General features: G+C 69.6%; 54 protein-coding genes and 5 pseudogenes (2 of these 59 only partly in view). 26 read left to right on the plus strand and 33 right to left on the minus strand.

Annotated features, from left to right (window positions below; translation table 11 throughout):
- Positions 1-521 (minus strand): annotated as a pseudogene (locus tag E4N62_RS40270) (IS5 family transposase); it reaches 453 nt to the left of the window's first position.
- Between the two features lie 142 nt (positions 522-663).
- Between E4N62_RS40270 and E4N62_RS49005 the strand changes: the two are divergent.
- Positions 664-795: pseudogene (locus E4N62_RS49005) on the plus strand (IS5/IS1182 family transposase); the annotation flags it as partial.
- 502 nt (positions 796-1,297) lie between these two features.
- Here E4N62_RS49005 and E4N62_RS40280 read toward each other — a convergent pair.
- Together E4N62_RS40280 and E4N62_RS40285 are read right to left on the minus strand one after the other, a co-directional pair.
- Entirely contained in the window at positions 1,298-2,443 is a 1,146-nt protein-coding gene (locus tag E4N62_RS40280) for a site-2 protease family protein (RefSeq protein WP_230222699.1), read from the minus strand.
- 161 nt (positions 2,444-2,604) lie between these two features.
- A complete protein-coding gene (locus E4N62_RS40285) occupies positions 2,605-2,901 on the minus strand; it encodes a hypothetical protein (protein WP_230222701.1) in 297 nt (98 codons plus the stop codon).
- A gap of 194 nt (positions 2,902-3,095) precedes the next feature.
- Between E4N62_RS40285 and E4N62_RS40290 the strand changes: the two genes are divergently transcribed.
- From E4N62_RS40290 to E4N62_RS40335, 10 genes and pseudogenes are all read left to right on the plus strand, one after another.
- Entirely contained in the window at positions 3,096-3,641 is a 546-nt protein-coding gene (locus E4N62_RS40290) for a retropepsin-like aspartic protease (protein WP_230222703.1), read from the plus strand.
- A gap of 582 nt (positions 3,642-4,223) precedes the next feature.
- Positions 4,224-5,123 carry an ectoine/hydroxyectoine ABC transporter substrate-binding protein EhuB gene (ehuB, locus tag E4N62_RS40295; protein ID WP_230222705.1) on the plus strand — a complete coding sequence of 300 codons (900 nt, stop codon included), beginning with the start codon at positions 4,224-4,226 and terminating at the stop codon, positions 5,121-5,123.
- 18 nt (positions 5,124-5,141) lie between these two features.
- On the plus strand, positions 5,142-5,849 hold the full coding sequence (gene ehuC, locus E4N62_RS40300) for an ectoine/hydroxyectoine ABC transporter permease subunit EhuC (protein ID WP_230222707.1): 708 nt from the start codon (positions 5,142-5,144) through the stop codon (positions 5,847-5,849).
- The gene (ehuD, locus tag E4N62_RS40305) at positions 5,846-6,490 is read left to right on the plus strand and encodes an ectoine/hydroxyectoine ABC transporter permease subunit EhuD (RefSeq protein WP_230222709.1); all 645 of its coding nucleotides are present in this window, start codon (positions 5,846-5,848) and stop codon (positions 6,488-6,490) included. Before ehuC ends, ehuD begins: the two co-directional genes overlap by 4 nt.
- Positions 6,480-7,304: an ectoine/hydroxyectoine ABC transporter ATP-binding protein EhuA gene (gene ehuA, locus E4N62_RS40310; protein ID WP_374117196.1), complete on the plus strand. Its 825-nt coding sequence runs from the start codon at positions 6,480-6,482 to the stop codon at positions 7,302-7,304. The genes ehuD and ehuA overlap by 11 nt, the downstream gene beginning before the upstream one ends.
- Before the next feature lie 105 nt (positions 7,305-7,409).
- Positions 7,410-7,970, plus strand: a complete 561-nt coding sequence (ectA, locus tag E4N62_RS40315) for a diaminobutyrate acetyltransferase (protein ID WP_230222711.1) — start codon at positions 7,410-7,412, stop codon at positions 7,968-7,970.
- A 50-nt stretch (positions 7,971-8,020) separates the two neighbouring features.
- Positions 8,021-9,283: a diaminobutyrate--2-oxoglutarate transaminase gene (gene ectB / locus E4N62_RS40320; protein ID WP_230222714.1), complete on the plus strand. Its 1,263-nt coding sequence runs from the start codon at positions 8,021-8,023 to the stop codon at positions 9,281-9,283.
- A gap of 85 nt (positions 9,284-9,368) precedes the next feature.
- The gene (locus E4N62_RS40325) at positions 9,369-9,764 is read left to right on the plus strand and encodes an ectoine synthase (protein ID WP_230222716.1); all 396 of its coding nucleotides are present in this window, start codon (positions 9,369-9,371) and stop codon (positions 9,762-9,764) included.
- Between the two features lie 4 nt (positions 9,765-9,768).
- The gene (thpD, locus tag E4N62_RS40330; RefSeq protein ID WP_230222718.1) at positions 9,769-10,656 is read left to right on the plus strand and encodes an ectoine hydroxylase; all 888 of its coding nucleotides are present in this window, start codon (positions 9,769-9,771) and stop codon (positions 10,654-10,656) included.
- Between the two features lie 263 nt (positions 10,657-10,919).
- Positions 10,920-11,048, plus strand: a pseudogene (locus E4N62_RS40335) (sulfite exporter TauE/SafE family protein); the annotation flags it as partial.
- Positions 11,049-11,066: 18 nt separating this feature from the next.
- Here E4N62_RS40335 and E4N62_RS40340 read toward each other — a convergent pair.
- The gene (locus E4N62_RS40340) at positions 11,067-11,354 is read right to left on the minus strand and encodes a metal-sensitive transcriptional regulator (protein ID WP_230222720.1); all 288 of its coding nucleotides are present in this window, start codon (positions 11,352-11,354) and stop codon (positions 11,067-11,069) included.
- Positions 11,355-11,569: 215 nt separating this feature from the next.
- Positions 11,570-11,941 (minus strand): thioredoxin, encoded by a 372-nt coding sequence (gene trxA, locus E4N62_RS40345; protein ID WP_230222722.1) that lies wholly within the window; start codon positions 11,939-11,941, stop codon positions 11,570-11,572.
- 788 nt (positions 11,942-12,729) lie between these two features.
- On the opposite strand from trxA, the gene E4N62_RS40350 reads away from it, so the two are divergent.
- From E4N62_RS40350 to E4N62_RS40365, 4 genes are read left to right on the plus strand one after another with little or no spacing between them, the layout of a single operon-like run.
- Entirely contained in the window at positions 12,730-13,971 is a 1,242-nt protein-coding gene (locus tag E4N62_RS40350) for an NAD(P)/FAD-dependent oxidoreductase (RefSeq protein WP_230222724.1), read from the plus strand.
- A 17-nt stretch (positions 13,972-13,988) separates the two neighbouring features.
- Positions 13,989-14,306 carry a TusE/DsrC/DsvC family sulfur relay protein gene (locus E4N62_RS40355; protein WP_184902470.1) on the plus strand — a complete coding sequence of 106 codons (318 nt, stop codon included), beginning with the start codon at positions 13,989-13,991 and terminating at the stop codon, positions 14,304-14,306.
- 30 nt (positions 14,307-14,336) lie between these two features.
- The gene (locus E4N62_RS40360) at positions 14,337-14,810 is read left to right on the plus strand and encodes a DsrE/DsrF/DrsH-like family protein (protein ID WP_230222726.1); all 474 of its coding nucleotides are present in this window, start codon (positions 14,337-14,339) and stop codon (positions 14,808-14,810) included.
- Position 14,811: 1 nt separating this feature from the next.
- Positions 14,812-15,315 carry a PIG-L family deacetylase gene (locus tag E4N62_RS40365; protein WP_230222728.1) on the plus strand — a complete coding sequence of 168 codons (504 nt, stop codon included), beginning with the start codon at positions 14,812-14,814 and terminating at the stop codon, positions 15,313-15,315.
- 57 nt (positions 15,316-15,372) lie between these two features.
- Here the strand turns inward: E4N62_RS40365 and E4N62_RS40370 are convergent, their stop codons facing one another.
- The 15 genes from E4N62_RS40370 to E4N62_RS40440 all read right to left on the minus strand — a co-directional run bounded on the left by E4N62_RS40370 (position 15,373) and on the right by E4N62_RS40440 (position 28,831).
- Positions 15,373-15,978 carry a bifunctional 2-polyprenyl-6-hydroxyphenol methylase/3-demethylubiquinol 3-O-methyltransferase UbiG gene (locus tag E4N62_RS40370; RefSeq protein WP_230222730.1) on the minus strand — a complete coding sequence of 202 codons (606 nt, stop codon included), beginning with the start codon at positions 15,976-15,978 and terminating at the stop codon, positions 15,373-15,375.
- A gap of 10 nt (positions 15,979-15,988) precedes the next feature.
- Positions 15,989-16,156 (minus strand): hypothetical protein, encoded by a 168-nt coding sequence (locus tag E4N62_RS40375; protein ID WP_230222732.1) that lies wholly within the window; start codon positions 16,154-16,156, stop codon positions 15,989-15,991.
- Positions 16,153-16,458 (minus strand): three-helix bundle dimerization domain-containing protein, encoded by a 306-nt coding sequence (locus tag E4N62_RS40380; protein ID WP_230222734.1) that lies wholly within the window; start codon positions 16,456-16,458, stop codon positions 16,153-16,155. The genes E4N62_RS40375 and E4N62_RS40380 overlap by 4 nt, the downstream gene beginning before the upstream one ends.
- Positions 16,459-16,492: 34 nt before the next feature.
- A complete protein-coding gene (locus E4N62_RS40385) occupies positions 16,493-16,762 on the minus strand; it encodes a metal-sensitive transcriptional regulator (RefSeq protein ID WP_230222736.1) in 270 nt (89 codons plus the stop codon).
- An 18-nt stretch (positions 16,763-16,780) separates the two neighbouring features.
- A complete protein-coding gene (locus tag E4N62_RS40390; protein ID WP_230222738.1) occupies positions 16,781-17,701 on the minus strand; it encodes a sulfite exporter TauE/SafE family protein in 921 nt (306 codons plus the stop codon).
- Positions 17,698-18,279 (minus strand): rhodanese-like domain-containing protein, encoded by a 582-nt coding sequence (locus E4N62_RS40395; protein ID WP_230222740.1) that lies wholly within the window; start codon positions 18,277-18,279, stop codon positions 17,698-17,700. Before E4N62_RS40395 ends, E4N62_RS40390 begins: the two co-directional genes overlap by 4 nt.
- Before the next feature lie 88 nt (positions 18,280-18,367).
- Positions 18,368-19,753, minus strand: coding sequence for a rhodanese-like domain-containing protein (locus tag E4N62_RS40400; protein WP_230222743.1), 1,386 nt, complete (start codon positions 19,751-19,753; stop codon positions 18,368-18,370).
- Positions 19,754-19,879: 126 nt separating this feature from the next.
- The gene (locus E4N62_RS40405; RefSeq protein WP_230222745.1) at positions 19,880-21,121 is read right to left on the minus strand and encodes an FAD/NAD(P)-binding oxidoreductase; all 1,242 of its coding nucleotides are present in this window, start codon (positions 21,119-21,121) and stop codon (positions 19,880-19,882) included.
- A 29-nt stretch (positions 21,122-21,150) separates the two neighbouring features.
- Positions 21,151-21,477, minus strand: a complete 327-nt coding sequence (locus E4N62_RS40410) for a rhodanese-like domain-containing protein (protein ID WP_230222747.1) — start codon at positions 21,475-21,477, stop codon at positions 21,151-21,153.
- A gap of 68 nt (positions 21,478-21,545) precedes the next feature.
- On the minus strand, positions 21,546-23,033 hold the full coding sequence (locus tag E4N62_RS40415; RefSeq protein WP_230222749.1) for a HAMP domain-containing sensor histidine kinase: 1,488 nt from the start codon (positions 23,031-23,033) through the stop codon (positions 21,546-21,548).
- Positions 23,023-23,718 carry a response regulator transcription factor gene (locus E4N62_RS40420; protein ID WP_230222751.1) on the minus strand — a complete coding sequence of 232 codons (696 nt, stop codon included), beginning with the start codon at positions 23,716-23,718 and terminating at the stop codon, positions 23,023-23,025. The genes E4N62_RS40415 and E4N62_RS40420 overlap by 11 nt, the downstream gene beginning before the upstream one ends.
- 240 nt (positions 23,719-23,958) lie before the next feature.
- On the minus strand, positions 23,959-25,398 hold the full coding sequence (locus tag E4N62_RS40425) for a GH1 family beta-glucosidase (protein WP_230222753.1): 1,440 nt from the start codon (positions 25,396-25,398) through the stop codon (positions 23,959-23,961).
- A gap of 126 nt (positions 25,399-25,524) precedes the next feature.
- Positions 25,525-26,442, minus strand: coding sequence for a carbohydrate ABC transporter permease (locus tag E4N62_RS40430; protein ID WP_230222755.1), 918 nt, complete (start codon positions 26,440-26,442; stop codon positions 25,525-25,527).
- A 12-nt stretch (positions 26,443-26,454) separates the two neighbouring features.
- Positions 26,455-27,426, minus strand: coding sequence for a carbohydrate ABC transporter permease (locus tag E4N62_RS40435; protein ID WP_230222757.1), 972 nt, complete (start codon positions 27,424-27,426; stop codon positions 26,455-26,457).
- Between the two features lie 94 nt (positions 27,427-27,520).
- Positions 27,521-28,831, minus strand: coding sequence for an ABC transporter substrate-binding protein (locus E4N62_RS40440; protein WP_230222759.1), 1,311 nt, complete (start codon positions 28,829-28,831; stop codon positions 27,521-27,523).
- 317 nt (positions 28,832-29,148) lie between these two features.
- Here E4N62_RS40440 and E4N62_RS40445 point away from each other — a divergent pair, with 317 nt between their 5' ends.
- Complete coding sequence (locus E4N62_RS40445) at positions 29,149-30,162, plus strand: LacI family DNA-binding transcriptional regulator (protein ID WP_230222762.1); 1,014 nt, start codon at positions 29,149-29,151, stop codon at positions 30,160-30,162.
- A 446-nt stretch (positions 30,163-30,608) separates the two neighbouring features.
- Here the strand turns inward: E4N62_RS40445 and E4N62_RS40450 are convergent, their stop codons facing one another.
- A complete protein-coding gene (locus tag E4N62_RS40450) occupies positions 30,609-31,376 on the minus strand; it encodes a family 16 glycosylhydrolase (protein WP_230222765.1) in 768 nt (255 codons plus the stop codon).
- 406 nt (positions 31,377-31,782) lie between these two features.
- Here E4N62_RS40450 and E4N62_RS40455 point away from each other — a divergent pair, with 406 nt between their 5' ends.
- A complete protein-coding gene (locus tag E4N62_RS40455; RefSeq protein ID WP_230213368.1) occupies positions 31,783-33,060 on the plus strand; it encodes an IS701 family transposase in 1,278 nt (425 codons plus the stop codon).
- A gap of 514 nt (positions 33,061-33,574) precedes the next feature.
- Here E4N62_RS40455 and E4N62_RS40460 read toward each other — a convergent pair.
- Entirely contained in the window at positions 33,575-34,795 is a 1,221-nt protein-coding gene (locus E4N62_RS40460; RefSeq protein WP_230222767.1) for a DUF418 domain-containing protein, read from the minus strand.
- Positions 34,796-34,995: 200 nt separating this feature from the next.
- Here E4N62_RS40460 and E4N62_RS40465 point away from each other — a divergent pair, with 200 nt between their 5' ends.
- The 5 genes from E4N62_RS40465 (at position 34,996) to E4N62_RS40485 (ending at position 40,098) form a co-directional block, all read left to right on the plus strand.
- Positions 34,996-35,655 (plus strand): response regulator transcription factor, encoded by a 660-nt coding sequence (locus E4N62_RS40465; RefSeq protein WP_308186132.1) that lies wholly within the window; start codon positions 34,996-34,998, stop codon positions 35,653-35,655.
- Positions 35,652-36,761: a sensor histidine kinase gene (locus tag E4N62_RS40470; protein ID WP_230222772.1), complete on the plus strand. Its 1,110-nt coding sequence runs from the start codon at positions 35,652-35,654 to the stop codon at positions 36,759-36,761. Before E4N62_RS40465 ends, E4N62_RS40470 begins: the two co-directional genes overlap by 4 nt.
- A 172-nt stretch (positions 36,762-36,933) precedes the next feature.
- On the plus strand, positions 36,934-38,022 hold the full coding sequence (locus E4N62_RS40475) for a site-specific integrase (protein WP_230222774.1): 1,089 nt from the start codon (positions 36,934-36,936) through the stop codon (positions 38,020-38,022).
- Between the two features lie 4 nt (positions 38,023-38,026).
- A complete protein-coding gene (locus E4N62_RS40480) occupies positions 38,027-38,347 on the plus strand; it encodes a helix-turn-helix transcriptional regulator (protein WP_230222776.1) in 321 nt (106 codons plus the stop codon).
- 563 nt (positions 38,348-38,910) lie between these two features.
- On the plus strand, positions 38,911-40,098 hold the full coding sequence (locus E4N62_RS40485; RefSeq protein ID WP_230222778.1) for a hypothetical protein: 1,188 nt from the start codon (positions 38,911-38,913) through the stop codon (positions 40,096-40,098).
- Positions 40,099-40,302: 204 nt separating this feature from the next.
- On the opposite strand, the gene E4N62_RS40490 is transcribed toward E4N62_RS40485, so the two are convergent.
- From E4N62_RS40490 to E4N62_RS40520, 7 genes and pseudogenes are all read right to left on the minus strand, one after another.
- Positions 40,303-40,611 (minus strand): hypothetical protein, encoded by a 309-nt coding sequence (locus E4N62_RS40490; RefSeq protein WP_230222780.1) that lies wholly within the window; start codon positions 40,609-40,611, stop codon positions 40,303-40,305.
- 29 nt (positions 40,612-40,640) lie between these two features.
- Positions 40,641-41,108, minus strand: a complete 468-nt coding sequence (locus tag E4N62_RS40495; protein WP_230222782.1) for a hypothetical protein — start codon at positions 41,106-41,108, stop codon at positions 40,641-40,643.
- A 220-nt stretch (positions 41,109-41,328) separates the two neighbouring features.
- Positions 41,329-43,059, minus strand: a complete 1,731-nt coding sequence (locus tag E4N62_RS40500; RefSeq protein WP_230222784.1) for a helix-turn-helix transcriptional regulator — start codon at positions 43,057-43,059, stop codon at positions 41,329-41,331.
- Between the two features lie 146 nt (positions 43,060-43,205).
- Positions 43,206-43,472 (minus strand): hypothetical protein, encoded by a 267-nt coding sequence (locus E4N62_RS40505; RefSeq protein ID WP_230222786.1) that lies wholly within the window; start codon positions 43,470-43,472, stop codon positions 43,206-43,208.
- 18 nt (positions 43,473-43,490) lie between these two features.
- The gene (locus E4N62_RS40510) at positions 43,491-43,769 is read right to left on the minus strand and encodes a hypothetical protein (protein WP_230222788.1); all 279 of its coding nucleotides are present in this window, start codon (positions 43,767-43,769) and stop codon (positions 43,491-43,493) included.
- A 669-nt stretch (positions 43,770-44,438) separates the two neighbouring features.
- A pseudogene (locus E4N62_RS40515) lies at positions 44,439-44,686 on the minus strand (ABC transporter ATP-binding protein); the annotation flags it as partial.
- A gap of 77 nt (positions 44,687-44,763) precedes the next feature.
- Positions 44,764-44,979 (minus strand): hypothetical protein, encoded by a 216-nt coding sequence (locus E4N62_RS40520; protein ID WP_230222790.1) that lies wholly within the window; start codon positions 44,977-44,979, stop codon positions 44,764-44,766.
- Positions 44,980-45,192: 213 nt separating this feature from the next.
- Here E4N62_RS40520 and E4N62_RS40525 point away from each other — a divergent pair, with 213 nt between their 5' ends.
- Both E4N62_RS40525 and E4N62_RS40530 read left to right on the plus strand, forming a co-directional pair.
- Entirely contained in the window at positions 45,193-46,461 is a 1,269-nt protein-coding gene (locus E4N62_RS40525; RefSeq protein ID WP_230222792.1) for a DUF418 domain-containing protein, read from the plus strand.
- A gap of 486 nt (positions 46,462-46,947) precedes the next feature.
- Positions 46,948-47,913 (plus strand): xanthine dehydrogenase family protein molybdopterin-binding subunit, encoded by a 966-nt coding sequence (locus E4N62_RS40530; RefSeq protein WP_268270397.1) that lies wholly within the window; start codon positions 46,948-46,950, stop codon positions 47,911-47,913.
- A gap of 251 nt (positions 47,914-48,164) precedes the next feature.
- Here the strand turns inward: E4N62_RS40530 and E4N62_RS40535 are convergent, their stop codons facing one another.
- Both E4N62_RS40535 and E4N62_RS40540 read right to left on the minus strand, forming a co-directional pair.
- The gene (locus tag E4N62_RS40535) at positions 48,165-49,109 is read right to left on the minus strand and encodes an SDR family oxidoreductase (RefSeq protein ID WP_230222897.1); all 945 of its coding nucleotides are present in this window, start codon (positions 49,107-49,109) and stop codon (positions 48,165-48,167) included.
- Between the two features lie 378 nt (positions 49,110-49,487).
- Positions 49,488-50,243, minus strand: a pseudogene (locus E4N62_RS40540) (LysR family transcriptional regulator); the annotation flags it as partial.
- 171 nt (positions 50,244-50,414) lie between these two features.
- Here E4N62_RS40540 and E4N62_RS40545 point away from each other — a divergent pair.
- Complete coding sequence (locus tag E4N62_RS40545) at positions 50,415-51,536, plus strand: PrpF domain-containing protein (protein WP_230222797.1); 1,122 nt, start codon at positions 50,415-50,417, stop codon at positions 51,534-51,536.
- A gap of 108 nt (positions 51,537-51,644) precedes the next feature.
- Positions 51,645-52,898 (plus strand): SLC13 family permease, encoded by a 1,254-nt coding sequence (locus E4N62_RS40550; RefSeq protein ID WP_230222799.1) that lies wholly within the window; start codon positions 51,645-51,647, stop codon positions 52,896-52,898.
- An 87-nt stretch (positions 52,899-52,985) separates the two neighbouring features.
- Here E4N62_RS40550 and E4N62_RS40555 read toward each other — a convergent pair whose 3' ends face one another.
- Both E4N62_RS40555 and E4N62_RS40560 read right to left on the minus strand, forming a co-directional pair.
- Positions 52,986-54,440, minus strand: a complete 1,455-nt coding sequence (locus tag E4N62_RS40555) for an RICIN domain-containing protein (protein ID WP_230222801.1) — start codon at positions 54,438-54,440, stop codon at positions 52,986-52,988.
- A gap of 305 nt (positions 54,441-54,745) precedes the next feature.
- Positions 54,746-56,635 carry the 3' portion of an RICIN domain-containing protein gene (locus E4N62_RS40560; RefSeq protein ID WP_230222803.1) on the minus strand. 762 nt of this gene lie beyond the right edge of the window, so 1,890 of the gene's 2,652 nt are visible here — the last part of the coding sequence; its start codon lies off the right edge, out of view — the gene reads right to left on this strand; the stop codon is at positions 54,746-54,748.

Consider the following 56,635-nt stretch of genomic DNA (forward strand, 5'->3'; position numbering starts at 1 on the left):
GTGCGTCTTCGTGGTCAGTCCGCCGCGGGAACGCCCCAGGTCAGCAGCGGCGAGCCGGGCCCTGCGGCGACGCCTCACACGTCGTCGTTCTTCCCGCTCCGGGTCCAGCTGCCCGTCTTGTTCCTGGCCGGCGCCCCTTTTTCCGCGGCGGCCTTCTCCAGCACGTCCAGGATCTCGGGCTCCACGATCATCCCGGCAGCATCATGATGGGCCCGGACCGTGGTCGAGTCCACGCTGACCAGCGACAAGTCCACCAGGCCCCGCTTCGCCGCCTCGGCGATCGCACCCTGGAACACCGCGGTGAACACCCCGGCATCCCGCCACTGCCGAAACCGGCCGTAAACGGTGGACCAGCGCCCGAACCGTTCGGGCAACTCCCGCCATTTCGCCCCGTTCCTGAACCGCCACACGATGCCCTCGAAGTGCGCCCGCAGATTCTCCGGGTACGGCCCATACTCACCGACCGGCAGGAACGGGGAGACGAACTCCCACTCGGCATCCGAAAGTTGAGGTCGAGACACCCCACCGTTTTACCCCAGGGCCCCCGGCTTTCCCAGGCCGGGGGCTCACGAGATCACAACTCCATACAGGCCCTAGAACCCCTAACGAAATGATCTTCGAAGTGGTTGGATCACTCCGGGACTGCTGATCCGGAGGTGTGCGGTGGCGCGGCCGAAGCCGTGGGAAGTCGACGACGAACTGTGGGCAGTGATCGAGCCGCTACTGCTCAGGATTGAGCGCCGGACGCGGCACCCTGGGCGCAAGCGGCATCCGGACCGGTTGGTGTTCCAGGGCAGGCCGAGGTCGACCAGAAGGGAAGACTTCGCGTGCCGCCCGCGGAGAGGTGGGTCGGCATTCCGTCGTCATTCCGGACAAGCCGGACGACTATGCTTTGGCGGACATCTCGGAAGAACGCTGCCGCTTGCGAACCGCTCTGACTCATGGCCACTGAGACTAGGCGGCTCGTGCCACTGCGCCACGCTCGAAGTCCGGCTCTGCGGTGCTCCAGTCGTACTACGACTGGCATGGCCTCAGCCAGGCACGGACGGCGGCCGCCCGACGAGGCGAGACTCGGATCACGCGGATGCACCGCGCCCCTCGGTCGAGGGGTAGCAAGAGGGCCGGGCGGGGGAATCGGATCGGCGACGCCGCGCTGTCAGCGACCGTCGGGATTCAGGCATCTGCCCACGGCGGGGGCGATGCCGGTCAAACCAAGCGAACCGCCTCGCCGACGCGCGAACATCCACTGAATGTCACCGGTCGGGCCGCATCACATCGGTCGGCTGGCTCGCGGTCGTCACAGGGTCCGCTTGCGCCAGGCGGACGATGAGCTCAGCCAGGACGTGACCCGGCTGATGTCGGACGAAGTGACGATGCCGGTCAGTCGGTCTCCTTCCAGTACGAGGGCGCGGTGGACGGGACTGGCCTGCAAATCGGCAACCAGCCGGGCCAGCGGGTCGTCGGGGCGTGGAGTCGGCAGATCGTGAACCGGCACCATCACGTCGGTGACACGGGTGGAGGAGCGTTCCGGCTCCGTGACCGCGTCGGCGGCCTTGAGGGTGACCAGGCCCGCCGCGGTGTTGTTGCCGTCCACGACAGGGAAGGCCGAGTGGCGGTAGCGGTAACGGGGGTCGGCCAGAAACTCGCCGATCGTGGTGGTTTCGGGGACGGTCACGGGGTCGGGTGTCATCGCGTCGCTCACGGGGATGCCGCCCATCATGTCGCGCAGTTTCGCCTGGCCACCCTCCACTGTGGCCATCGCGATGACGAACCAACCTATGACCACCAGCCAGATGCCGCTGAACACAGCCCCGACCAGGACGAGGTACAAGCCGATACCCACCAGCGCCCACCCCAGGAATCGTCCCGCAGCCGTGGCCACCGCCGTGGCGCGCAGCGGGCTCCCGGTCTTCCACCACACCGCCGCCCGCAACAGCCGACCACCGTCCAGGGGCGCGGCGGGCAGAGCGTTGAAGACGGCCAGCAGGATGTTGATCCCCGCCAGCCAGGCCAGGGCCTCCACCACGAGCCCGGCCTCGGAGTATGCGGCCAGCAGTCCGGCCGCCAGAGCGAATATTCCTCCGAGCAGCAGGCTGACCAGAGGCCCTACGCCGGCTATGCGCAGCTCCGCGCCGGGGGTGGCCGCCTCGCTCCTGAGCCGTGCGAGTCCGCCGAGCAGCCACAGGGTGATGTCCTCGACGGACACTCCGTTACGACGGGCCACCACCGCGTGGCTGATCTCATGCGCCAGCAGCGACAGCAGGAACAGCACCGCGGTCACCCCGGACACAAGCCAGTACTGCCATGCCGGGCGATCCGGATGAGCCTCCCGGAGGCTGCCGCCCGCCAGCCCCACCAGGATCAGGACGAAGATGACCAGCACGCTCCAGTGCACGCCCACCCGGATACCGGCCACACGCCCCAGGGAGAACGTCGCCCGCATGCCGACCACCTCCTGGTTCGAACTCGATGCCCGCGGTGGGTGCGGTGCAGTTGATGAACTCGTCCCGTGAGCAGTGCGTCATGCCCCGCTGCCCGGTCAGTCCCGTCGCCGGGCGGCGGGAACGGCTCAGCGTCTGTCGGACGCCCCCACCCACGGGCCCGTCAGTGCTCGAAGATGTGCCGACTGCCTGCTCCTGCTACCCGAGGGCCGGTGCGGACGTGAGCCTCATGCATGCGCCGATGCCGCTTCGAACCGGCCACGAGCACCGCCGGCCCGAGGCAGAAGATCAGCGTCAGCGCCACACCGGAAAGGAAATGTCCTGGCGCGGTCAGCGTCGCGATCTGATGACCGAAGATCTCCACCGCGTACTCAGAGCTGCGCGAGAGGTTCTCCACGACACCCACGGCCCCGAAACCGCCCGTGGCCAGTACGAGCAAGAGCGCCAGCATGACCATCACTCCCACCTCCTCTTCCGGCCTTGGTAACCGATTACCCCAAGTCAGACGCCTGACACGAGCTTCTGGCACCGGTCGTCGACCGAATGATCCGCGCTGTCGAGTACACGTCGCGCGCACGCAACTCCGGGACCCCGCCGCTCATGGGGGAGCCGCCGCCGCGGGTTACGCTGCTCGCGGGTGGGCACCCGGGCCGCATGAGCACGTGGGACGACGCAGCGTCCGGCGCGAGGCATCGGCTCAGGCACCGACGACTCTTCGCGGCGCTCGTGGCCGCACCGATGCTGGCGGGCTGTGTCGTGGTCGGGGAACGCGACGCCCCGGGCTCGACGCGGACGTCCGCAGGCGAGGTACCACTCAGGGTTGTGGAGCAGGGCGGTCGGACGCTGGCGTTCGTCCCCGTGAGCGTCGAAGGCCAGGGGCCTTTCTCGTTCGCCCTGGACACCGGCGCCTCCACGAGCGTCGTCGACGAAGATGTCGCGGACCGGGTCGGTCTGGAACACACCGGCGAGCGACGTACGGTGAGCGGGATCCTCGGCACTGGGGAGGTCCCCGTTGTCCGAGTGGACCAGTGGGAAGTCGGTGACATACGCCTCGACCCAGGAGAGGTCACCGTCATCGACCTTGGGCCGCCCAGGGGAGGAGGCGGCATTCAGGGCCTGCTCGGTTCGGACGTGCTCAGCGACTTCGGCTCGATCACCGTCGACTACGACGACGGCGTCCTCACCATCCCCGCCCCGTGACAACGCCGTACCGTCCCATCGCTGTCCCTGTCCGGTCGACACCAGAACGAGTACGGAGAGACCCCTGAAAGAGGAGACGCACGGGTTGCTGCGCGGTCGAAGAGGAGCACAGAAATGGAATGGTGGAGCTGGCCTCATCATCGCGCTCGCGATCCTCTCCACCGCGCCCTTCTGTGGCAGAACATCCACGCCCTGGGCCCACACGCGGTCATGGTGCGCGACGAGAACGCACTGGAGGACGGGAAACCAGCTGCGCCGCGCGGCCGAGAAAGTAGAGGCAGGGTTGGATCATTGGTCGCGGGCCGGGATGTGTTTGGGTCACAAAGGACGAAGGACCGACGCCGCACCGGGCACACGGAGGAGTAGGAAGGCGAGACCGGGGCACCCGTTGCGGGTCCCGAACTCGACCGGAGCGATCAGTGTTTGGTGGAGCGGGCTCGCAAACACGTCTGGCAGTAAGGATGTTGACACATTCCCGGCACGAGCCCATAACACTGTGAAGAGATCGGGCATACCTTTCGGGGGTCGGGCAGGCGGGTCGTCACGACGCAACGCGTTCGCCGATCCAGGGGACTTCATTCCATGCACAGACACATCGCTCTGACCCGCCGCCATCTTCTCGGCGTCGCCTCCGCCGGCGCCTTCGTGACCATAGCGGGAGGCACGACCGGGTGCAGCAAGACCGAAGGGGGCGGTGAGAGCGACGCCGACTTGCTCGCCCAACTCAAGAAGCGGGGTTACGCAAAGGTGGCGTACGCGAACGAGGCACCGTACGGCTTCAAGGAGGGGGGAACCCTCAAGGGAGAGGCGCCGACATTGCACGCCGAGGTGTTCAAGGCCCTCGGTGTGCCCGAGCTGCGCCCGGTGTTCTCGGAATGGGACGGTCTGATCCCGGGGCTGCTCGCAGGGAAGTACGACGTGATCAGCGCGGGCATGGCCATCCTCCCCGAACGCTGCGAGAAGGCCCTCTTCTCGGAGCCGGAGTTCATCTCCCCGACCGCCATGATGGTCCCGGCCGGCAACCCGAAGAAGCTGGGGGATCTGAGTTCCGCCAAGCAGGCTGGGGTCACCCTCGGGGTGATGTCCGGCGCGGCCGAGAAGGGGTATGCCGAGGGAGCCGGTGTTCCGGCGGACCGGATCAGGACGCTGACCAAGCCGCAGGACGGTGCCGACGCGGTGAGGAGCGGGCGGATCGACGCTTTCGTGCTCACCGGCATCTCGCTGCGGTGGCTCGCCAGAACCAACAAGGGCCTCGAGGTCACCGAGCCGTTCCTGCCAGTGGTCGACGGGGTGAAGCAGTACAGCCCGGGAGGAGCGGTCTTCCGTAAGGGGGCCACCTCCCTGCGGGACGCCTTCAACGTCGAACTGCGGAAGATCACGTCGGACCGGGAGCGGTACGTCTCCCTGCTCGGCACGTACGGATTCACCGCCGCCGAGATGCCGCCGGCGGACCTGACGACCGCGCGACTGTGCTCCGCCTGACGCGGGGGCGGGTTTCTCGTGGGCGACTTTTTGTCCGTCTTCCTGTCCGAGCTTCCCGAGGTCGGGGCCGGAGCATGGGTGACCGTCGAGGCGACTGTGCTGGGCTCGCTGGTGGCCGTGCTGCTCTCCTTCGCGCTGGGCCTGGCGGCGGGTTCCGGGTGGCGCGTGCTGCGCTGGACGTCGAGGGGCGTCGTGGAGTTCTTCCGCGGCACCTCCCTGTACATCCAGCTGTTCTGGCTCTACTACGCCTTCCCGCTCCTGACCGGGTACGAGTTCGGGCCGCTGCTGTGCGGGGTGCTCGCCTTCGGCCTCAACTACGGGGCGTACGGGTCGGAGGTCGTACGCGGGGCCCTGGCGGCGGTGCCGCGTCCGCAGCGGGAGGCCGCCGTCGCGCTCAGCTTCTCCCCCTTCCAGCGGATGTACCGCGTGGTCCTGCCACAGGCGTGGCCGCAGATGATCCCGCCCTTCACCAACCTCGCCATCCAGATGCTGAAGTCCACCCCGCTGCTGTGGCTGATCTCCGTGGCGGACCTGACGACGGTGGTCCAGACGCTGCGTGACCGCACCGGGGAGACCGTGCCCGCCTATCTGACCCTGCTGTTGCTCTACTTCGTCCTGGCCATGCTGCTGACCACGGGGATGCGGGTCCTGGAGCGGCACGCCGCCGCACGCCTGGGGCGCCCCGGACGGCCAGGCATCCTCGCCACGAGCGGGGGCGGATCGTGAACCACCAGTGGGACTGGGAAGCGGCGCGCGAGGTCCTGCCGCTGCTGCTCGCCGGGTTCAGGACCACTGTGCTGGCCACCGTGCTGGGGACCGCGCTGGCCGCGGTCGTGGGCCTGCTCCTCGCGGTCGGGGGTCGGGCCCCCACCCGATGGGTGACCCTGCCGCTCAAGGGCGTGGTGGAGTTCGTGTGGTCCACTCCGCTGCTGGTGCAACTCGTGGGCGCGTACGCGGTGTTCACCTCGGTCGACCCGCTGACCATCGGCATCGTGGTGCTCGGCATCCACTATTCCGCCTATCTGGCGGAGGTGTACCGGGCCGGTATCGACGCCGTACCGACCGGCCAGTGGGAGGCCGCGTGGGCCTTGTCGCTGTCGCCCGCCCGCACCTGGTGGGCAGTGGTTCTGCCGCAGGCGGTGCGCGGAGTCCTGCCCGCCCTCGGCAACTACGCGATCGCGATGTTCAAGGAGACGCCCTTCCTCGCCGTGATCACTGTGTCGGAGATGGTCGCGCAGGCCCGGGAGTACGGGGCCGACCACTTCGCCTATCCCGAAGCCTTCACCCTCGCCGGGCTCGTCTTCCTGCTGGCGAGCTACCCCACCTCGCTCGCCCTGCGGAAACTGGAGCAGCGCCTTGGCCACTGACCCCACCGACAGTCCCCCCACCCATGACGGCGCCGACGCGCCGCGGCCGGAGCCGATGGTCTGCTTCGAGCGGGTCGTCAAGCGCTACGGCACGCACACGGTCCTCGACGAGCTGGACTTCTCCGTCGAGCGGGGCCGGCACGTCACCCTGATCGGTCCGTCCGGTTCCGGCAAGACCACCATCCTGCGGCTGCTGATGACGCTGGAGCGCGTCTCGGACGGGATGATCTGGGTCGACGGCGAGCCGTTGACGCACACCCGTGCCGCGAACGGTTCGCTGAGGCCCGCCGACGAGAAGCACCAGCGGCCTATCCGGCGCCGTATCGGCATGGTGTTCCAGCACTTCAACCTGTTCCCCCACATGAGCGTGCTGCGCAACATCACCGAGGCTCCCGTCCGAACCCTCGGACAGCCCAGGGAGCTGGCCGAGCAACGGGCCCGGGAACTGCTGGACATGGTGGGCCTGGCAGACAAGGCACTGGCCCACCCGAGCCGGCTCTCCGGCGGTCAGCAGCAGAGGGTCGCCATCGCCCGAACGCTCGCCATGGAGCCGGAGATCCTCCTCCTCGACGAGGTCACCTCCGCCCTCGACCCCGAACTCGTCTCCGGCGTCCTCGACCTGCTGCGCGAGATCGCCACCACCACGGACCTCACCATGCTCTGCGTCACCCACGAGATGGGCTTCGCCCGGGACATCTCCGACGAGGTCCTCATGTTCGACGCGGGACGGGTCGTGGAGGTCGGCAGCCCCGAACAACTCTTCAACGCACCACGGCACCGCCGCACCCAGGAGTTCCTCGGCGCCGTCCTGTGACGCTTCACCCGGAGCTGTCCGCAGGGGAGGGGCCGTTCGCACGTGAGCCCCCGGCCCCCACCAGTTCGCCTCACCGCTTCCCTGCCCCCGACCGAACAAGGACTCATGCCCTTCCCGACCTCATCCTCACCCGCACGCCGTGGTGCCCCCCTCATCGAGCGGCCGGACGTCTGCGACGGCCCCGCGATCTGGCGCATCGCCCGCGACTCGCAGGCCCTCGACCTCAACTCGGCCTACAGCTACCTGCTGTGGTGCCGTGACTTCGCGGACACCTCGGCCGTCGCCCGGCACGAGGAAACCGGTGAACCGATCGCGTTCGTCACCGGCTACCTCCGGCCCAGCAGCCCGCAGACCCTGGTGATCTGGCAGATCGCCGTCGACCAGGCCCACCGGGGGCGGCGCCTTGCAGCCGCCCTCCTCGACGCCCTCACGGCGCGGGTGGGCGCACAACACCCGCTCACCACCGTGGAAACCACCATCACCCCGGACAACACGGCCTCCCTCGCCCTGTTCGCCTCCTACGCGCAGCGGCACCGGGCGGACGTCGAGAGGACCGTCCTCTTCGACGGCGGGTTGTTCCCCGAGGACGGACACGCACCGGAACTGCTCCACCGCATAGGCCCGTTGGACCCGCCCACCGGCGGCCCCGAGCGCATCGGGCGCTGACCAGGCACGACCCTGCACCGCCGCACCATCCCGTAAGGAGAACCACCCGCATGACCATCACCCAGGCCCCTCTGAGCACGTTCGAACTGCTTGAGTCGGAAGTCCGTAGCTACTGCCGGGGCTGGCCCGTGGTGTTCGACCACGCCCGCGGCAGCCATCTGTGGTCCGAGGACGGCCGCCGCTACCTGGACTTCTTCTCCGGGGCCGGATCCCTCAACTACGGTCACAACAACCCCGTCCTCAAACGCGCCCTGCTCAGCTACCTGGAGCGGGACGGCCTCACCCATGGTCTGGACATGGCCACCACAGCCAAGCGCGCCTTCCTGGAGACCTTCCACAGACTCGTCCTCGCCCCGCGTCAACTCCCCTACAAGGTCATGTTCCCGGGGCCGACAGGGACCAACGCCGTCGAGTCCGCGCTGAAACTGGCGCGCAAGGTCAAGGGACGCGAGTCGGTCGTCTCCTTCACCAACGCCTTCCACGGCATGTCCCTCGGTTCGCTGGCCGTCACCGGAAACGCCTTCAAGCGGGCCGGAGCCGGCATCCCACTGGTCCACGGCACCCCCATGCCGTTCGACGACTACCTGGACGGTCAGGTCCCCGACTTCCTCTGGTTCGAGCGGCTCCTGCAGGACTCCGGTTCCGGCCTCAACCATCCCGCCGCGGTCATCGTCGAGACCGTGCAGGGCGAGGGCGGCATCAACGTCGCCCGGCCCGAGTGGCTCCGCGCGCTCTCCGAGCTGTGCGCACGCCACGACATGCTGCTCATCGTCGACGACATCCAGATGGGCTGTGGACGCACCGGCGCCTTCTTCTCCTTCGAGGAGGCGGGCATCACCCCGGACATCGTCACCGTCTCGAAATCCATCAGCGGATACGGCCTGCCCATGGCGCTCACCCTCTTCCGCCCCGAGCTCGACCTGTGGGAACCGGGCGAACACAACGGCACCTTCCGCGGCCACAATCCGGCCTTCGTCACCGCGACCGCCGCTCTCCACACCTACTGGGCGGACCAGGAGCTGGAACTGCGCACCGCACGCCTCGGCGAACGGGTCGAGCAACGACTGCTCGCGCTCTGCGCCGAACACGACGGCACCTCCTGCCGAGGCCGCGGCCTGGTCTGGGGGATCGAGTTCGAGGACCGGGCACGGGCCGCCGCCATTTGTGCCCGTGCCTTCGAACGGGGCCTGCTCCTGGAGACCTCGGGGCCGGAGGGCCAGGTCGTCAAGCTGCTGCCGCCGCTGACCGTGAGCGACGCCGAACTCGACGAGGGCCTGGACATCCTCGACCGGGCCATCCTCACGACGCCCTGACCCCGTTCGGACGCCGTCCGGCACCCGCTCCACCCTCCCGCAGAGACCAGGAACCAGGAACCACGAACGAGGAACGAGGAGCATCATGATCGTCCGATCGCTCGCGGACATCGAGAACACCGACCGGCACATCAGATCGACATCAGGCACCTGGGAGAGCAAACGCCTCGTCCTGGCCCGCGAACGGGTGGGCTTCTCCCTGCACGAGACCGTTCTGTACGCCGGAACCGAGACCACCATGTGGTACGCGAACCACGTGGAGGCTGTCCTGTGCGTCGAGGGTGAGGCCGAGCTCACCGACCACGAGACCGGTCGAACCCACCCGATCACGCCCGGCACCCTGTACCTCCTCGACGGCCACGAGCGTCACACCCTGCGCCCCAGAACCGACTTCCGGTGCGTGTGCGTGTTCAACCCACCCGTCACCGGCCGCGAGGACCACGACGAGAACGGCGTCTACCCCCTGCTCACGGAGGACTGATCCCATGACCACGCTCATCGACGTCTACCCGAGCCGCCTCCCCCACGAGACCACGACCCCTCGCCAGGACCCGGTCGTCTGGTCGGAGCCCGGACACCCCGGCCCTCTCACCGCCGGCGCCCTGCACAGCTACGAGCAGGACGGCTTCCTCGCCGTCGACCAGCTCATCAGACCCGAGGAGGTCGCCCGGTACCGGGCCGAACTGGACCGGATGCTCCTGGATCCCGCGGTACGCGCCGACGAGCGCGCCATCATCGAACGGCGTTCCGGGGAGATCCGCTCCGTCTTCGAGATCCACCGCGTCAGCGAGGTCTTCGCCCGTCTCGTACGCGACGAGCGGGTCGTGGGCCGGGCCCGCCAGATCCTCGGCTCCGACGTCTACGTCCACCAGTCACGGATCAACGTCAAGCCCGGCTTCGGCGCGTCCGGCTTCTACTGGCACTCCGACTTCGAGACCTGGCACGCCGAGGACGGCCTGCCCAGGATGCGGACCGTCTCTGTGTCGATCGCGCTGACCCCCAACCTCGACACCAACGGCGGCCTCATGATCATGCCGGGCTCGCACCGCACCTTCCTGGGGTGTGCGGGTGAGACCCCCCGCGACAACTACAGGAAGTCGCTCCAGATGCAGGACGCAGGCACCCCGTCCGACGGCGCCCTGAGGGGACTGGCCGACGCGCACGGCATCCGTCTCTTCACGGGCCCGGCCGGCTCGGCGGTCTTCTTCGACTGCAACGCCATGCACGGGTCCGGGGACAACATCACGCCGTTCCCGCGCAGCAATGTGTTCATCGTCTTCAACAGCGTGGAGAACACCGCGGTCGAACCCTTCGCCGCCCCCGTCCGCAGGCCGGAGTTCATAGGGGCCCGCGACTTCACCCCCGTGAGGTAGGCAGTTGACCGGTTGTGTCCCGGTGACGTCATCGGGGCACAACCTCCGGCCGTGAGCGCGGCGCACCCGCTGTCGGCGGGCACCTGTCCGTTCGACGAAAGAACAAAAGGCCTTCGGCTCTGTTTGGCCCGCAGACGGCGGGGGACTCCGGGGTGCGCGAGACCGTCACCGCCGCGCGCGGCCGCCGACGCTGCTCCGTACGAGGGGCCTCGGCGGCCCGAGGGCTGCTCGCTGGCGTGGGGAAGTGGCGGTGCCGTCCCGTGGCTGAAATTCTGGGTGCCTGGGACGGGAAACGGGTGGCCGTGAAGGTCCCCGGGTACACACTTCAGCGGATCTTCGCCGTGGTACTGCTCGCGGTCGCGGCCTTCATGCTGATCGACGCGGTGCTGTGAAGGCCGCGGCGAGCAACGTCAGGCCAGGGACAGGAACAGCTTCTCCAGGCGGGCGCGCATCGCCTCCGGGTCCTCGCCGTTCTTGCGTCCGGACTGCATGTCGGTCACGCACTGCTGCAGGCCCGTCGCGATGATCGCGAAACCCGCCCGGTCCAGGGCGCGCGAGGCGGCGGCGAGCTGCGTGACGACGTCCTCGCAGTCACGGCCTTCCTCGATCATCCGGATCACGCCGGAGATCTGACCCTGCGCCCGCCTCAGCCGGTTCAGCACGGCCTTCAGGTCCGCACCCTCAAGTTCCAGTTCCACGATCACTCCTCGAAAAATACCCCTAGGGGTACTGTACGTCCCGGTTCGGGACGGCGGCGATCATTAAGGATCACATCTGTCATGACCGACACCCCCGCCCCTGTCGCTGTCGGCACCGAGCAGACCCGCACGCGGCTGCACGAGGTGACCGTCAACGACGTGCGCACACCTCACGGTCCGGGGCACCCGCACAGGCGCCGCGGGTGCCCAAGCGCTCAGGTCGCTTCCGCCGGGCCCGCGGCGGCTTTCTGCCGCACGTCCGCCATGTCGACGGCCCGGATCTTCCCGATGAGTTCCTCCAGCGCCTGCGGTGGCAGCGCGCCCGGCTGCGAGTACAGGACGGTCCGCTCGCGGACGGCCATCAGCGTGGGGATGGACGAGATCTGAAAGGCTCCCGCCAGTTCGGGCTGTGCCTCGGTGTCGACCTTGCCGAAGACGATGTCCGGGTGGCGCTCGGACGCCTTCTCGTACACGGGGCCGAACATGCGGCACGGTCCGCACCAGGCGGCCCAGAAGTCGATCAGCAGGATGTCGGAGCCGGTGACGGTCTCCTCGAAGTTGTCCTTGGTCAGTTCGACAGTCGGCATGAGGTTCCCTCTCCTCTCATATACCCGGTGGGGTATTTTCGTCTGCTTGGTTCAACCGGTACCGGTGCGGTTTTGTTCCAGGCGGACGGGCGGCAGCGGGAACAGCGCACGCGCTCGAAGTCGGCCGGCGGCCCGGTGGGGCCGTCGTCCAGGTGGTCGGGACCGGCCGCCGGCACCGCACGGGCACGGGCGAGTTGGCCGGCCGGTGCCGCCTCACCCAGCCGACGGTGTCGGACGGCCGGGGCGGTGATCCGGCCGTCGGTGCCGAAGCGCACGTCGGTCAGGCGCAGTGGGGGTTGGGCGGGGCCGCTGTGGTGGCGCCACTGTCCGGTGTGCGCATCGAAGCGGTAGTCGGGAAGCAGTCGGTGGCCGTGTGTGGCGATCAGCTCGACGGCGTCGATGAGGTAGTCGCGGACGCGTAGTCCCAGAAGGACGGCGCGCCGTACGCATGCAGCAGGCACGCGACGCGGTGCGGGCGGTTCGTGCCGAGAGTCTGCGGTGTGCTGCCGGTCATGGCCGAGCCCTTCTCGCTGGTGTCGGCTGTTCCGGATTCCAGTCGACCGCCGAGTGCGGGGCGGGGTGAGGGGCCGACGGGATGCGGCGGGGGCCGCTCGGCCCTCGTGCCTGACTTCGCGGCCATATACCCTGCGGGGTATTTTATCGGGGCGTTCACGGCGGGCAAATGAGTCCTGAGGCCAGTGAGCCCGACGAAGACATACCCGGGTGGGTACTCGGCTGGGGACCAGCGGCCCATGCCTCGCCCTCACTTGCCGCATGACAGTGGGGGCATGGGCAAACACATCGTGATCCTCGGAAGCGGCACCGCCGGCACCATGACGGCCAACCGCCTGCAACGCACGTACGACGAGCGGGATTTCCGGATCACGGTCGTCGACCGGGACGACGACCACGTCTACCAGCCCGGACTGCTGTTCGTCCCCTTCGGGCTGGCCCAGCCGCATCACCTCGTCCGCTCCCGTCCGCGGCAGCTGAACACCGCCGTCGACTACAAGCAGGCCCGCATCGAGCGGGTCGACCTGGACGCGCGGACAGTGCACCTGGCCGATGGCATCCGGCTGTCCTACGACGTCCTCGTGGTCGCCACCGGAGCCCGGCTGTTGCCGGAGGAGACCGAGGGACTGACCGGGCCCGGCTGGGGCGAGAAGGTCTTCACCTTCTATGACCTGCCTGGCGCCGTCGGTCTGCACCATGCGCTCGAGCGCTTCGACGGCGGCCGGATCGTGATCGACGTGGCCGACCTGCCGCTCAAGTGCCCGGTCGCACCACTGGAGTTCGCGTTCCTCGCCGACTGGTATTTCCAGCGACTCGGCATCCGTGACCGGGTCGCGCTGACGTACGCCACGCCGCTCGACGGCGCGTTCACCAAGCCGGTCGCCGCGAAGGCGCTGGGCGGGCTGCTGAAGGAGAAGGGCATCGAGCTGGTCACCGAGTTCACGCTCGGCGAGGTCGACGGCGAAGGGGGCCGGCTCGTGTCGTACGACGAACGGGAGGTGCCCTTCGACCTGGCGGTCGTCGTCCCACTGCACGGCGGTGCCGAGTACGTCGGACGCTCCGAGGGACTGGGCGACGAGCTGGACTTCGTACCAGTCGACCCGCACACCCTCCAACACCCCGACCACCCCGAGGTGTTCGCGATCGGTGACGCGGCCGGTCTGCCGGCCTCCAAGGCCGGGTCGGTGGCCCACTTCGAGGGCGAGGTACTGGTGCACAACATCGGCCGCTTCCTGGCCGGACAGCCGCTGGACGCCTCCTTCGACGGGCACGCCAACTGCTTCGTAGAGACGGGCTTCCACAAGGCCCTGCTCATCGACTTCAACTACGACACCGAACCGCTGCCCGGCCACTTCCCGGCCACCGTCGGCCTGCCGCTGCTCAAGGAGTCGCACGCCAACCACCTCGGCAAGCTCGCCTTCGAGTGGCTGTACTGGCACAGCCTGCTGCCCGGCCGGGAGTTGCCCGGCATCGGCTCGGCCATGCCCGAGCACGGCAAGCACCACACCCACGCCTGAACCGAAGGAGCACCGCCATGCCCACCGCCACCTACGACGGCACCCCCGTCCCGGTCGACGAGGAAGGCTTCTTCACCGAGCCCGACCGGTGGACCGAGCCCATGGCCGAACAGATCGCCAAGGAACTCGGTATCGACACCCTGACCGACCGGCACTGGATCGTCATCCGCTTCATGCGCGCCCAGTACGCGGCCAAGGGCACTGGCCCCACCGTGCGGGTGCTGGGCAAGACCTCCGGCGTCGGCGTCAAGGAGCTCTACCAGCTCTTCCCCAAGGGCCCGGCGAAGACGGCCGCGAAGATCGCCGGCATTCCCAAGCCCCGCGGCTGCATCTGATACGCCTGATACGAAGGAGTGCGTGCCGTCATGGCCGACACCGCAACGATCGACAAGGTCTCCATCATCGTCTCCAAGGGATCCCTGGAAGGGATCTACCCGGCCCTGATCATGGCCAACGGCGCCCGCGCCGAGGGAATCGAGGCCGACCTGTTCTTCACCTTCTTCGGCCTGGACGCCATCACGAAGAAGCGTTGGGAGCACATCAAGCTCGCGACCGTGGGCAACCCCGGCCTCCACCTGCCGACCTTGCTGGGCGGCATGCCGGGTGTCCCCGACCTGGTCACCCGCTACATGGAACGCAAGATGGACAAGCTCGACATCCCGCCGATCCCCGAGTTCATCGAGATGATCGCCGACACCGGCGCCGGCATCTACGCCTGCAAGGCGTCCGTCGACCTCTTCGAACTCGGCAAGGACGACCTGGTCGAGCAGGTCCAGGGCATCATCACGGTCGGTGAGTTCTACGAGCACGCGGCCGGCGGCCAGATCATCTACACCTGAGATGGCCGGCAGCGCAGATGCCGGGCACGGCCTGCCGGACGGGATGTGGCGCGTGCTGGCGGTGGTCGCCCATCCCGACGACGAGTCGTTCGGCCTGGGCGGCCTGCTCGCCCTGCTGTCCGGCTCCGGTGTGCCCACGCCCGTGCTCTGCTTCACCCATGGTGAGTCGTCCACGCTGCACGGCCGACCGGGCTCGGTGCCGCGCTCGGCCAGGTCGGCGTGCAGGAGGAGCAGGCGGGCCAGGTCACGTGCCTCGTCTGCGGTGAGTGCCGCCCACGCACCCGGTTCGCCGCCCTGGTCGCGGCCCACGTCGAGGGCGACCCGGCTGATGGGCCGCTCCGCGGGTGCGAGCCGCAGACACCGCACGGCGATCCTGCGCCCGCAGCCGGTCACGAGGCGGCTGTCCTCGTTCGTCGGGGGCCGGTCACGTCCTGCCGTCGCCATCGTCCTCACGCTCCTCGGCCGGGTTGGTGGCAGTCCCCAGCGGGTGTCGACTGCGATTTGAATACCCCGAGGGGTATAAGTGGCAGCGTTTCGCGGCGCCGTATTGTTCCCCCCGGGGTCATCGCCGTACGGCGTGGACGAGCGTGTCGAGGGCCGTGTGGCTGTTGCCCTCGGCGTCGGTCACCGGCCGGGTGACCGTCTCGGCTCGCAGGATGTCGGCGTAAGGCCGCCACAGGTCGGCGACCTGCTCGGCGGTGTACAGCACGCGCGGATCCTGCGGGCCGCCGTATCCGCGCTCGGGGTTGGCCGCGTGATGGCCGACGAGCAGCAGGGTCCCGCCCTCACGCACGGCGGTGGCGGCCCGGGGCAGTACCTCGGTCATCTCCGGCCAGGGCAGGTGCAGATATGCGATCAGGGCCAGGTCGTATGTCGCCTCCGAGGCCGTCCGATGCGTGAGATCGGCGTGGACGGTACGCAGCCGCACACCCCGTTCGGCGGCCAGCCGCTCGGCCTTCTCCAGCGCTACGGCGGAGAAGTCGACGGCGTCCACCTCCCAGCCGCGCTCCGCGAGCCAGACGGCGTTGCGTCCTTCTCCGGCGGCGAGGTCCACCGCTCGCCCGGACGGTTCCAGACCGGCCAGCTCCTGCTCGACGAAGCGGTTGGGCTCGGCCCTCCAGACCAGTTCGCTGCCGCGGTACCGCTCGTCCCAGCCCGCTGCGTCCATCGTGTGCACCTCACTCTTGCGTGTGGGTTGAATACTCGCTGATGCTGCCGCCGTCGTCCTGGTCCTCTGGATCGTCCCCGGCGAGCAGATACGGGTAAGGGCAGGTGGCGGGGTCCGGGGCGATGCAGGCGTTGCAGGGGCGGGCCCGGTCGAGAACGCACTTCGGGGTCGGTCTCATGGCTCACCGTCTGCCTCACCGCGGGTGGGGAGGCGGCGGGACAACTGTTCCGCGGCGCGTTTGAAGGCCAGAACCGGAACGCAGTGCCGTACGCGGGCGTCGGCGAAGCACGCGAACGCCTCCGCCGTCGCCGTCGTCAGTGTCTCGGACGGGATGCCCGGGAAACGGCGTCTGAGCCGCGCCCGGACGTCCTCACGGGCGCGCTGCTCCGCTGCTGGTGTCGGTGGGCCGCCCGGTCGGGTGTCGAGGCAGTGGCTGCCCGGCCGGCCGGGCCAGTCGGTGATGTTGGCGCGGGAGATCACCTTGCACCCCCGGGAATGGGTTACGGGGTTCTGTTCAGGAGGGTGTCAGGAACAGATTCTCCAGTTCTGCCTCACTCAGCGGCGGGACGTGCCCCCGCTGTCGTTCGGTGAGGCACTGGCGAATGCCGTCCGCGACTGTCTTGAAGCCGGCCCGGTCCAGGGCGTGGGAGACCACGGCCAGCCGGGTGACGACGTCCTTGCGGTCGCGCTCCGCCTCGATCATGGCGATGACCGCGGCCAGCTGTCCCTGGGCCCGCCGCAGCCGAACGAGCGCCTCGGCCCACGAGTCCGTTTTCTCGTCCATGGCTTTCACCTCCTGTCCTCACGGACGGGTGGCCAGGCGGTCCGGGTTTTCGTCGTTCGGCACGGCCGGGGCGTCGCTCGGCTGCTGCGGTGTTCGTCCCGAGCGCCTGAGCATGTACCAGCTGAAGGCGATGCCCGCCGCCGCGGCTGCGGAGGCCCAGGTCCAGGGACTGGTGAGCAGGGTGTGGCGCAGGTCGGAGCCGGTCTGCCGGCTGAGGACGAAGATGCCCATGACGGCGACGAACCAGCCGAAGGACTTGCGCAGCGCGTCCTGTGGGATGCGCCCGGCGAGCAGGCCGCCGAGCAGGCTGCCGACGACGGCCGTCGCCGTGACGAGGGCCGCCAGGCCCCAGTCGATGTGCACGCTGGCGAGGTAACCGGCCAGGCCCGCGAAGGACTTCATGGAGATGACCAGCAGCGAGGTGCCGACCGCGACGGTCATCGGCAGCCCGCCGAGCAGGACGAGTGCGGGAACGACGAGGAAGCCTCCGCCGGCGCCGACCAGTCCGGTCACCAGGCCCACGACGATGCCGTCCAACAGCACGTGCAGGACGGGGAGTTCGTGGTGGACCTTCTTCGGCGCCCGCCTCCGTCCCCGGATCATGGCGATAGCCGTGGCGATCATCATGAGGGCGAACGCGAGCAGGAGGACGCTGCCGGGGATGAACCCGGCGAGCCGTCCGCCCGCGTAGGCGCCGGTCATGCCGGCCAGGCCGAACAGCAGCCCGGTACGCCAGCGGACGCGTCCGGCCCGCGCGTGGGAGACGACCCCGGCGGCACTGGTGACGCCGACGACGAACAGGGAGGTGGCGATGGCCTGCTTGGTCTCCATGCCGGCCAGGTAGACCAGGATGGGCACGGTCAGGATGGACCCGCCGCCCCCGAGGACGCCGAGGCTGACCCCGATGAGCAGGGACGCGGCGATGATGACGGCGATCATGGAGTGCCTTGCAGGACGGCGACGACGGTGTCGAGGTCGGTGCGCGGGCCGCGGTTGTAGGGCAGCTTCGACAGCAGCATGCCCATGGCGCAGGTGTTGGTGAGCGCGGCGACGGTCAGCCCGCCGCCGACGGCGGTACCGATCAGGTGCAGTCCGGGCACGAACAGGCCCGCGAGGCCGGTCACCAGGACGAGAACTCCGGCGACGAGCCGGACCTGGCGCTCCAGATCCCAGCGTTCGGGTCCGCGGGTGAGTGGGCCGCCGGCGGACTCCCAGGCCATGACGCCGCCGTCGAGGACGCGCAGGTTGGGCAGTCCGGCTTCGGCGAAAGCCTGTTCGGCCTGGGTGGCGCGGGCGCCGGAGCGGCAGATGAGTATGACGTCTTCGTCGAGGTGGTGGCGCAGTTCGGCGCGGTGTTCGCGCAGGGTGTCGAGGGGGACGTTGTAGGAGCCGGGGATGTGGGCGGTGCGGAACTCGCCGGGCGTGCGCACGTCCAGCAGGCGCGGGCCCTCTCCGTCCCGGGTGAGGTCGCGCAGGGCGGCGGGATCGAGTCGTGGCTTGTCGGCGCGGGTGGTCATCGCTGGATTCCTTGATGTCTTCGAAGCGGTTGGGGGCGGGCGGCGGCCGATTCCCGTGACCGCCGCCCGCAGTGCGCAGTGCGGTGGATCAGGCGTCGGCGGACGCGGGCAGGGCGAGCCAGGCGCCGTAACCGCCGAGCAGGTCGGAGACGTCGGTGCGGCCCTGGTGGCGCAGCAGGCTGGCGGCGATGGAGGAGCGGTGGCCGCCCGCGCAGTGCACGACCAGCGGACGGTCGGCCGGGATCTCGTCGAGGCGGCGGGCGAGTTCGGCCAGCGGGATGTGCAGTGAGCCCTCGATGAAGCCCTCTTCGCGCTCGGCCGTGTTGCGCACGTCCAGCACCAGCGGCGGTTCCTCGCCGTCGAGCAGACGGTGCAGTTCGTCGGCGGTCAGCCGGCTGGCCTGCTCCATCTCGTCGGCCAGGGCCGGGAAGGCGCCCTCGGGTTCGCGCAGGTAGCCGCCGACCTTGTCGAAGCCGATCCGGGCGAGCCGGGTGACGACCTCCTCCTCACGGTCCTGCGGCGCGATGACGACGACGTCCTGTTCGGGGGCGACGACCATGCCCGCCTGCTCGGCGAAGCGGCCGTCCGCGGGCACGTTGACCGAGCCGCGCAGGTACCCGGGCGCGAAGTCCTGCGGGGAACGGGCGTCGACCACGACGGCTCCGGCCGCGCGCCGCTCCATGAACTCCTCCACCGACAGGGGGCGGGGTCCGGCGGCCGCGTCGAACAGGCCGTGCTCCTTGCGGTTGAGAATGGCGTCGTAGACGAAGTAGGCGGGAGCGGAGGGCTGGCCCTCCGTCACCAGCTGGACGAACTTCTCCTCACTCATGGGCCGGCAGGCGTAGTTGGTGGCGCGCTGCTCGCCGATGGTGGACTGGCGCTGGGTGGAGAGGTTCTTGCCGCAGGCGGATCCGGCTCCGTGGGCGGGGAAGACCCGGACCGCGTCCGGGAGGTCCATCAGCTTGTGCTGGATGGTGTTGTGGAGCATGCGGCCGAGTTCGTCGGCGGTGACGCCGATCGAGGCGAGCAGGTCGGGCCGGCCGACGTCGCCGATGAACAGTGCGTCGCCGGTGAGGACGCCGTAGGGGACGGCGTCGCCTGTGTGCTCGTACACCAGGACGCTGATCGACTCCGGGGTGTGCCCGGGGGTTTCGAGGATCTGCAGCTGCACGTCGCCGAGGCTGATGCGCTCGTCGTCGGTCAGTTTGCGGATGGGGTACTCGGCTTCGGCCCGCTGTCCGTAGCCGATCCAGGCGCCGGTGCGGTCGGCGAGTTCCAGGTGGCCGGCGAGGAAGTCGGCGTGGAAGTGCGTGTTGATGACGGCCTCGATGGTGAAGCCGTGCTCGGCGGCGTCGGTGAGGTACTCGGAGACGTCGCGGCGCGGGTCGACGACGACAGCCTTGCCGGTGCTCTCGTCGGCGATCATGTAGGACGCCTGGGAGAGGCAGTCGAGGTAGTACTGGGCGAAGAACATGGTCGGGTGACCTCCATGTCGGACTGGGTTGATTACCCCGGGGGGTATGTAGAAGGTTCTGGTCCGCCCTTGTCGGGGGGCAGGGGGAGCGGCCGGCCCGGGTCGGGGGATGCCCGGGCCGACCGGTCAGAGGTGGCCGGTGAGCATGGCGTGCCAGTAGATCGGCGGCAGGCCGTACCGCTTGAACAGCCACATCGTGCGCCGTTCCTTGAACGGGTCGAGCAGCGGGAACGTGGGCGTGGGGGTCAGGTCGTAGTCGAACTCGGCGAGCAGCATCCGGTCGCGGGCGGTCACCAGCGGGCAGGACGTGTAGCCGTCGTACCGGTGCGACGGGGAACGGCCGTTCATGACGTCGAGGAGATTCGCCGCGACCACCGGGGCCTGCTTGCGTACCGCGGCGCCAGTCTTCGACGTGGGCAGGTTCGCCACGTCACCGAGCGCGAAGACGTTCTCGTACGAAGGGTGTTGGAGGGTGTGCTTGTCGGCCGCGACGAAGCCCTGCGGGCTGGCCGGGTCGGCGAGCGGGCTCGTCTTGACCCAGTCGGGTGCGCTCTGCGGCGGCACGGCGTGCAGCAGCTCGTAGCCGATGGTCTCCTTGGTGCCGTTCGCATGGTCGGTGACGGTGAGCTCGCGGGCGTCGCCGTCGACGGCGGTCATCTCGGAGCGCAGCCGCACCTCGATGCCGTACCGGGCGGCCACCTTCTCCAGGACCTGCGACCAGGCGGGCACCTTGAACATCGCCGGATCGGGGATGACGAGAACGATGCGGATCTGGTCCAGGACCTTCCGCTTGCGCCAGTGGTCGGCGGCCAGATAGGCGATCTTCTGCGGGGCTCCGCCGCACTTCAGCGGGGTCGCCGGGTGCGTGAAGACGGCCGTACCCGAGCGCATCTGCCGGATCAGCTCCCAGGTGCGCGGGGCGTATTCGGGCGCGTAGTTGCTGCTCACCCGGTCGTGGCCCACGGCCTCGCCGAGGCCGGGGACGCCGTCCCAGTCGAGCTGGAGACCCGGAGCCATCACCAGGTGTTCGTAGGTGAGTTCGCTGCCGCCGGAGAGGCTCACCGTGCGGGCCTCCGGGTCGACGGCCACGGCGCGGCGGCGGATCCACCGGACGCCGTCCGGGATGACCGACCCTTCGGGGCGGCGGGTGGTGCGCAGGGGTGCCTGGCCGCCGCCGACCAGGGTCCACAGCGGCTGGTACCAGTGCGTGTCGGACGGTTCGATCAGGGTGATGTCGCTGACGCCGGCGCGGCGCAGGCGGGCGGCGACGCTGATGCCGCTGCCGCCGCCGATGACGGCGACACGGTGACGGCCGGAGATCGGGGAGTCGGTGGGGGAGGGTGGCGGCCAAGGCGGGGCTCCTTCCAACTGGCCGGTGTGCGGGTGTCGGACGGGGATCAGGCGGCGTGCTCGTGCGAACCGGCCGCGACCGGACGGCCGGCGCGGGCCCAGGCGCCGGTGCCGCCGACGACGGAGTAGGCGTCGATGCCGCGGGAGGTCATCTGGTCGGCGGCGGTCCGGCTGCGGTTGCCGCTGGCGCAGATCACGAACACCGGCCGGTCGGTGGGCAGTTCTCGGCAGCGGGCGGGCACGGTGCGCAGCGGCATCAGGCGCGCGCCGGGCACGTGCCCGGCCGCGTATTCGTCCGCCTCCCGTACGTCGATGACGAGTGCGCCGTCGGCCCAGTTCGCCACGAACGCTTCCTGTGTCACTTCACGAGCCACTTCATTGCCTCCTCAATTACCCCCGGGGGTATCTTCTCGCCGAGGGTAAGGCGGCCCGGCGACTGGCGTCAAATACCCATGGGGGTATTTGCCCGAGAGGCAACTCGCGGCTCGGTGACGGAGCCCGGACCGAGCCGGGATCCCTGCGACGCGGGCCTGGGCAGCCGGAGGGTCATCCGTGTCCCGCCGCCCGGTCCGCAGACCGCGGTGACCGTGCCGCCGTGGGCGGTGACCAGCTCCTTGACCACGGCCAGGCCGATGCCGCTGCCGCCTCCGGCACGAGCGAGGGCCCCGCGCCACAGCCGGTCGAAGACGTGCGGCAGCTCGTCGGCGGGGATGCCGGGGCCGGTGTCGGCCACCTCGACGAGAGCTTCGGCGGGCGTGGCGGACGTCGTGACGGTGACGGTGTCGCCCGGACGGCAGTGGCGTGCGGTGTTGCTGAGGAGGTTGCCGAGCGCCTGGTGCAGCCGGTCGGCGTCGGCGCGCACCGGCAGGGGAGCGGGGCCGGGGAGCGTGTGCACGGTCAGCCCGGCGGTGCGCAGTTCGGCCTCCCGTTCGGCCACGGCGGCCTCGGCCAGGGTGGTCAGATCCACCTCGGCCAGGCGCAGGGACAGCCGGGCGGACTCGGCCTCCGCGAGTTTCCCGAGGTCGTCGACGATGCGGCCCAGCCGCATGGCCTGGTCGTGCAGCGAGGCCAGACGGTCCGGGGCCGGCTCGGTGTAGCCGTCGCGCAATTCCTCCAGCCCCGCCCGCAACGAGGCCAGGGGCGTGCGCAGTTCGTGGGCGACATCTGCGGCGAGGCGGTGGAGGGCTTGCTCCGCGTGGCCCACGTCGTCGGCCATGGCGTCGAAGGCGAGGGCGAGGTCGCCCAGTTCACCGGGCGCGTCGATCCGGGTCCGGGCGCTGCGGTCCCCGGCGGCCAGCGCACGCGCGGTCGCGGCGACCCGGACGACCGGAGCCGTCAGGCGCCGGGTGACGAACCAGCTCACGCCCAGCGCCAGAGCCAGCGCACCGACGGCAGCCGCGGCCACCCAGCCCCAGGCGACGGACAGACCCGCCGACCCGGAGCCGGCCGAGAAGGCAAGGTGCACGGAGCCGACGGTGCGGACGTCGACCACCACGAGCGTGTTCGCACCGGGGCCCGAGCCCATGCCCTGCCCGTGGTGCCCCTGCCCTGAACCGGGCATGCCGTGCTCGTCCCGGGACCCGGAGCCGGAGCCGCCAGAGATCATCTCGTCGTCCGCGTCGCGCACCGTGAGAACCGCCCCTGCGCCCGCGGCGATGGATCGCGCCGCCGACAGGTCGGCCGTCGACCAGTCGCCCGCGGTCCGGTAGGCGTCGGCTGCCGCCGCGGCCACCCGTTCGGCGGTGCGCTGCCGGTCGGCTTGGTGGGCGCTGCTCAGCCCGCGGTCGGTTCCGACGAGCGCCGCGGCCGTCAGCAGCGCCACGGAGGCCAGCGCCACCACGGCGAACGCGGCGAACAGGCGTCGCCCGAGCGGGCCGAGCCCGCCGGACGGCCGAACGCCGGAGCGCGGCGAGCCGGGTTCACGGGTCACGGGACCACCCCAGCCGATAGCCCACGCCCAGCACAGTCACCACGAGGTCGGCGCCTGCCTCCCCGAGCTTGTGCCGCAGATTCTTCACATGCGAGTCGATCGTCCGCTCGTACCCGGCGAACTCGTAGCCGCGCACTCGGTTGACCAGCTCATAGCGCGAGAACACCCGGCCGGGCACCGATGCCAGCGCGGTCAGCAGACCCCACTCGGTGGGCGTCAACTCCAGGGAACAGCCCCCCAGTACTGCCTCGTGCCGGGCCTCGTCGATCCGCAGCCGTCCGTCGCCGTACGACACAACGGGCGCCGCCCCCGTCGCCGTACCCCCGACCCGCTGCAGCACCGCACCCACTCGCAGCACCACCTCGGTGGGACTGAACGGCTTGGTCACATAGTCGTCGGCGCCCAGCCGCAGCCCGTGGATGCGGTCCTCGACGGTCGTACGCGCGGTCAGCACGACCACCGGCACCCGGCCGCGCTCGCGGGCCTCGCACAGCACCTCGTCCCCGTCCACGTCCGGCAGCCCGAGATCCAGCAGCGCCAGATCGACGCCACGCTCGCCCAGCAGACGCACCGCCTCCGCACCCGAGCCGGTCGTCAGCACCCCGTACCCCGCGCGCTCCAGATACCGGCGCAGCAGGTCACGGATCTCCCTCTCGTCCTCGACGACGAGCACGGTGGCGGCCATGTCCCACACCTACGCGCCACGCGCCCGCCCCCGCGAGGGCCGAACAGCCCCAAACCGCCCGGCGGTCGTCTCCATCCAGCGGACTGGGCCTGGCCATCGCCCGCAGGGCGCCGGCGCCCTCCGCGCGCAGCGCCCCCGCTCCCGCCCCCGCTCCGCCCCGCCCCGCTCCCGCCCGCCGCGGCGGCGGTTCCCTGGTGCGGCACACCACGCGGGGATGCTGTGTGTGCCGCACCGGCCCGGTCAGGCGCCGGGCAGCACGCCGGTACGGGCGACCTCGGCGTACCAGCGGGCGCTGGCCTTGGGGATGCGGGTGCCGGTCGGGTAGTCGACGTACACGGCGCCGAAGCGCTTGCTGTAGCCGTGGGCCCACTCGAAGTTGTCCAGCAGGGACCACAGGAAGTAGCCGCGCACGTCCGAACCGTCCAGGATCGCCTGGTGGACGGCGGCCAGGTGCCCGCGCACGTAGGCGATGCGGGCGGGGTCGTTGACCTGGCCGGCCGGGTCGGCGTAGTCGTCGAAGGCGGCACCGTTCTCGGTGATGACCAGCGGCAGCCCGGGGAAGTCGACGGAGAGGCGGCGCAGGAGGTCGTACAGCCCGCTGGGGTCGACGGCCCAGCCCATCGCGGTGGTCTCGCCGGGCGGCTGGTGGAAGGCGACCCGCTCGGCGGCCGGCCAGGGGCTGTCGGCGCTGTTGCCGTGTCCGTCGGAGGTGTGCGTGCCGCTGCCGTCGGCCTCGGACACCAGGGTGGGGCTGTAGTAGTTGACGCCCAGGAAGTCCAGCGGCTGGTGGATGTTGCGCAGGTCGCCGTCCTGGAGGAAGGACCAGTCGGTCAGCTCGGCGGTGTCCTTGAGCAGGTCCTCCGGGTAGGCGCCGTTCAGCATCGGCCCGGTGAAGACCCGGTTGGCGAGGGCGTCGATCCGGCGGACCGCGTCGGCGTCGCCGTCCGAGTCGGTGAGTGGGCGCACATGGTGGATGTTGAGCGTGACCGAGACCTGAGCGTCGGCGCGCAGGCGGTCGCGCAGCGCCTGGACGGCCAGGCCGTGGCCCATGTTGAGGTGGTGGGCGGCGCGCAGGGCGGCGACCGGGTCGGTGCGGCCGGGGGCGTGCACGCCCGAGCCGTAGCCCAGGAAGGAACTGCACCAGGGTTCGTTGAGCGTGGTCCAGGTCTTCACCCGGTCGCCGAGGGCGTCCGCCGCGAGGGCCGCGTACTCGGCGAACCGCTCCGCCGTGGCCCGCTCGGGCCAGCCGCCCGCGTCCTCCAGTTCCTGGGGCAGGTCCCAGTGGTAGAGGGTCGCGACGGGCTGGATGTTCTTCTCCAGCAGCGCGTCGACCAGCCGCCGGTAGAAGTCCAGACCCTTCTGCACGGCCGGGCCTCGGCCGGTGGGCTGGATCCGGGGCCAGGCGAGGGAGAAACGGTAGGCGCCCAGACCGAGTTCGGCCATCAGAGCGACGTCCTCGTTCCAGCGGTGGTAATGGTCGGTGGCGATGTCACCGGTGTCGCCGTTACGGACCCGGCCGGGGGTGCGGGCGTAGGTGTCCCAGATGGACGGCGTACGGCCGTCCTCCGCGGCGGCCCCCTCGATCTGGTAGGAGGCGGTCGCGGAGCCCCAGAGGAAACCCCGGGGGAAGGTGCGTGCGGCGTCCGGGGCGGACCGGCTCTGCTGTGCTGCGGTGACCACGTAAGTCCTTTCGAGGGGGAATGGTGGTGTGCGCGGGTGCGGTGGGTGGCACCCGGCGCGGTGGGTTCCGGTGCGCGCCGGCCGGGCGACGGGCGGGCTCGGCTGTTCGGGGCGCGCGGGGGCGGGTCAGCCCTTCACGGCGCCCGCCATGATGCCGCTGACGATCTGCCGGCCGAAGACGATGAACATCGCCAGCAGCGGCAGGGTGCCCAGCAGCGCGCCGGCCATGATCAGCGACTGGTCGCGGACGTAGCCCGCGCTGAGCTGGGTGAGGGCGACGGGGACGGTGGGGTTGGTCATGTCGAGGACCACGAACGGCCAGAAGAAGTCGTTCCAGGCGTGCACGAACGTGATCATGAACAGGACGGCCATCGCGGGCCGGGCGACGGGCAGCACGATGCTCCAGAAGATCCGCAGCGAGTGCGCCCCGTCCACGCGTCCGGCCTCGACGAGCTCGTCCGGCAGCGCCTCCGACAGGTACTGCCGCATGAAGAACACCCCCACCGCGCTCACCAGCGTCGGGAAGATGACGGCGGGCAACTGCTGGGACCAGCCCAGCTCGGCCATCATCATGAACAGCGGTACGACACCGAGCTGCGGCGGCACCAGCATCGTGCCGATCACCAGCATGAGCAGCGCGTTGCGGCCCTTGAACCGCAGCTTGGCGAAGGCGAACCCGGCGAGCGTGGCGAACATGACCGTGGACAGGGCGATCACCCCGGCCACGATGAGGCTGTTGACCATGGCCTTGCCCATCGCCGCCTCGTCCCAGGCCCGGGCGAGGTTGCTGAACAGGTTCGGCCCGGGCAGGAAGGGCGGCGGTGTCTGGCTGACCCGGGTGTTGTCGGTGGAGGCCGCCACCATCGTCCAGTACAACGGGAAGATCGACAGCAGCGCCATCACGGCGAGCAGCACATAGGCCAGCGGGCTGGCGTGGTGCTGGCGGCCCGCTCGCTGGCGCAGCAGCCGGCCACCGCGGCCGGCCGGCTTCCGGGAGGTGCGGACCGCGCTGCCGGTCCGGGCCGGGAGACTCTGAGTGGTCATGGTGACTCCAGGTCAGGACGTGCCGGAGCGCAGGCGCTTGACGAGGCGCTGCACGAGGAAGACGAGAACGAGCAGCAGGAACATCGCCCAGGCGACGGTGGCCGAGCGGCCCATCTGGTAGTTCTTCCAGCCCTCCTCGTACAGCAGCAGGCCCAGCGTCTGGTACTGGTTGTCCGCGCCGCCGGTGATGCCGTTCGGACCCTGCCCGAAGATCAGCGGTTCGCCGAACAGCTGGGTGGCGCCGATCGTGGAGAGCACGATGGTGAAGACGATGGTGGAGCGGATCCCGGGTACCGTGACGTGCGTGAACTGCTTCCAGCGGGAGGCGCCGTCCAGGGAGGCCGCCTCGTACCGGTCGGCGGGGATGGCCTGCATGGCGGCCAGGTACAGCAGCGCGTTGTAGCCGGTCCAGCGCCAGATGACGATGGTGGAGATCGCGATCTGGGCGGGCCACTTGCCGCCCTCCCAGTCCAGGGGGTCGATCCCCACCGTGCCGAGCGCCCAGTTGATCATGCCGAAGTCACGCTCGAAGATCATCGTGAAGACGAGGGCGGCGGCGGCGACCGAGGTGGCGTAGGGGACCAGGGAGGCGACGCGGAAGAACAGCGAGGCGCGCATGCGGTAGTTGAGCAGGTGCGCCAGCCCCAGGGCCATCAGCAGTTGCGGCACCGTGGAGATGACACCGATGGTGATCGTGTTCTGGAGCGCGTTCCAGAACCGGGAATCGCCCCACAGCTCCACGTAGTTGTCGAACGCCACCCACTGCATGACGTCGAGGGTGGCGAGCTCCACGTCGTGCAGCGAGATCCATGACGTGTAGAGCAGGGGGTAGAAGCTGAACGCGGCGAAGACCACGAAGAACGGCGCGACGAACGCGTACGGGGCGCCCTTGAGGTCGAGGCGGTGCAGGAACGCGCCGCGCCGCCGGGCCGGGCCCTTGCCCGGGGAGTGCCCGGCGGGGGCCGTGGTGGTGGAGGTGGCCACCGGAGGATCCTTCCTGAGAGCGAATGGGTGGGCCGGCCGTCCGGGCCCGCCGCCGAAAGGCGGGCCCGGACGGCCGCGGCCGGACGGACGGGGGTCAGCCGACCGCCTTCTCGATGCGCTCCGCGGTGGTCTTCCACGCCTTGTCCCGCGCGGTGCCCTGCTGCTCGATCAGGGTGAGGCCCTGGGAGAAGGTGTCCTTGATCGTGCCGTCCTTGCGGCCGAGGACCTGCTTGTCCGGTATCTCCTGGGCTGCGGCGCCGAAGATCTCGCCGATCGGCGCGTCACCGAAGTACGCCGACTTGGCGTTCTTCACGTCGGCGCTCTCCAGTGCCTCGCGTGAGGAGGGGATGTTGCCGATCTCCTTGAAGATGTGGGCCTGCTGTTCCGGCGCGGTCAGCCAGGCGACGAGCTTCTTGGCCTCCTCCTTCACCGGGCTCTGCTCGATCACGCCGAGGAAGGACCCGCCCCAGTTGGCGCCCTTGGGTGCCTTGGCCACGTCCCACTTGCCCTTGTTCGCCGCACCGGCCTTCTCGCTGATGTGGCTGAGCATCCATGCGGGGCACACGGCCGTGGCGAAGGTGCCGTTGGCCAGACCGGGGTCCCAACCGGGCTGGAACTGGCGCAGCTTGGCCGTCAGACCGTCCTCCGCGGCGTCCGCGGCGAGGTTCCACGCCTCCTTGACGGCGGGGTTGGAGTCGTAGATCAACTCGCCCTGCTCGTCGTAGTACTGCTCGGGGTAGCCGTAGACCATGGCGTTGAACAGACCGCTGGCCGCGTCCATGTAGGCGACCTTGTCACCCTTGAAGTCCTTCTTGAAGGTGCGGCCGACCTCGACGTACTTCTTCCAGTCGCCCGCCCAGAGCGCCGCGACCTCGTCGCGGTCGGTGGGCAGGCCCGCCTTCTCGAAGTAGTCCTTGCGGTAGCAGACGGCCATCGGGCCGATGTCGGTGCCCAGGCCCAGCACCTTGCCGTCCGCGGTGCTGATCTGGGACTCCTTCCACGGCAGGAAGTGGTCGGTGCCCGACGTCCCGGCGAAGTCGGCGAACCTGGAGGCCTGTGTCTCGGTGATCTCCTTGGCACGCCCGATCTCGATGCCCTGGATGTCCTTCAGGCCCTTGCCGGCGGCGAGCCTGGTCTGCAACGCGGTGTAGTAGGTCTGCTCGTCACCGGCGATCTCGGCCTTGATGTCGACCCCGGGGTTCTCCTTCTCGTACTGCTCGAGAAGGCCCGTCTCCTTGATGCCCATCACCCCGAACAGGCCCATGGTGATGGTGACCTTGCCGTCCTTCTTGCCCCCACCGGTGACCGAGTCGTCGCTGCCGCTACAGCCGACGACAAGTGTCAGCGCGCCGACGGCAGCGACCGTCGCCACCGCCCTTCTGTGCGACCAACCGAAAGTGCCCATGGATCTCCTCCCAGCGGCGGCGCCGGCACATCGGAGTGACGAGTTCTGCGATGGCTGCAGCGATGCCGGACAGCGGCTCTGACAAATGGTGGTGGGAACGTGCCCAACTCTGGGTGGGCACGTTCCCACCGCGCATCGAAGACTCGTCGGAGCAGGGCGGGTCTGTCAATGACTTGAACGCAACTCGTCCTGGGGCCTCGGCTTGTGCGGTCGGCACCGCGGCGTCCCGGGGTGCCGTGCCGACGGCCAGGTCTGCAAGAATTGCCGCAGGTCACCTCCGCGGCAGGCACCGCCGCGCGACGCCGAGGGGGAAGCGCATGTCCGGCAATCGTCGCCCAACGATCAAAACGGTCGCCGCCCGCGCCGGTGTGGGCCGCACCACCGTCTCCCGTGTGGTGAACGGCTCCGATCTCGTCAGCGCCGACGCCCGCGCCCGGGTCCTCGCGGCGATCAAGGAACTCAACTACGTGCCCAACTCGGTCGCCCGGGGCCTGGTCACCAACCGCACCAACGCCGTGGCCCTGGTGATCCCGGAGTCCGAGAGCCGGCTGGGATCGGAACCCTTCTTCGCCGCGCTCATCCGCGGTGTCAGCGGCGCCCTCGCCGACAGCCGCACCCAGTTGCAGCTGATGCTCGTCCGCGACCAGGCCGAACGCGATCAGCTGACCGAGTCGGTGGAGACCCGCCGTGTGGACGGCGTGCTCCTGGTCTCCGTGCACTCCACGGACCGACTGCCCGGCATGCTCGAGGAGATGGGCCTGCCCACCGTGCTCGCGGGCCGCCGCGACGCCGGCGAGCAGCTGAGTTACGTGAACGCCGACAACGCCGGAGGCGCCGCCGCGGCGGTCCGGCACCTGCTCGAACGCGGCCGGCGGCGCGTGGCCACCATCACCGGGCCCTTGGACATGGACGTCAGCCTCAACCGGCTCGCCGGCTGGCGCACCGCACACCGCGAGGCGAACCTTTCCGCGAGCGAGCTGCTCGTCGAGGAGGGAGACTTCACCGAGGAGAGCGGCGTTCGCGCGATGCGTTCGCTTCTTGAACGCGCCCCTGACCTCGACGCGGTCTTCGCCGCCTCGGACCTCATGGCCGTCGGCGCACTCACCGAACTGAAGCGGCAGAAGCGGCAGGTGCCGCGCGATGTCGCCGTCGCCGGATTCGAGGACTCCGTCCTCGCCCGCCACACCAACCCGCCGCTGACCACGGTGCGCCAGCCCGTTGAGGAACTCGGTCGCACGATGGCCCGAATCCTCACGGACATCACCCAGCACGGCGCGCCACGGCGGCAGGTCACGCTGCCGACCGAGCTGGTGGTGCGCGAGTCCACGTAACGGACCCACGCGTTCAGCGCGGCCGGCCGCGCAGGGTGGCCCACGGGCCTGGCGCGCCTTCGGTCACCGTCAGCCCCGGCGGGAGCCCTCGACCCGGCCTGATGAGGCGTCAGATCAGGAGCGCGTCAGCTCAGCGAGAGGTTTGCCCCTGCCGCCCGCAGAGAGGTTTGCCCCTGCTGCCCGCGTACCTTTCCGCAGACCTCTTCGCAGTGCAGCCGCAGCTAGGGGGTGTTTCGAAAGTCCCGCACAGCACCCACGGCGCCCGGCACGCACTCTCGCCGCACCGGCCGAAACCCCAAGTACGTCCAGTACGAGGGCTTTCGTCCGGCACGCCGAGAGCACGCACCGGACACCGCGGGCACCGCACAGGACTTTCGAAACACCCCCTAGTGCCCCTTGGTCGGCCCACGACCAGCGCGGGCGGAAGATCGCCGTCACCCGCAGACTCACGGTCCGCCGCTGTCAGCCTCAGCCTCAGCCTCGGCCTCGTCGGACAGTGTCTCCGAAAATGCTGCCGGCCGCCTCACCACGAGGCGCTGGACCTCGTACGACATCTCCTTGACGTGGGGAGCCGGTCGGGGGTGATAGCGGCCCGCGCACACAGACAGGTTGACGATGAGGTAGGCATGCCAGGCACGTCCCACGCCTCGGCGGTCGGCGAACACCTGGCTGCCGTTCACCCACCAGATCACGGACCTCGGGCCGAACTCGACGCGAAGATCGACCCACGCACCCGGGCCGATGGCGGAGTCGCGGTAGTAGAGGTTGGCGCCGCGGACGTGGTTGGTCAGCTCCAGGAGGTCGGGGTTGTCGGGGTGGTACTCGAAGACATCGATCTCCTGGTCGCCGTCGCGCCAGGTCCAGATGGCGGGCCAGGCCCCCGTTTCGTACGGCAGTCTGACCCGTGCCTCGAGAACGTCCCCGGCGCGGACGGTGAAGGCCTCCTCACTCCCCTCGGTGGTGAGCAGGCCCGTGTCCCACCGACCGTCCCTGCGGAGGGTGGCACGGAAGGTGCCCGAGCGGCTGTACGCGGGGTCCGCCGTCAGGTGATCCAATTTATTGTCGCCTGGGTTGATCGGTCCGCCGTTCGGATATGCCCACGAACGCCCCGCCACCCATTGACGGGTGGACGCGAAGTCCGCCGTGAAGACAACCTCAAGTCGGGACGAAATCTCCTCTGCCGACGGTGTTCCGCCGCATGCAGGATTCTCCATGCACGAATGCTGCTCCCCATACGACTTCGGCATGCAGATGCCGATGAATCCACGGAGAAGGTAATTCGGACGGGCGAATCGTTTTCCATCCCTTGCGCGAACAACTCGGCAGCTTCGAACAGTAATTGCTCACTCGCTGGCCAGCCACCCATCACCGGCGTGAACAACCCTGCGGGTCAATACAACTAGGGGGTGTTTCGAAAGTCCTGTGCGGTGCCCGCGGTGTCCGGTGCGTGCTCTCGGCGTGCCGGACGAAAGCCCTCGTACTGGACGTACTTGGGGTTTCGGCCGGTGCGGCGAGAGTGCGTGCCGGGCGCCGTGGGTGCTGTGCGGGACTTTCGAAACACCCCCTAGTAGGGCTCCGTTACGTCTGTCTGTCGGTCCTGTTTGGGGGAACGCTGAAGGTGTGGACGCACATGAAGTGAACCGGGCTCGGGCGACGTTGGCGTTATTCGTGGCTGACGTGTTCGCGTCGGTGCCGCGTAAGGATCAGCGGGCGAAGGGCGACTGCTACCTGCGGGGATTGATGCTGGACGGACGGCGGAAGTCGATCCAGCCGATGGCGGAACGGCTGCCGGACGGCAACGAGCAGAACCTGCAGCAGTTCGTGAACCAGTCGACGTGGGATCCGGTGCCGGTGCGGCGGCGGATCGCCCAGCGGATGGTGCCGAGAATCGGCCCGGAGGCGTGGGCGGTCGATGACGTGTCGTTCCCCAAGGACGGGAAGATGTCGGTGGCGGTCGCGCGCCAGTACTGCGGGGCGCTGGGCAAGCGGGCCAACTGCCAGGTCGCGGTGAGTGTGCACGCGGTCTCCGACACGGCGTCCTGTCCGCTGCAGTGGCGGATGTTCGTGCCCGAGGAGTGGGCGGACGATGCGGTGCGGCGGCAGAAGACCGGGATACCGCAGGAGGTCGGGCACCGGGAGAAGTGGCGTCTGGCCCTGGACATCCTCGATGAGCTGGCCGGGTGGGGTCTGGTGCCGCCGGTGGTGGTGGCCGACGCCGGCTACGGGCAGAACGCCGACTTCCGCGACGGTCTGAGCGAGCGGGGCATCGGCTATGTCGTGGCGGTCCGTTCGGACGTGACGGTCCACCCGCACGACGTGCGGCCCACCGCCCCGGCCTGGTCCGGGAACGGTCGCAGGCCGCAGCCCCGCTACCGGGACAAGCCGTCCTCGGTGGCAGCGCTGGCTCAGGAGCACGGACGGCAGGCGTTCACCGAGGTGACCTGGCGTGAAGGCTCCCGCGGGCCGATGCACTCACGCTTTCTGGCGCTGCGGGTGCGGCCGGCCGGGGTGAGGGCCCGCCGTCTGGCCCAAGCCGCCGCCACTGCCGAGCACGGCCACTGGGACGGTGTCCTGCCCGAGGTGACGCTGCTGGTCGAATGGCCCCAGGACGCCGAAGCACCCACCGACTACTGGCTGTCCAACCTGCCCGCCGACACACCGATCACCGAACTGGTCCGCCTGTCCAAGATCCGCTGGCGCATCGAGCACGATTACCGGGAACTCAAGCACGGCCTCGGCCTGGACCACTTCGAGGGCCGCTCCTGGAACGGCTGGCACCACCACGTCACCCTGGTCACCGCCGCCCACGCCTTCCTCACCGAACAGCGCCTGTCCCCAAAAGCCGATACAGCGGACTCACCCTCTACCAGATCCTCGACGCCATCCAGGACCTGCTGAACTGCTGGACCGGCACCTGCACCACCTGCCACCGCCCGCTGCCCAGAACATCCACCACCAGCCCAAGCACAAGAGCCAGAGCAACCTAACGGAGCCCTACTAGAGCCTGCGCCAACTGCGTCAGGGCGAGGCCTTCCGGCGGAACCAAGTCAGGTGACCTGGGGTCGCAACCTGCTTCACAAGCGTTCGATCGCATGGCGCTTCGAATCCTCACTGAGGTACGACGAGAACAGCCTGCGCGGCAAGAAATCGGGTCAGTGGCTCGGCGCGAGTGATTGCTGAAGCAGCGGGGCTGCGACGACGCCTCTCTCGGCTTCCGGCTCCGCGCACACGAGGGCGCCGCTGAGGCCGTTGGCCCAAGTAGCGGACGGCGTCGCCGCCCCGGGGCAGCCACGGCCTGGGCGACCAAAGCCGCGACTTGAGTGCAGCCGAGAGCCACGGGCTGTTCGTGAGGCCCGCAGCGCGACCGCCCCACCCGGGCGAGGGGCTCCGGGCACGCCTCTCCGGCTGCGTTTCATCGAATGCGGCGGGCGATCCCGGTCGCCTTGCCCATCAGCCATTCGAGTGGCCCGCGCTGGAAGAAGCGGGACCAGAGGGTGGCGAGGAGGGCGATGGACACGATGAAGCCGAGCAGGACGTATGTCGGCGGGACGGCCGATCGCTCGGTGTCCAGGAGCCAGATGGCAACGATGTGGTAGACGTACGCGGTCAGTGACATCGAACCGACCGCGATGACGGGCTTGGCCAGACGGCGCAGCCGCGGGAAGGCGTCCATGGCGGCCAGGCACGAGGTGATCACCAGGATCGCCACACCCGTGGCGGCCATGATGGACAGGGTCGCCTCGCTGTGCGGGGCTGAGGCCAGCATCCCGGCGGGGGTGTCGCCGAAGATGCCGATGCTGTCGGGCGACACGGACGACACGGACGACACGGACGACATGCCGGACCCCTCTTCGGCTTTCCGGACGGCTTCGGCGGCACCGGGTACGAGACGCACCGCCAGCCAGGAGCCGCCGTAGCCGGTGACGGCGAGGGCCACGCCGGTGAGGGCGAGGCGTATCCGGACGGCCGTGGCAGTCAGGTCGCAGCGGGCGACAGCCATACCGGCGATCACGAACGGAACCCAGGTCAAGGCCGGATAACCGCCGGTGAAGAACAACGAGACGGGGCCGTCGGCCTGGCCGTAGGAGAGGAACACGCGGCCGCCGACCACCGGCTTCAGCGCGTACAGCAGTTGCGGGCCCACCAGGGCCCATCCCGCGGCGATGAGCGCCAGTGGCCTGGCGCCCAACCGGTACAGCGGCAGCACGAGCAGGAAGAACAGTCCGTAGAAGGCGAGGATCGGCACGACCGGGGTGCCGGTCAGGGTCAGGGCGGTGCCGAGGGCCAGCAGGATCACCGCCCTGATGATCACTTTGGCCACGGCCTGACGGCCGGCCAGGCCGGTCTTCGGCGCGCGGCGCCCGGTGATGAGAGCGACCGCGAAGCCGGCCAGGACGGCGAACAGGGCGGAGGAGCGGCCTTGCGCCAGCTCCATCAGGAAGCCGATGACACCGCCCTGAGCCGGGGCGGGGCCCACGTGGACCGCGTACATGCCGAAGACGGCCAAGCCGCGGGCCAGGTCCAGCCCGATCAGTCGGCCTACGCCGGGCGCTCCGGTCGAGGGCTCAGCACGCTCACCTCCAGAAGACGGGGTGTCGGCCGGGAGCAGCGCGGAGTCGGGGTGATGGGTCATGGCCCTCAGACTGGAGGCCGGGCCGATCACGGCCCATCCGGCAGAAGGCCGCCGTGGCCCTGCCGACTGGTGGGTGCTACCCCGCCGTGTGGCTGGAGCTGCAGCTCAGCGGGCCGCCGGGACCGATCGGGGCTTTAGGGTCGAGTCGGCATGGGCCGGACGGTATGAACGAAGGGTAGGGGGATCGCGTGATCCGGGTAGTGGTGGTCGACGACGAGGCTCTGGTCCGCTCGGGCTTCCAGCTGATTCTGGGCGCGTCCGAGGACATCGAGGTCGTCGCGACCGCGAGTGGCGGCGAGGCGGTCGACACGGTCAGCCGGGAGCGGCCCGACGTGGTGCTGCTGGACATCCGGATGCCGGACGTCGACGGGCTCACCGTGCTCCGGGAGCTGCGCACGATGCCGGACCCGCCGGTGGTGGCGATGCTGACCACGTTCGACGCCGACGAGTACATCCTCACCGCCCTGCACTCCGGCGCGGCCGGATTCCTGCTCAAGGACACCGAGCCCGAGCAGCTCGCCCACCTGGTGCGGACCCTGGCCGCGGGCGGTGTGGTGCTGTCCCCCAAGGCGTCGCGGACGCTGCTGCACAGCCACCCCGGCACCGGGACGGCTGTCGACGAGGAGGCCGCCCGGGTCCGGCTGCTCACCGCGCGGGAGCGCGACGTCCTCGTCCTGGTGGCGGAGGGACTGTCGAACGCCGACATCGGGGCGCGTATCCACCTGGGGGCGGGCACGGTGAAGGACCACGTCAGCGCCATCCTGACGAAGCTTCGCGTGGCGAGCCGCGTGCAGGCCGCCCTGCTGGCGCAGCGGGCCGGGCTCCTCGACGAGCGCCTGCGGTCGGAGCTCGGCGGATGAGCCGTGCACGCGCCCTGTGGCAGCGGGTTCCCGCGCCGGTCATCGACCTCGCCCTGGTGGCCGCGGCGGCCGTGGACGTGCGGCTGAACAACTGGGAGCCCACGCGCCTCGAGGTCGCGCTGGCGGCTGTCGGGTGCACCGCGCTGGCCTTCCGGCGCCGGTTCCCGCTCGTCGTGTTCCTGCTCACCCTGCCCGTCGCGCTGATGCAGGATGTCGCCGTCGCCGTGCTCGCGGCGCTGTTCACTCTGGCCGAACGCTCCCGCAACCGCCGTCTCCTCGCCGTGTGCGTCGCCCTGGCCGCCGTCGCGAGCAGCACTCCGTGGCCCCTGGCCGAGGTCGACCGGACCATGACAGCGGTCTTCTTCGTGTACGGCCTGGCCACGGCCGCGGCACCGGTCCTCTTCGGCCAGCTTCTCCAGGCACAGCGGGACCTGGCGCGGCGGTTGGCCGAGATCGAGGAGGCAAGGGAACACGAGCGGACCCTGCACGCCCAGGCCGTCCTCGCTCGCGAACGCGCTCAGCTGGCCCGGGAGATGCACGACGTGGTCTCCCATCAGGTCAGTCTGATCGCCGTACGGGCCGGTGCGTTGCAGGTCGCCACCCGGGACGTGGACGCGAAGGAGGCCGCTCACACGATCCGTTCGCTGAGCGTCACCACGCTCGACGAACTGCGCACCATGGTCACCCTGCTGCGGGCCTCCGGCGGCGACGTCACCGAGCTGACGCCTCAGCCCACCCTTGCCGACCTGCGGAAACTCGTGGAATCGAGCGGCACTCACGTACAGCTGACGGGGGAACTGCCGCCCACGGTGAGCACACCCACCCAACGCGCCCTCTACCGCACGGTTCAGGAAGCGCTGACCAACGTCCGCAAACACGCACCGGGCGCCACGGCCAGCGTCGAATTGTGGCAGGACGGCGACGGCATCGGAGTGACCGTCACCAACACCCCGTCCACGCGTCCTTCCCTGTCCCTCCCCGGCTCCCAGCAAGGCCTCGTCGGCCTGCGCGAGCGCGCCGACATCCTGCACGGCACCCTGGACGCGGGCCCGACCACGGAAGGCGGCTACCGGGTGCGGCTGCGGATCCCGCTCAGCGCGGAGTGAGGTGTACACGAACTCCCGCGGGTTCCCTGGAGCGTCCTTGTCGCTGGTGGCCGCGCAGGCCAGGCCGCGACGGGTTCGTCGGACTGATGGGAGATTCTGACATTCGGTCGGGATTCCTGAAGGTTCGCTGATATCTTCGGCGCACTGTCGCTCCTGGTGAAGTGAGGTATCTGTGGCGCTAGCGACGGTGCGCTCGCTGGGTTCGCCGCGAAGCCTGCGCACGGAGCAGGAGTACGAGGACTACGAGCAAGAGCTCGTGGACCAGTACCTGCTGGCGTCCGTCGGCGCCGGGGTCGAGGACGTCACGATCGCGGGCGACCGGGCGGTGCTCTTCGAGCTGATCCGGTTCGTGGGTCGTCCGGTCTGGACCGTGCAGCCAGACGACGCGGACCGGTTCCTTGTGCATCAGCGCAAGGTCCGGGACCTGGCGAAGGGCACCGTTCACAAGAAGGCGGGCTCGATCGCCCAGTTCTTCGACTTCCTCATCGCTCGCTACCAAGGCGATGTGCATGCGCTGACCGGACACGTGCTGGTCCAGCCGATCGACGAGTTCAACCGCCCGGCCAAGGCCGACTACGGTTCGCCGCGCATTCCGCCGTCTTCCTCGGAGGTCGGCGACCTGTTCTCGGCCTGGCGGACGTCGCTGCCGTCGGCACGCAAGTACCTGCCGGCCGCCCGGGACTACTTCGCCGCGTCGCTGTGGCGGCGCGCCGGGCTGCGGATCGGCGAGACCAGGATGCTCGACATCCGCGACTGGCGGCCCGACCTGGGCGAGTACGGCAAGATGCACGTTCGGCACGGCAAGGGGAGCCGCGGCCGCGGCCCCAAGGCCCGGCTCGTCCCGGCGATCAACTCGGTGGACGCGCTGGTGAACTGGTGGTTCACCGACGTACGCCACCAGTTCGGCGACGACTACATGGACCCCGACGCTCCGCTGCTGCCCAGTGAGCGCCGTGACCCGCACACCGGCTGGTGCCGCCGCGTGGGCGACGACGCTCTTCGCTCCGGGCTGGCCAAAGCCGTTGGGCTGTACCTGCCGTCCTGGTCCGGCCGCCTCACACCGCACGGGCTGCGACACTTCTGCGCGTCCGAGTACTACGCCCAGGGGCTGGACCTGAAGGCGATCCAGGAGCTCCTCGGACACGAGTGGCTGTCCACTACGACCCGTTATGTCCATGTCCACGACGACCACATCGAACACACCTGGGCTGCGGCGAATGAACGGGTCGCCGCCCGGCTCGGGGCGAGCGACGGGAAGTGACACGGTGCGCTGGAACCTGCGGATGACGGCCGCGGAGCAAGGCATCTGGAAGTCCACCGAGATGCGCCGCCGCCTGGCGGAGGCCGGGCTGGAGATCAGCGCGGGGAAAATGTCCGCGCTATGGACCGGCACCCCGACCACCGTGCGCCTGGACGACCTGGACATCATCTGCGCCGTCCTGGGCTGCACCACCGGCGACCTGCTGATCCACGAGCCTGAGGCCGCCGCGGCCCGCCGCCCGATCAAGCCGACCGAGGCAGAGGCCGGCGGGGCTGGCACGGTCACACCCCGGCTCGGACGCAACCGCACACTGCCACCGGCGTGACCGCTCCACGAACGTGCCCGACGTGCGGGCTGCGGCCAGTCGCTCACGCCAAGGCCAAGTACTGCTACAACTGCCGCACGCGCGGCTCGCACACGCCACCGCCGTGCCGCCGCTGCGGCTCGCCGGACTACTACACAGCCGGACTGTGCCGCCGCTGCCACAAAGGTGCACCGCCGCTGCCTGATTCGTGCCAACGGTGCGACGCCTGGGGCCTGTTCAAGTCCACCGGCGGCATCTGTGCTGCCTGCCACGACTGGGCCCGGCGTCACCCCGGCGAAGCCGAGTGCACCTCCTGCACACGTATCACGTCGCTCAACACGGAAGGCGAGTGTCGCCTGTGCTGGCGCCGGAGCCGGTCCTGGGCACGTGACCCGTCCGACCCCGACCGTCTCGAAGCCGTCAACGACGGTCACCAGCTCTTCTTCAGTGGCATGGAACACCGCTTGGCACTGATGGTGCCACCCCACCGCCGCCCGCCGCCCCGGCGCTTCCGAACCCGCCGCACCCGCTCGCGCAGACGGCCCGTTCTGCGACCGATCACCGCTGCCGCCCACCGACAACTCGTGCTGTTCGACGCCCGCCGCGACTACGCGCGCATGCGCACCCTGACGGTTCCCGAACCCGTACTGCCCGAACTGCTGGAGTCCCTCGAAGCCAGCTGCCTGCAACTCGGCGAACAGCGTGGCTGGACCCGCGACGCAACCGGCGCAGTCAACCGCGCACTCAAGCTCCTGCTCGCCACCCAGGACACCCCAGGAGCACCGATCGAAGCCAGCACCGTGGCCATGCTCCGCGAGCTCGCCCTCCCGGTCCAACCGACCATCGACGTCTTGGACCACGCCGACTTCCTGACGGACAACCGCACCCCGGCCGTCATCACTTGGGTCGAACGGAAGACCGCTCACCTGCCTGCGAAGATACGCGGCGAGATCTGCACATGGGCCGAGATCATGCTGCACGGCAGCACCATCACGCCACGGCGCCACCCGCGTTCCCACCGTACGATCCGCAACCACCTCTACGCAGCACTGCCCGCGCTCAACTCCTGGGCGCGGACCCGGGACTCGTTTCGCGAAGTCACCCGCGACGACGTGCTTGCCGTTCTTCCCTCCGGCGGGACCGACCGCAGCGAGATGCTCTCCGGCCTGCGATCGATCTTCCAAGTCCTTCACGGCCGCAGACTCGTGTTCACCAACCCGACCACGCGGATGAAGGTCGGCATGCCCGAAACCCGCACGCCGGTGTCGCTGGACGTCCCAGTGCTGAGGAGCCTCATCGACACCCCGAATCCAACCCGAGCCGCCTGCGGATACCTCCTGATCTTCCATGGACTGCGGCCCCAGCAACTTCGAACCCTGCACGTCACTGACATCGTCGACGGCCGGCTCCACATCGAGGGCAGGAAGGTCCTCCTCGCCCCGCAAGCACGAGCCGCCCTCAACGGCTACCTCGCCCACCGGGAGCGGCAGTGGCCCAACAGCGGCAACCCGCACCTGTTCATCAACCTTGCGACGGCCGGGCGCCTGACGCCCGTGACCGGCAAGTGGATCAACACCGTACTCGGCGTCCCCGCCCAGGCCCTGCGCGAAGACCGCATCCTCGACGAAGCGCACGCCAGCGACGGCGACGCCCGTCGCCTTGCGGATCTCTTCGGCCTTACGGTCAATGCCGCTCAGCGCTACACGGCCACAGTCGACCATGTCAGCTTTGCCGAACACCATCGACGACAAGGACAGTCCACCGACTCGTGAGTCCACCGTTTACCTCGCGATTCCGGTTCGTGCCCTGGGCCGACCGGCAGCCGGCCCAGGGCTCCGTCGTCAGCTGGTCTTCTTCGGCTTCGGGACGCGGCAGGGGCCAGGGCCTTCACAGCAGGCGGCCTCGCCGGGGTTGTCCCACTGACAGGTCGGGCAGCACCAGAGAACGCTGGCCGCGAACGCCGCCTCGCGGATTGCCTACTCCTGGCGGTCATCGGCGGCATCGAGCAGCTTGTTCAGCAGATCCCGCTTGGGAGTGCCCTCTGCACTGTCATCCAGCACCACGGCGTCTTCGACCTCCACGCGCAGCGGCACGGTGCCGTCGGGACGGACCAGCCGGTCTTCAGCGGAGTCGCGGTGCACGGAGACCCGAACGGCGCCGGCCTCGTGGTCGAGGTAGGCAAACACCAGGACGCCATCGACCTCGACGCACGGGAGGTCGTTGTCGTCGGTCTGCGCGGGGACCGCCGTGGCCGACGGCCCCCGTCCGTGCACCCCCTCCAGCACAGGCTTCGTTGGAGGCTCAGGAACGCAGATCAGTCATCCCACCACTTGCTGCCACCAGGCCCCGTCTTGTTGCCATTGGTGGCGCACTGCGTGATTCCGTCGACATTCACGCATACACGCATCCACTTCCCCTTGTGGTAAGCGAAGTAGGTCCGGTCGCGGTAGTACGGTCCGCACTGCGTCCACGACTTGCCCTGGTCGACGGAAATGTCCACCCACACTTTGTCGCCGGACTTGTACCCGGACGCGATGTTTCCCTGGCTGTAGTCGAAGATCGGCTCCGTGCGCAGTTGGAAGACCCGCCCGCGGAAGGAGGTGAGCCCGTTGTTGTAGGCGGGGGTGCCGGCACCCTTGTGAGTGACAGTGGGGTCCACCGAGCTCGTCGTATACCCACATGATTCCGCAGCGTGCGCGGCCTGGGCCGGTGCACTGACGAGGGCAGTGGCGCAGATCCCGACGACCAGACCGATCCGCTTGACATATCCCGACGTCTTCATGTTCCGGGTGACCTCCTATGTATAGGCATCCTCATGACACGGCTGGAAGATGCGGCGCCACCACCCGTCTTCAGCGGTCTCCGCGCCCCACCGTCCGGACGACCAGATCGTGACGTGGCAGGAATCGCCGCACAACAACGGAACGGGAAGTTGGAACGTCTGGAACGAAGTCCAGGTCCTGACCTGCGAAGTCCCGAGAGGCTGGAACGCCTGGGGCTGGTCACGGGGTACTGCTCTGCGTGCGTTGTTCCAGGAGGATCGGCTGCTCGGTGATCTGGACGGTGTCACCGGGCTGTACGGGTGTCGTCGTACCGTCGAGCCGGTGCACGAACCCAAGGCCAGGTTCGGCCGTGGTCACCGCGGTGCCGGAATCGGTCCAGCGGATAGTGGCCTCGTAACTGCGCTGAGGCTCCGTGACGGTGAACCTGCATTCCCACACGTTGTCGGCGAGGTTGACAGCCAGGCCGTGGCCGCAGGAGCGGATCCAGGCGTGAGCGAGCCATCGTTCCAGTTGCTCGACCGCCAGCGCTGCCTGTGTCGGGGCGCCGCCTTCGGCCTGCAGCACGATGGGGATCTTGGTGCCGCCCCAGTTGTAGAAGTACATACGTTGGAGATTGACCTTCCGTGCGTACAGCCCCACGAGGTAGAAGCGCACCGCGTAGTCGGCGGCGCGGCGGCGGTCCAGAGGGGCCTGGAGAGGGATCTCGTACATGGTTCCAGTGCTCCACAACGGCGGATGGACCCCGGCGTGGTGCAGTACGCGGTCGACGGTGCGGGTGAGCGCGAGCATGGTCTCCGGAGGATCGGAGGCAGTGCGCTGGTAGAGCTTGATGCCTGCGACATCGCAGTAGCGGTATCCGCCGAGTTCTGCGAAGCGCTCGAGGACGTGGAGGGCGTCCGGCTCCCACAGGCGACCCATGCCGGGACACACGACGGTGGCCTTCGGGTCGGCGGCCCGGATGGCGCGGCTGGCTCTGCGGGTCATCTCGACCAGCGTCTCCACGCTGCCGTTGTAGAACCGGGGATCGTTTGCCAGCACCCACAACTCGTACGCCTCGATACGCCCCTGATAGCGGTGCACGAGGGCACGCACGAAGGTGTCCCAGTCGGCGAGGCGGTCGGGCGGAGCGGCACGGGAGCCGTCGGCATACGGGCCGACCGGGCCGTTCGGACTGGCCCACGGCGGTGTGGCGCCCATGACGAACAACGCGGGCAGGCCGGCCCGTTCAGCCCCGCCGACCAGCCGGTCGAGCACGGACCAGTCGAACTCGCCGCGCTGAGGTTCGATGTCCGCCCAGCGGGTGCCGCTGTCCCAGAAGCGCACAGCACCGGTCCGGAACGACGGCATCGTGCCTGTGGTGCTGTTGATGGTGACGCCGAAGAGGGTGGACGGTATCCGGGCCGGGGAGCTGACCCAGGCGGGGCCGGATATCCACTGGGCCGGTTCCCGTGCCGAATTCCGGCGGAGAGCCGGGCCGCTGCTCGCCGCGGTCACGGCCACCAGGAGGGTCACCACCGAGGCCACGACAATGAACGAAAGCGAGCGTCTTCGCGGACCGCCATCGGGTCCGGCCGGGACGGATGGCGACAGGTCCTGGGGTGCGTCGGGAGCCGGGGAGCCGGGGCCGACAGTGGTGCGGATGCCGGACTGCTCGGGTTCCTCAAAGAACTCATCCGGGACCTCGGATGCGGCCATCCACAGTCGGTACAGCGTCGCCATCTCGGCCCTGTCGGCGTTGCACACTTTCGCGATGCGCTCGATCGTGGCGAAATCCGGCGGGACGATCTGTCCGGTGCAGTACCGGTACACGGTGGACTTGCTCGCACGAACGAGCTGGCCGATCCGCTGGTAGCTGTGGCCGCTGCGCTGCTTGAGGTCTTCGAGGAGGGCCCCGAGCCGCTTGCGATGCGATGCCTCAGCCATACACTCCCCCGGGTTTCCTGCGTCCAACCAGGTCAGATCAGTGCTGCCCTCCGGCGGCTTCTCGCATGGTACCCACCGCTGGCAAACGCCAGCGGTCGACGAATGCACAGAGTGCAGGAGATCCAGGAAGACGGCCCGAAGCGGACCGGCAGCGGGCCGTTGACCTGCACGAATCACGATGGAACTTCCTCATTGGGAAAGCGGTAGTCGAGCGGCACGATGCGGGTCCGGCCACGTCTGGCGATTTCCTCGGCGTGGAGGTCGTATCCCTCGTCCGGGCGCCCGTCGCGCTCGGGGCCGTAGTAGAGCCGCACAGTCTCGCGGTCGTCCGTGGGCGGCTGGTCGGGGACGCCCTCTTCACCAACGAGGTTGTCCCAGACCCCGCGTACGTACTCGGCGAGTTCGGCCAGCGCGGAGTCCTCGTCAACATGGAGCGCCATTTCATTCTCGTGGCGATCTCAGCGGCGCAGCACCCATGCCTGGCCCGCCGGGCGAGGACTGATGAAAGTCACCACCTCGGGGAAGGAAGGCTGCTGGTCAGCATGCTCGGCGAGCATGGCATCGCGTGCGCGGTCGAGGGTGTCCTGCTGGTGCTCGGAAAGATCGCTGGGGTCGATTTCCTCCCACAGCTCCACAGCCGTCTTCACGAGGCACTCGATGTCCAGCGGGTTGAAGCGTGCAGCAATCACAGGGTTCTCCTTGAACAGGGGTAGGGGGTTGTGGCTCAGCTCCAGCACTGACGATCGCCCCTGCTCATCGCGAGAAGAACGGCGTGGTCGTCAGGGTTCTCGGGTGGGCTGGGCCGGTGGGTGAAGGGGCTACAGGCGCCTGAGTGATCGGCGCCCAACTTGCAGTCGAACGGGACGGTCGCCGCGGCAGACGCGGGGACTCATGCCGGGCTCCAGAGGGAGCAACCTGGGATTCGTGAACCCGACGTTCTAGGCTGGCCGTTGCGCACCCCAGCACGCGGGTTCCGGCGGGTCAGTGCTTCAGAAATCGCGAACTGACGGGGGATTTGCTCAGGGCAGGGATCCGCCGGATGCGGATGCGGATGCGGATGCGGACGGGGGCGGGGGCGGAGGCGGAGGCGTCAGACCATTGCGAACTCGGCGACGTACTTGTTGAAGGGCTCGATGCCGACTTCTGCACGGAGTTCGTCCATGCGCTCGGGCTCTGTACAGGGCCAGGAAACCGGTGCCCCGTACTTCACGCCGGCGATCTGAGTGCCGTAGATCTGCTTGATCTACCGTCTGCGCAGGTGGCAGCGGTTGCGGTGGGAGGGATCGCCTGGTCACCGCCGAGATGGTCCGGGCGGGTGCGAGGGTGCCCGCGGCCCGCTCACGGCGGACGACGAGAGCCGCACGTGACAAGGTGCCGCGTCACTGCAGCAGCGTGCTGACCAAGGCGACGGCCACTCCCGTGAGCCCGATCAGGATCCCGGTGATCGTCCCACCAGAGGCCATCCGGTCCACCAACGCCTTCGTGGCCAGCGGCTGCAACAGCGCCCCCGCGGCCCCACCAGGGCACACAGCAGGCCGAGGGCGACGGCCCACCGATGGGGCCGGACATACGCGTACAGCGCCCTGACCGTGTCCCGGGCGGACAGGGACGTCTCGGGGGACTCCTCCGTCGTCGGAGCGGATGCGGTGTTCACAACATTCCTTCCTTCTGTGGTCCGCCCGGCACCCGCATGGACGGTGCCGGGCGGACCGGGCGTGATGGTGTGCCGCCTCAGCGGACGAGTCCGGCCGCGCTCGAGGAAAGGGCGCGCACCAACGCTTCGGCTGCCTCAGGGCGTACGACGACCAGGACGAGGGCGCCCGCAGCCAGCACCAGGCCGAGAAACGCCAGGAAATCGCCCCTGCGAGGGACCACGTCATGCCCCGGATCGTCGGCTGGTGAGGCGAGGGAGGTGCCGAGCTCCTTGTGCCGCGCACGGTGTGTCATGCCTCCACCCTGGAAGCCCGGCCGCCTCGCACCCATCCGGCAACCGTCGGGTCCACCCCCGCCGAGTGGCTGGACAAGACCACCGCACGGTCGCACCGGACCGGGTCAGGGACGGGTTCCGCCGGTCGGCAGGGCGGTACCCGCCGGTCGGCGGGGGCGTTACCGAGGCCTGCCGGATGGCCCGCCCCCTGAACTCCGCGCGAGGTTTGTCGTATGACACAGACACAGCCGCCGCAGGAGACGTCAGCCTTCCCGGAGAACTCACCTCCGCCGCCCCGAACCTCCTCCGAGTCCGCCGTGCCGGCCTCGGCCGGTTCCTCGATGGGACGCCTCGTCGGGGTGGACCTGGCCCGCGCGCTGGCGGTGTTCGGCATGTACATCGTGCACATCGGCCCCCCGCTGTCCGCCACGACCGGCGTGGCGAGCTGGATCCGCTACATGGCGGACGGCCACTCGTCGGTCCTGTTCGCCACTCTCGCCGGATTCTCGCTGATGCTGCTCGCCGGCCGCCGCGAGCCGAAGACGGGCCTGGCGGGCCGCCAGGCGAGGGCCCGGATCGCGATCCGGGCCGTGGTCCTGCTGGCACTGGGCACCGTGCTGGCGATGGAGTACGGGGGAGTGATCATCCTCGGCTTCTACGGGGTCTACTTCCTCCTCGCCTTGCCCCTGGTGCGACTGCGTGCCAGGACCCTCGCGATCATCGCGGCCGCGTGCGCCCTCGTCACACCGCAGTTGGCGTTCCTCCTGAACTCGCTGCTGACGTCCTCGGTCCAGGAGAGCATCAACGCCTACGACCCGCTCCGCCGCCTCAGCGAGGTGGGAGTGCTCGACCTGCTGCTCACCGGCTTCTACCCGGCGCTCACCTGGATGTCGTTCGTGATCGCGGGCATGGCCCTGGGCCGCCTCGACCTGTCCTCCCACGCCGTCCAGAAGCGGCTGGCCGCGCTCGGCGCCTCCCTGACCGCGGCCGCGTACGGCATGTCCCTGCTGCTCGCCGGATCGGGCGCGTTGAGGAGCATGGCGGAAGACGGGTCGTCGTCCGGCAGCTCCGGTTCGATGCCCCCCGCCGGCGGTTCGATGCCCCCGGACGGGGGGTCGTTCCCCGATATGCCGGCGTCGACGCTGCTGACGGCCGGGCCGCACAGCGGGACCACGTTCGACATCATCGGCAGCGTGGGCGTCGCGATCCTCGTGATCGTGGGCGCGACCGTGCTGATGGACCGCCTGCCTCGACTGCGCCGTCTGGCGAAGCCGGTCATCGCCGTGGGCACCATGTCCCTGACCGCCTACGTCGGCCACTTCCTCGGCCAGTCCGCGCTGTCCGTGCCCGCCGGGACCGGCTCCCAGCAGTCATGGGTGCCGCTGATCATGTTCGTCCTCGGGGCGATCGTGTTCGCCGCGATCTGGTCCCGCTTCTTCCGCCGAGGCCCCCTGGAATACCTCCTCAACGCCGCCACCAAGCCGGCGAAGCACATCCGCTGAGACCCGGCCGGGGTGGGACGCCCCCTCGCTCCACCTCGGCACCGAGATGCCCGGGCAATTCGTCAACCCCTTCCCGGACTCCGACTCCGAGCCCCGGTCCGCCCTCGACAGGACGGCACCGCGGGCCCGGAAAAGCGCCGCACCGACATGGAGCCCTCGGGCTGACGCCATGAAGTCCGCGGCCGCCGCCGTACCCGGGTGGTTCACCGCGATGCCGTGCCGGTCGTACGGGACGTACGGTGCTTGCCCATTTCGCCCATCTGACCGGGGGCGTGAGTGCCTCCTGCGTGGCCTTGTACAGTGCGGGCCCTCTTGTGTGCGCAGGAGAGCGGAGCGCCTTCGGTCACAGTCGTGGTGGGGTCATGACGAAATGGGCTTCGACTTGGGCGGTGACGATCTGTCGTGCGGGCTGCAGGTGTATGGCGTCTGGCGGTTCGGCGCCGTCGAGGCCCTCGGTGTCGACAGCGCCGTACGGGCAGTGATCGGCTGACACCGGGGCGTCGAGGCTGCTGTGCCGGCGCACCGCCGGGCGGCGAGCGTGCGGGTCCGGTTGCTGACGACGACACCGCCGTGGTCTCGACCGGGATCTCGGACTTCGGCACCGGCGGGGCGACCATGGTGGGGATCTCCGGCGCCGACGCCCTGGGGATCCCGTTGACGCGCGTGACGGCTGAGATCGGCGACACCCTGCTGCCGCAGGGTGCGCCCGCCGCCGGGTCCAGCGCCACGCACGCCACCGTGCCGTTGATCGTGAACGCCGCGCGCGACGCGATCAACGAGCTCAAGCGGCTCGCCGTCACCGACGACAGGTCGTCGTGGCACGGCGCGAGCGCCGACGACCTGCGCTACGAGCGCGGCATCCTGCACGGCCAGGGCCGGTCGATGACCTTCGGCCGCCTGCTGGCCATTGTCGACTCACCAGGCATCACCGCCCTCGCCGAGTCGTCCGGCGACGCCGACCCGCGGTACGTGCACCACAGCTTCGGCGCTCACTTCTGCGAGGTGCGGGTCAACCGGTTCACCGGCGAGACCCGCGTCACCCGGTTCGCCACCGTCGCGGACGTCGGCCGCGTCATCAACTCCCGCGCCGCCCGGAGCCAGCTCGTCGGCGGCGTCATCTTCGGCATCGGGCACGCCCTGCTGGAGGAGAACCCGTTGGAGCTCGACACCGGGCGCCTGGCGTCCAGCACGCTGGCCGACTATCTCGTGCCCGTGAACGCCGATGTCCCCGACATCGACGTGCACCTGCTCGGCCGGCCCGACCCTGTCCTCACCGGTCCGCTGGGCGACGGCAGCGAGGACGTCGGGACCAGGAGCCTCGGCGCCCGCGGTCTCGGGGAGATCGGCACGGTGGGCTCGGCGGCCGCGATCGGGAACGCCGTCCACAACGCCACCGGGATCCGGGTGCGCAACGTGCCCATCACCCTCGACAAGCTGATCGAGCACCTGTGATCGGTGAACGCTCGTCCACGCCGAGACCACGCCTCATTGGGTCTCGGGAGAGCCGATCAACCAGGCAGTCCCGCCGCTACTGGTGGTACGTGGGCCATCTGCTGGGCCTCGACGAGCAGTTCTTCCTCGACATCGAGGACCATGCGCACGCCGGTGGGCTGCTCGACCTGCCGGACTCGACTACGGCCCCGCCGGACGCGAGCAGCCGCGCTCTCGGCGGGGCCCTGTTCGACGCTTCCACGGCGTCCCTCTCAGACGCCACCGATAGCCGTCTTCGTCAGCTGCTCGGAGACGTCCCAGACGCGTGCGGCTTCGTCCGTGCTGCGCAGTCGCGAGTAGAGCTTCTGCTCGGCGGGAGGCCCCCCGACGCGTCCAGGCCACCGCGGACCGTAGAAACCTCCGGGCTTGGCGTCGGGGTCCGTGGCGGCCATGAGTGCGGGCAGCTTTGCCGTTTCGACCGTCCCGATCAGGATGCCCTTTCCGGACAGGAGGCGGATCACCCTTCGGCCCGCCACTTCCTTGTCGCGGCCCAGTTCGGGACGCGCCGCGAGCAGGTTGGTCGGAGCGAGTCCCGGCTGTGAGAGGTTGCTGGTGATGCCCCATCCGCCCGCGTGGCTGCGTCGGTCGAGTTCCAGACCGAACAGACCGAATGCGATCTTTGACTGGCTGTAGGCGCGCGAACCGACGTAGCCGCGTTCCCAGTTCAGGTCGTCCCAGTTGATGGAGTTCTGATTGGCGGCGATGCTCACCTGCGAGGTGACCCGCGCTCGGCCGGCCCGCAGCAGCGGCATCAAGTGCGCAACGAGCGCGAAGTGACCCAGATGGTTCGTGCCGAACTGCAGCTCGAACCCGTCGGCTGTCGTCTGTCGGTCCGGTGGGGTCATGACGCCCGCGTTGTTGATCAGGAGATGAATCGGTCGTCCCTCTTCGCGCAACCTGTCACCGAGTGCGGCAACGGACGTGAGCGACGACAGGTCGAGGTTTCGCAGGGAGACCTTCGCGACGGGCACGGAAGCCCGGATCGCAGCGATCGCGGTCTCCCCCTTGCGCAGGTTGCGCACGGGCATGATCACTTCTGCACCTGCCTGCGCGAGGCGTGCGGCTATCCCCAGCCCCATGCCGTCGCTGGCGCCGGTTACGACAGTGCGCTTTCCCGACAGGTCGGGGATGGTGATGTCGATGGGTGTGCGTGACATGGGCCCACTCCTAGAGGTCAGGTCGTCGGTCCAACTGTCGTGGAAGTGGACAGCGTTATTCAGGGCCTGACGATCCGCCCTTATGTGGGCCGGCCCGGACGGTCCACGCGGACCCGTGGCGCCGGATGTTCCTCGTCGGCCCGTGCGACCTCTGCCTGGGGGCGTGGTTCGTGGTCGAACTGTCAGCCGCGCCGGACCGCTCCGAGCTGGGTGCGGTGCAGGTCCGGCGCGGTGAATCGCTGCGCCACCGTGCGCAGGACGCGGGCCATTGCCTGGGCGGGTGGGTGGCGGGGCGTGCCGCGGCGCGTGCGAGGAGGATGCGGCGGGTGGGGCCGGGACGTCGGAGGCGAGCGGCAGGAGGCGTACGTCGCTGCGTCGGCTGGTGAGGGCCAGGCGGGGTGCGAGCGCGATACCGAGACCGGCGGCGACCATGGCCTGTGCCTCCTGGTAGTCGTGCGACGAGTAGGCGATGCGCGGCTCGAACCCCGCCTGGCGGCAGCTTCGGCGCAGAACGTCGGCGACGGGGTGGTTGTCGGCGCGGATGATCCACTCCTGGTCGGCGAGGTCGCCGAGGCGCACGGACGGATGTGTGCGCAGGGGCGAGTCGGTGGGGACGACCAGCACCGTGGGGTCGTCCAGGAGGTGGGTGAGGGTGAGCGCCGGATCGTCGAGGCGGTTCCATTCGTAGTCCCAGAGCAAGCTCTGCTCCACCTCGCCGGTGTGCAGCATCTCCCTGAGCCCCGCAAGGACTCCGGCGCGCACCTCGATGCGGATTCCTGTGTGGCGGCGGCGGAAGCGGGTGAGCGCGAGCGGCAGCAGGGACGCACTCGCCGTGGGGAAGGAGCCGAGTCGCAACGTGCCCTGGTCGAGGGCCCTGAACGAGTCCAAGTCGGCTTGCGCTGCGCGCAGTTCACGGCGGATGGCCTGACCGCGTTCGGCCAGCGCGGCACCCGCCGGGGTGGGGCGGATACCACGTGGCAGCCGCTCGATGAGGGGCTGCCCTGCTTCCTGCTCCAGCAGGGACATCTGTTGGGAGGCGGCGGAGGTGGTCATGCCGAGGGCTTGCGCCGCGGCAGTGAGTGAACCGCGTTCGGTGGCCTCGGTGAGCAGCAACAGACGGCGCACGTTGAGCATGCAGACGACTTTAGCTCAGCTAAACCCAGGTGAAGCGAACTGCGATTGTTCCGAAGTCATGCCTCTGCGAAGGTCTCCGCAATCGCCGAGCGGTCACCGGCCCGCGATGCGCCCGTAACCGCTGCCTCGGCGCTTCTCCCTATCTCCGTTGATCCAGGAAGAGCCTCAGACGTGCACATTCCCGCGACCCTGGTGCGTGGCGGCACAAGCAAGTGCTGGCTGTTCAACCAGGTCGAAGTCCCTGCCGACCGTGGCGACCTCGAAAGGCTGCTGGTCTCCGCGTACGGCGCCACCGATCCCGTGGAACTGGACGGGGTGGGCGGGGCAACCCCCACCACCTCGAAAGCGGCCGTGGTCAGCGTTTCAGCACAGCCCGGCGTCGACATCGACTACCTGTTCGCTCAAGTCGGCATCGGAACGGGCTCGGTGGAGTGGACGAGCAACTGCGGCAACTGCGCCACCGGTGTCGCCCTGTACGCGGTGTCCAAGGGAATGGTTCCGGTCACCGGGGACCGGACGCGCGTGGTGATGCACAACACCAATACCGGCGCGGTCCTCGAAGGGATCGTCGACACCCCCGGAGGCGTGGTGCACCACTTCGGACGCCAGACGGTACCCGGCACCCGTGCCGGCGGGGTCGCGGTCGGCCTCACCTTCCGCGACCCGGCCGGTGGTGCCACCGGCTCGCTGCTCCCCACCGGCCGGGCCGCACAGGACCTGCGGGCCGGCGCCGGCGAACCGGTACGCGTGAGCATGGTGACCGCAGGAGCTCCGGTCGTCCTGGTCGACGCCGCCAGTGCCGGGCGTACCGGTGCCGAGTCACTGGAGCGGATGAGCGCGGACGTCCCCTGGCTGCGCACCGTCCGTCATACCGCCGCACCGCTGATGGGGCTGCTCCAGCCCGGTGAGGAACCGGGGGACGCGGTGCCCAAGGTGGGCCTGGTCGGCCCGCCGGTGCCCTACACCACCACCCTGGGTGAACCGGTCGCCGCCGAGGACTACGACGTGTCGGTGCGCATGCTCAGCATGAACGCCCCGCATCCCGCGATCGGCCTGACCTCCGCCGTCGCCGTCGCGGCGGCCGGGCTGCTGGAGGGGGCCGTGGTCTCCCGGACCACAGGCGGCCCGACCGACGAGTGGTTGCGCCTCGGCACGCCCGCCGGCGTCGTCGCGGTCCGCTGCACCGATGTGAGGGACGGCGTGCCGCACCGGGTCACCGTGCAGCGCGCGGCCCGTCTGCTCGCCGACGCCCGAATCTACGTACCGCAAGCAGGCAGCCCGCAAGCCGCCTGAGCCGCGACGAACGTCACCTCGGTCAGGCCGGCCCTCCAGCCGTCCACGCCGGGATACCCCCGCGCCCTCGGGGCGCGCCACCCCGTCCCCGCCGCACCAAGGACAAAGATGTCTGCTGAAGTGATCTCCATAGGCGCCCTGTTGGTGATGTTCGTGGTCGGCACCGTGCTGCCGATCAACCTGGGCATCCTCGCCTTCGTCGCCACCTTCGTGGTCGGCACCGCCTCGCTCGGCCTCACCGAGGACGAGATCTTCGAGGGGTTCCCGGCGAAGCTCTTCGTCACCATCGTCGGCGTCACCTACCTGTTCTCCGTCGCCCGCCGCAACGGCACCATCGACTGGCTCGTCGCGGCCGGGGTGCGGCTGGTACGTGGCAAGGTCGCGCTGATCCCCTGGGTGCTGTTCCTGGTGGCCGCCCTGCTGACGGCGTTCGGTACGTTCACCCCGGCCGCGGTGGCGATCCTCGCGCCGATCGGCATGAACTTCGCCTACCGCTACAAGCTCAACCCGCTGGTCGTCGGCATGATGGTGATCAGCGGCGGGCACGCGGGTGCGTTCTCCCCGCTGGCCGTCTCCGGTGCGCTGGTGCTCGGCCTGGTCGACAAGACCGATCTGCAGGTCTCCGCCGCGGCGCTGTTCAGCGCCAGCTTCGTGATCAACCTGCTGCTCTCGCTCCTCACCTACGTCCTGCTCGCCAAGCGTCCCGCGCCGCTGGCCGAGGGCGCCGCGGAGGCAGCCGACGACGAGGACCTCGCCGTCTCCGGCAGGCCCGACTGGCGGCAGTGGCTCACCCTCGCCTCTCTGGTGGCCCTCGTCGTCGGCGCGCTCGGCCTCCACCTGGAGATCGGCTTCCTCGCGCTGGCTGCCGGCGCCCTGCTGGCCCTGGTGGACATGAAGCGACAGGAGAAGGCCGTGGACGGCGTCAGCTGGTCCACCCTGCTCCTGGTCGCGGGCATGATGACGTACATCGCGATGCTGGAGAAGGCCGGCATCATAGAGGAGATCTCCGAACACGCCGCCGGCCTGGGCGCCCCGCTCGCCGTCGCCCTGCTGCTGTGCTTCACGGTGGCCATCACTTCCGCCTTCGCCTCCTCCACCGCGATCCTCACCGCGATCATCCCCATCGCCGTACCGCTGCTGCTCTCCAGTCATCTCAGCGCCGTCGGACTGATCGCCGCGCTCGCCGTCTCCACGACGATCGTCGACACCTCTCCCTTCTCGACCAACGGAGCACTCGTCCTCAGCAACGCCCGTGGTGTGGACGCGCGCCGCTTCTATCGCCAGGTCATCGGCTACACCGGCGGAATCGTCGCCCTCGGCCCCGTCGTCGCCTGGGGCGCCCTGGTCCTGCCCTGGTCATAGCGCCGAGACCGACGAAGGCTCCGGGGGAACGGGCGGCGCCTTCACCGACGACCGTCGTCGGTGAAGGCGCCGCCCGTTGCCGGGGTGTCAGAGGGCGATGATCCGCCACTGCTGCATGGGTGCGCGGGTGTAGGTGAGCTGGTTGACGTTGGCCCCGTCGGCGGTCGAGCCCGAGTCGACGTTGAGCGACAGCCCGCTGAACCGGTTGGTGACGTAGTGGTAGCCGTCGCCGGTGGGCGTGACCGCCCAGTGCTGCTGGGGAACGTTGCTGTCCGCGTAGAGAAAGACGTTGCCGCCGTCCACCCGCGAGAGTCCGGCCACCTCCATCAGCTTGCCGCTGTTCACGTTCTTGATCTCGTAGTAGCCGTCGCCGGTGGAGGCGAAGGTCCACTTCTGGGCGGTGTTGTTCAGCCACGGCCACTGCTGGATGTTGGTGCCGTTGGCGGTGCCGAAGTCGAACACGTCGACGACCTTGCCGCTCTTGCGGTTGACGATGCGGTAGATCGTGCCGTCCCCCGGGAGGACCCTCGACACCAGGGCCGGCTTGGCGGTCCGGCCGCCGATGTGGAGGCCACCGGTGTTGGCGTAGCCGCCGGTGGCAGCGTTGGCCTGGATCCGTACGAAGCCCACGTTCCGGGCGGGCCACTCGACCACCTTGGGGGCGCGTCCGTCGGCCCAGGTGCCGGTGGCGACCTGGGTGAAGCTCGTGCCGTCGGTGCTGGTGGAGGCGGTGTACGAGGTGATGTCGCCGTCGGTGGTGTCGGTGCGGCCCCACTGCTTGGGCAGGTACTCCGGAGTGGAGACGTTGCTCCACACCCCGCCCAGGTCGATCGTGATCGAGTGGGGCAGGGCCGGGGACAGGCCCCAAGTCGACCAGCAGGTCTCGTAGTTCCTGTCGCTCAGTCCGTCGATGGCGTGGAGCGGTCCCTCGCCGGTGCGGAAAGCGGTCGCGTAGGCGCTGACCGGTGTGACGGGGTGCTCGGCGCGCAGCATCTGCGTCGGCAGTGGCGGGCGGGAGGTGTCGGGGCTCCAGGCCGCCCCGACTTCGGCGAGTCGGTTGACGATGTTGCTGTCGAGTCTGCCGTTGCGGTTGGGCGGGCAATTGAGGATGAAGGAGGTGTACTTCGGCTCCAGGTCCGCCAGATGGGACAGGATCGCGTCCTTGCTCATCAGGCCCTCGGTCGGCGTGGACGGGTGCCAGAACCAGCCGTTGCTGATCGTCTGCCCCTGCGTGGCGGCATACGTGTTGCCGGCCGGCGCCGAGACGCCCAGTGGCTCCTCGAAGCAGATGGCGTCGCCGATCCACGGCACCAACAGGGCACCGTGGTCGATCATGACGATGTCCGGCTGGAGCGACTTCACATGCTCGTGGATCCGCTGGTAGGAGACGGCCTGCTGGCCCATCTGCCATGCGTGCGGGTCGGCGGCCGCCGCCTGGGACACCAGGCTCGAGAAGGCGGGCGCGACGGGCAGCACCGTGGCGGCGGCAGCGCCGGTGGCGGTCCCCAGGAAGGTGCGGCGGGACAGTCTTCCTGACGACATGGATGTACTCCCGGTCGGGGGGCGGCTCTCCGTGCGGACTCCAAAGCGCCGGATGTCACGCATGAAGGTCAGTCACATAGCTGCCCTGTGCCAACAGGTGAGCGGATGAAAGTGCTCATGCTCGGAGAGGAATAGGAGCCTTGGTTCCCTCAAGTACCTTTTCGTCTGCCGCAGACATTCCATGTTCCGCAGAAGTCGGAGAGCGACCAGAAGGACTCGTGCAGGGACGAAGCGAGCTCTTTCAACCACGGCGGGGCCGCAGGCAGTTGTGCCTGCGGCCCCGCCGCCTGAGTTGGGCGCTTGGGTCAGGACGGGTCGCCGTACTGGAGGCCGCGTCCGTTGGTGCCGATGTAGACGCGGCCGTAGGTGTCGGGGTCGCCGGTGATGACGCCGACGCCGCCGATGGCGCCCCACTGGTGGGCATCGTCGTTGACGCGGAGCCAGGTGGCGCCCTTGTCGGTGGAGCGGAAGACTCCGGTGACGTCCTTGACGGTTCCGATCAGGTACAGGGCCTGGTAGGAGGTGCCCGGCTTGGCCTTGCCGAAGCCGAGGGCGGAGGCGGACTTCACCGAGTTGAGCGTGGTGAAGGTGCGGCCGCCGTCGGTGGAGTGCAGCAGCCCCTTGTCACCGCCGGCGATCCACAGGTCACCGGCGATGCCGGGGACGGCCGTGAGCCGGCCGGAGGGCAGGCTGGTGGCGCGGGCGGTGAAGGTCGCGCCGCCGTCGGTGCTGGCGAAGAGCTTGCCGCCGGACAGGGAGTAGAAGGTCTTGGCTGTGGAGCGGTCGGCGACCACCACGGCGTCGGTGGGCAGGCCGTTGACCTTGGACCAGCTCGCTCCGTTGTCGGTCGAGCGGTAGGGGGCCTGGCCGGCCTCGGTCCACACGATGGTGGAGCCGTCCGCGGCGAGCGCGATGTGGCCGTCCTGGGCGCCGGCCACCGGCTCTGCCTTGAAGCCGGTCCAGCTGGTGCCGCCGTCGGTGGAGTAGGCGCCGTCCTGCTTGCCGCCACGGCCGACGCGGACCATCATCGAGGGCTTGGACTGGGCGAAGTCGATGTCGGTGCTGTTGGTCATCATCGGGTTGTTCAGCCGCCCGGAGGGCACCTTGGTCAGGTCGTCGTGCCGGAAGCCGCCCTGGTCGCCCATGGAGGTGATGACGGTGGCGCCGCCGGGAGGGGCGATCGCGTCCAGCAGCGCGGTCTCCTCCAGCCCTCGGGCGCCCATGCCCCAGTGGCTGGTACCGCCGCTGTCGGAGGCGTTGGCGTCGGTGCTGCGCAGGATGCCGTTGCCGGTGCCATAGAGCACGTGCCCGGAGTTGAAGGGATCGATGGCCAGGGCCGTCATCCAGTGTCCGGTGTGGGTGCCGACGTAAGGGGCGGCGGAGGCGTTGCGCTTCGACTTGTCGGCCAGTGCCTTCCAGGTGGTGCCGCCGTCGGTGGTGCGGTAGATCTCGTCCTCGGGCCACCAGCGGCCGAGGGTGGTGACCATCACCGTGGAGGGCTTGCGCGGGTCGACGGCCAGACCGGAGAACCCGTAGTTGCCCTGGGACGGGGAGATGTCCTTCCACACCCCGCGGTCCGGCGTGTACTTCCACACCGAGCCCGCCGTCACGCCGTTGGGGCCGAGGGCGTTGGTGTAGGTCAGGTACAGCGAGCCGTCACCAGAGAGCACGCCGTGCTGCGGCATCTGGCCGGTGGGCTGCCCGGCGACGGCCTGCCAGCTGCTGCCGCCGTCGGTGGAGCGGTACAGGGAGGTGGACTTGTCGCCGACACCGACGTAGACCGTCTTGCTGCCGGCCTTGCCGTACGTCACGAACGAGATACCGCCGCCGCTGCCCGCCCCGTCCTTGACCGGGAACGAGGAGACCTGACGCCAGGTCGCGCCGTGGTCGGTGCTGCGCCACAGGCCGTTCTTGCGGGTGCCCAGCAGCAGGGTGCTGTTGTCCGCGGGGTCGACCACGAGTCGTTCGCCCGCGCCGCGGCCGTCTTCGTTGGCACCCAGCTTGAACGGCAGATCGGTGCGCTGGAAGGTGCGGCCCCGGTCGGTGGAGCGCAGGATCGCGCCGTTGCCCGCCCAGCTGTTGGTGTAGGTGCCCGCGCCGAGGTAGAGCCGCTTGGGGTCGACGGGGTCGGTGGCCAGCGAGTCGATGCCCAGCAGGTTCCAGTCCTTCTCACCCAGCCAGTCGGTCAGCGGGAT

Origin of the sequence: Streptomyces sp. MNU76 (assembly GCF_020982545.1) — a bacterium.
Lineage (GTDB): Bacteria > Actinomycetota > Actinomycetes > Streptomycetales > Streptomycetaceae > Streptomyces.

Excerpts from the sequence above, each read along its gene's own strand:
- E4N62_RS40325 (WP_230222716.1), top strand. The coding sequence starts at position 9,369 with ATGATCGTCCGATCGCTCGCGGACATCGAGAACACCGACCGGCACATC.
- E4N62_RS40420 (WP_230222751.1), bottom strand. The coding sequence starts at position 23,718 with ATGGCCGCCACCGTGCTCGTCGTCGAGGACGAGAGGGAGATCCGTGAC.
- E4N62_RS40355 (WP_184902470.1), top strand. The coding sequence starts at position 13,989 with ATGCCCACCGCCACCTACGACGGCACCCCCGTCCCGGTCGACGAGGAA.
- E4N62_RS40495 (WP_230222782.1), bottom strand. The coding sequence starts at position 41,108 with ATGAAGACGTCGGGATATGTCAAGCGGATCGGTCTGGTCGTCGGGATC.
- E4N62_RS40445 (WP_230222762.1), top strand. The coding sequence starts at position 29,149 with ATGTCCGGCAATCGTCGCCCAACGATCAAAACGGTCGCCGCCCGCGCC.
- E4N62_RS40375 (WP_230222732.1), bottom strand. The coding sequence starts at position 16,156 with ATGAGACCGACCCCGAAGTGCGTTCTCGACCGGGCCCGCCCCTGCAAC.
- E4N62_RS40450 (WP_230222765.1), bottom strand. The coding sequence starts at position 31,376 with ATGGAGAATCCTGCATGCGGCGGAACACCGTCGGCAGAGGAGATTTCG.
- E4N62_RS40535 (WP_230222897.1), bottom strand. The coding sequence starts at position 49,109 with ATGTCACGCACACCCATCGACATCACCATCCCCGACCTGTCGGGAAAG.
- E4N62_RS40365 (WP_230222728.1), top strand. The coding sequence starts at position 14,812 with ATGGCCGGCAGCGCAGATGCCGGGCACGGCCTGCCGGACGGGATGTGG.
- ehuB (WP_230222705.1), top strand. The coding sequence starts at position 4,224 with ATGCACAGACACATCGCTCTGACCCGCCGCCATCTTCTCGGCGTCGCC.
- E4N62_RS40550 (WP_230222799.1), top strand. The coding sequence starts at position 51,645 with ATGTCTGCTGAAGTGATCTCCATAGGCGCCCTGTTGGTGATGTTCGTG.
- E4N62_RS40525 (WP_230222792.1), top strand. The coding sequence starts at position 45,193 with ATGACACAGACACAGCCGCCGCAGGAGACGTCAGCCTTCCCGGAGAAC.
- E4N62_RS40400 (WP_230222743.1), bottom strand. The coding sequence starts at position 19,753 with ATGTTCTTCGCCCAGTACTACCTCGACTGCCTCTCCCAGGCGTCCTAC.
- E4N62_RS40430 (WP_230222755.1), bottom strand. The coding sequence starts at position 26,442 with ATGACCACTCAGAGTCTCCCGGCCCGGACCGGCAGCGCGGTCCGCACC.
- E4N62_RS40350 (WP_230222724.1), top strand. The coding sequence starts at position 12,730 with ATGGGCAAACACATCGTGATCCTCGGAAGCGGCACCGCCGGCACCATG.
- E4N62_RS40280 (WP_230222699.1), bottom strand. The coding sequence starts at position 2,443 with ATGCGGGCGACGTTCTCCCTGGGGCGTGTGGCCGGTATCCGGGTGGGC.
- E4N62_RS40390 (WP_230222738.1), bottom strand. The coding sequence starts at position 17,701 with ATGATCGCCGTCATCATCGCCGCGTCCCTGCTCATCGGGGTCAGCCTC.
- E4N62_RS40440 (WP_230222759.1), bottom strand. The coding sequence starts at position 28,831 with ATGGGCACTTTCGGTTGGTCGCACAGAAGGGCGGTGGCGACGGTCGCT.
- E4N62_RS40290 (WP_230222703.1), top strand. The coding sequence starts at position 3,096 with ATGAGCACGTGGGACGACGCAGCGTCCGGCGCGAGGCATCGGCTCAGG.
- E4N62_RS40520 (WP_230222790.1), bottom strand. The coding sequence starts at position 44,979 with ATGACACACCGTGCGCGGCACAAGGAGCTCGGCACCTCCCTCGCCTCA.
- E4N62_RS40385 (WP_230222736.1), bottom strand. The coding sequence starts at position 16,762 with ATGGACGAGAAAACGGACTCGTGGGCCGAGGCGCTCGTTCGGCTGCGG.
- E4N62_RS40555 (WP_230222801.1), bottom strand. The coding sequence starts at position 54,440 with ATGTCGTCAGGAAGACTGTCCCGCCGCACCTTCCTGGGGACCGCCACC.
- E4N62_RS40505 (WP_230222786.1), bottom strand. The coding sequence starts at position 43,472 with ATGGCGCTCCATGTTGACGAGGACTCCGCGCTGGCCGAACTCGCCGAG.
- E4N62_RS40360 (WP_230222726.1), top strand. The coding sequence starts at position 14,337 with ATGGCCGACACCGCAACGATCGACAAGGTCTCCATCATCGTCTCCAAG.
- E4N62_RS40460 (WP_230222767.1), bottom strand. The coding sequence starts at position 34,795 with ATGACCCATCACCCCGACTCCGCGCTGCTCCCGGCCGACACCCCGTCT.
- E4N62_RS40395 (WP_230222740.1), bottom strand. The coding sequence starts at position 18,279 with ATGACCACCCGCGCCGACAAGCCACGACTCGATCCCGCCGCCCTGCGC.
- E4N62_RS40470 (WP_230222772.1), top strand. The coding sequence starts at position 35,652 with ATGAGCCGTGCACGCGCCCTGTGGCAGCGGGTTCCCGCGCCGGTCATC.
- trxA (WP_230222722.1), bottom strand. The coding sequence starts at position 11,941 with ATGCCGACTGTCGAACTGACCAAGGACAACTTCGAGGAGACCGTCACC.
- E4N62_RS40370 (WP_230222730.1), bottom strand. The coding sequence starts at position 15,978 with ATGGACGCAGCGGGCTGGGACGAGCGGTACCGCGGCAGCGAACTGGTC.
- ectB (WP_230222714.1), top strand. The coding sequence starts at position 8,021 with ATGACCATCACCCAGGCCCCTCTGAGCACGTTCGAACTGCTTGAGTCG.
- ectA (WP_230222711.1), top strand. The coding sequence starts at position 7,410 with ATGCCCTTCCCGACCTCATCCTCACCCGCACGCCGTGGTGCCCCCCTC.
- thpD (WP_230222718.1), top strand. The coding sequence starts at position 9,769 with ATGACCACGCTCATCGACGTCTACCCGAGCCGCCTCCCCCACGAGACC.